This is a genomic window from Enterobacter cloacae complex sp. 382A5, from assembly GCF_050031095.1.
Lineage (GTDB): Bacteria > Pseudomonadota > Gammaproteobacteria > Enterobacterales > Enterobacteriaceae > Enterobacter > Enterobacter cloacae.
Window position 1 is genome coordinate 4,359,248 of sequence record NZ_JBLGVK010000001.1, and the last position, 57,671, is coordinate 4,416,918.

47 protein-coding genes (2 of these 47 running past the window's edge) are annotated in these 57,671 nt (G+C 56.9%); 18 read left to right on the plus strand and 29 right to left on the minus strand.

What is annotated here, in order from left to right; all coding sequences use genetic code 11:
- The 3 genes in view from yrfG to hslO are tightly spaced (at most 24 nt apart) and all read left to right on the plus strand, a layout consistent with a single transcriptional unit that may run on beyond the window.
- Positions 1–203 carry the 3' end of a GMP/IMP nucleotidase gene (gene yrfG / locus ACQG2G_RS20675; protein ID WP_013099082.1) on the plus strand. The gene continues 481 nt to the left of window position 1, outside the view, so only the last 203 of its 684 coding nucleotides appear in the window; its start codon lies beyond the left edge, outside the window; its stop codon occupies positions 201–203.
- Positions 200–601 carry a ribosome-associated heat shock protein Hsp15 gene (gene hslR, locus ACQG2G_RS20680; protein ID WP_013099083.1) on the plus strand — a complete coding sequence of 134 codons (402 nt, stop codon included), beginning with the start codon at positions 200–202 and terminating at the stop codon, positions 599–601. Before yrfG ends, hslR begins: the two co-directional genes overlap by 4 nt.
- Positions 602–625: 24 nt before the next feature.
- Positions 626–1,504: an Hsp33 family molecular chaperone HslO gene (gene hslO, locus ACQG2G_RS20685; RefSeq protein WP_013099084.1), complete on the plus strand. Its 879-nt coding sequence runs from the start codon at positions 626–628 to the stop codon at positions 1,502–1,504.
- 34 nt (positions 1,505–1,538) lie between these two features.
- Here the strand turns inward: hslO and ACQG2G_RS20690 are convergent, their stop codons facing one another.
- Positions 1,539–3,287 carry a DUF4153 domain-containing protein gene (locus tag ACQG2G_RS20690; RefSeq protein WP_061772606.1) on the minus strand — a complete coding sequence of 583 codons (1,749 nt, stop codon included), beginning with the start codon at positions 3,285–3,287 and terminating at the stop codon, positions 1,539–1,541.
- A 335-nt stretch (positions 3,288–3,622) separates the two neighbouring features.
- Between ACQG2G_RS20690 and pckA the strand changes: the two genes are divergently transcribed.
- Positions 3,623–5,242 carry a phosphoenolpyruvate carboxykinase (ATP) gene (gene pckA / locus ACQG2G_RS20695; RefSeq protein WP_014833557.1) on the plus strand — a complete coding sequence of 540 codons (1,620 nt, stop codon included), beginning with the start codon at positions 3,623–3,625 and terminating at the stop codon, positions 5,240–5,242.
- A 96-nt stretch (positions 5,243–5,338) separates the two neighbouring features.
- Here the strand turns inward: pckA and envZ are convergent, their stop codons facing one another.
- Positions 5,339–6,685 (minus strand): two-component system sensor histidine kinase EnvZ, encoded by a 1,347-nt coding sequence (gene envZ / locus ACQG2G_RS20700; protein WP_029882169.1) that lies wholly within the window; start codon positions 6,683–6,685, stop codon positions 5,339–5,341.
- Positions 6,682–7,401, minus strand: a complete 720-nt coding sequence (gene ompR, locus ACQG2G_RS20705; protein WP_006177890.1) for a two-component system response regulator OmpR — start codon at positions 7,399–7,401, stop codon at positions 6,682–6,684. Before ompR ends, envZ begins: the two co-directional genes overlap by 4 nt.
- A gap of 232 nt (positions 7,402–7,633) precedes the next feature.
- On the opposite strand from ompR, the gene greB reads away from it, so the two are divergent.
- From greB to feoC, 5 genes are all read left to right on the plus strand, one after another.
- On the plus strand, positions 7,634–8,107 hold the full coding sequence (greB, locus tag ACQG2G_RS20710; protein ID WP_013099090.1) for a transcription elongation factor GreB: 474 nt from the start codon (positions 7,634–7,636) through the stop codon (positions 8,105–8,107).
- A gap of 86 nt (positions 8,108–8,193) precedes the next feature.
- Positions 8,194–10,524, plus strand: coding sequence for a Tex family protein (locus ACQG2G_RS20715; RefSeq protein WP_062856735.1), 2,331 nt, complete (start codon positions 8,194–8,196; stop codon positions 10,522–10,524).
- 334 nt (positions 10,525–10,858) lie between these two features.
- Entirely contained in the window at positions 10,859–11,086 is a 228-nt protein-coding gene (gene feoA, locus ACQG2G_RS20720) for a ferrous iron transporter A (protein ID WP_010436417.1), read from the plus strand.
- A gap of 30 nt (positions 11,087–11,116) precedes the next feature.
- A complete protein-coding gene (gene feoB, locus ACQG2G_RS20725; protein WP_061771577.1) occupies positions 11,117–13,435 on the plus strand; it encodes a Fe(2+) transporter permease subunit FeoB in 2,319 nt (772 codons plus the stop codon).
- An 8-nt stretch (positions 13,436–13,443) separates the two neighbouring features.
- Positions 13,444–13,683, plus strand: a complete 240-nt coding sequence (feoC, locus tag ACQG2G_RS20730) for a [Fe-S]-dependent transcriptional repressor FeoC (protein WP_061771576.1) — start codon at positions 13,444–13,446, stop codon at positions 13,681–13,683.
- On the opposite strand, the gene bioH is transcribed toward feoC, so the two are convergent.
- Positions 13,655–14,437 (minus strand): pimeloyl-ACP methyl ester esterase BioH, encoded by a 783-nt coding sequence (gene bioH / locus ACQG2G_RS20735; protein WP_061771575.1) that lies wholly within the window; start codon positions 14,435–14,437, stop codon positions 13,655–13,657. The two genes, feoC and bioH, sit on opposite strands and share 29 nt — an antisense overlap.
- A gap of 35 nt (positions 14,438–14,472) precedes the next feature.
- Between bioH and gntX the strand changes: the two genes are divergently transcribed.
- From gntX to gntT, 3 genes are all read left to right on the plus strand, one after another.
- The gene (gene gntX, locus ACQG2G_RS20740; protein ID WP_061771574.1) at positions 14,473–15,156 is read left to right on the plus strand and encodes a DNA utilization protein GntX; all 684 of its coding nucleotides are present in this window, start codon (positions 14,473–14,475) and stop codon (positions 15,154–15,156) included.
- 61 nt (positions 15,157–15,217) lie between these two features.
- A complete protein-coding gene (nfuA, locus tag ACQG2G_RS20745) occupies positions 15,218–15,793 on the plus strand; it encodes a Fe-S biogenesis protein NfuA (RefSeq protein WP_013099096.1) in 576 nt (191 codons plus the stop codon).
- Between the two features lie 389 nt (positions 15,794–16,182).
- Positions 16,183–17,499: a gluconate transporter gene (gene gntT / locus ACQG2G_RS20750; RefSeq protein WP_013099097.1), complete on the plus strand. Its 1,317-nt coding sequence runs from the start codon at positions 16,183–16,185 to the stop codon at positions 17,497–17,499.
- 110 nt (positions 17,500–17,609) lie between these two features.
- On the opposite strand, the gene malQ is transcribed toward gntT, so the two are convergent.
- The gene (malQ, locus tag ACQG2G_RS20755; protein ID WP_023619865.1) at positions 17,610–19,688 is read right to left on the minus strand and encodes a 4-alpha-glucanotransferase; all 2,079 of its coding nucleotides are present in this window, start codon (positions 19,686–19,688) and stop codon (positions 17,610–17,612) included.
- A 9-nt stretch (positions 19,689–19,697) separates the two neighbouring features.
- The gene (gene malP, locus ACQG2G_RS20760) at positions 19,698–22,091 is read right to left on the minus strand and encodes a maltodextrin phosphorylase (protein WP_061771511.1); all 2,394 of its coding nucleotides are present in this window, start codon (positions 22,089–22,091) and stop codon (positions 19,698–19,700) included.
- 585 nt (positions 22,092–22,676) lie between these two features.
- On the opposite strand from malP, the gene malT reads away from it, so the two are divergent.
- A complete protein-coding gene (malT, locus tag ACQG2G_RS20765; protein ID WP_038420753.1) occupies positions 22,677–25,382 on the plus strand; it encodes an HTH-type transcriptional regulator MalT in 2,706 nt (901 codons plus the stop codon).
- 97 nt (positions 25,383–25,479) lie between these two features.
- Here the strand turns inward: malT and ACQG2G_RS20770 are convergent, their stop codons facing one another.
- Genes ACQG2G_RS20770 through glpE form a run of 3 tightly spaced genes read right to left on the minus strand, consistent with a single transcriptional unit; the run spans position 25,480 to position 27,465 of the window.
- Positions 25,480–26,238 carry a DeoR/GlpR family transcriptional regulator gene (locus tag ACQG2G_RS20770; protein WP_057072379.1) on the minus strand — a complete coding sequence of 253 codons (759 nt, stop codon included), beginning with the start codon at positions 26,236–26,238 and terminating at the stop codon, positions 25,480–25,482.
- Between the two features lie 16 nt (positions 26,239–26,254).
- Positions 26,255–27,085, minus strand: a complete 831-nt coding sequence (glpG, locus tag ACQG2G_RS20775) for a rhomboid family intramembrane serine protease GlpG (protein ID WP_061771510.1) — start codon at positions 27,083–27,085, stop codon at positions 26,255–26,257.
- Between the two features lie 47 nt (positions 27,086–27,132).
- Positions 27,133–27,465, minus strand: a complete 333-nt coding sequence (gene glpE, locus ACQG2G_RS20780; protein WP_061771509.1) for a thiosulfate sulfurtransferase GlpE — start codon at positions 27,463–27,465, stop codon at positions 27,133–27,135.
- A 250-nt stretch (positions 27,466–27,715) separates the two neighbouring features.
- Between glpE and glpD the strand changes: the two genes are divergently transcribed.
- On the plus strand, positions 27,716–29,224 hold the full coding sequence (glpD, locus tag ACQG2G_RS20785) for a glycerol-3-phosphate dehydrogenase (protein ID WP_348595957.1): 1,509 nt from the start codon (positions 27,716–27,718) through the stop codon (positions 29,222–29,224).
- An 86-nt stretch (positions 29,225–29,310) separates the two neighbouring features.
- On the opposite strand, the gene glgP is transcribed toward glpD, so the two are convergent.
- The 6 genes from glgP to asd form a co-directional block, all read right to left on the minus strand.
- Positions 29,311–31,758 (minus strand): glycogen phosphorylase, encoded by a 2,448-nt coding sequence (gene glgP, locus ACQG2G_RS20790; RefSeq protein WP_013099108.1) that lies wholly within the window; start codon positions 31,756–31,758, stop codon positions 29,311–29,313.
- Positions 31,759–31,776: 18 nt separating this feature from the next.
- Complete coding sequence (gene glgA, locus ACQG2G_RS20795) at positions 31,777–33,210, minus strand: glycogen synthase GlgA (RefSeq protein ID WP_426769458.1); 1,434 nt, start codon at positions 33,208–33,210, stop codon at positions 31,777–31,779.
- A complete protein-coding gene (glgC, locus tag ACQG2G_RS20800; RefSeq protein WP_013099110.1) occupies positions 33,210–34,505 on the minus strand; it encodes a glucose-1-phosphate adenylyltransferase in 1,296 nt (431 codons plus the stop codon). The genes glgA and glgC overlap by 1 nt, the downstream gene beginning before the upstream one ends.
- Positions 34,498–36,495: a glycogen debranching protein GlgX gene (glgX, locus tag ACQG2G_RS20805; protein WP_047351998.1), complete on the minus strand. Its 1,998-nt coding sequence runs from the start codon at positions 36,493–36,495 to the stop codon at positions 34,498–34,500. Before glgX ends, glgC begins: the two co-directional genes overlap by 8 nt.
- Positions 36,492–38,678 carry a 1,4-alpha-glucan branching enzyme gene (gene glgB, locus ACQG2G_RS20810; protein WP_061771508.1) on the minus strand — a complete coding sequence of 729 codons (2,187 nt, stop codon included), beginning with the start codon at positions 38,676–38,678 and terminating at the stop codon, positions 36,492–36,494. Before glgB ends, glgX begins: the two co-directional genes overlap by 4 nt.
- A 239-nt stretch (positions 38,679–38,917) precedes the next feature.
- A complete protein-coding gene (gene asd / locus ACQG2G_RS20815) occupies positions 38,918–40,021 on the minus strand; it encodes an aspartate-semialdehyde dehydrogenase (RefSeq protein ID WP_029883894.1) in 1,104 nt (367 codons plus the stop codon).
- 177 nt (positions 40,022–40,198) lie between these two features.
- Here asd and yhgN point away from each other — a divergent pair, with 177 nt between their 5' ends.
- Both yhgN and ACQG2G_RS20825 read left to right on the plus strand, forming a co-directional pair.
- Positions 40,199–40,792 (plus strand): NAAT family transporter YhgN, encoded by a 594-nt coding sequence (yhgN, locus tag ACQG2G_RS20820; protein ID WP_003861574.1) that lies wholly within the window; start codon positions 40,199–40,201, stop codon positions 40,790–40,792.
- A 406-nt stretch (positions 40,793–41,198) separates the two neighbouring features.
- Positions 41,199–41,645 (plus strand): hypothetical protein, encoded by a 447-nt coding sequence (locus ACQG2G_RS20825; RefSeq protein WP_061771507.1) that lies wholly within the window; start codon positions 41,199–41,201, stop codon positions 41,643–41,645.
- 147 nt (positions 41,646–41,792) lie between these two features.
- Here the strand turns inward: ACQG2G_RS20825 and gntU are convergent, their stop codons facing one another.
- From gntU to ACQG2G_RS20850, 5 genes are all read right to left on the minus strand, one after another.
- Positions 41,793–43,133, minus strand: a complete 1,341-nt coding sequence (gntU, locus tag ACQG2G_RS20830; protein ID WP_061771506.1) for a gluconate transporter — start codon at positions 43,131–43,133, stop codon at positions 41,793–41,795.
- 3 nt (positions 43,134–43,136) lie between these two features.
- Positions 43,137–43,664: a gluconokinase gene (gene gntK, locus ACQG2G_RS20835; protein ID WP_038420757.1), complete on the minus strand. Its 528-nt coding sequence runs from the start codon at positions 43,662–43,664 to the stop codon at positions 43,137–43,139.
- Positions 43,665–43,790: 126 nt separating this feature from the next.
- Positions 43,791–44,786 carry a gluconate operon transcriptional repressor GntR gene (gene gntR / locus ACQG2G_RS20840; protein ID WP_014833579.1) on the minus strand — a complete coding sequence of 332 codons (996 nt, stop codon included), beginning with the start codon at positions 44,784–44,786 and terminating at the stop codon, positions 43,791–43,793.
- 101 nt (positions 44,787–44,887) lie between these two features.
- Positions 44,888–45,583: a pirin family protein gene (locus ACQG2G_RS20845; protein ID WP_000639796.1), complete on the minus strand. Its 696-nt coding sequence runs from the start codon at positions 45,581–45,583 to the stop codon at positions 44,888–44,890.
- A gap of 123 nt (positions 45,584–45,706) precedes the next feature.
- On the minus strand, positions 45,707–46,744 hold the full coding sequence (locus tag ACQG2G_RS20850; protein WP_061771505.1) for an oxidoreductase: 1,038 nt from the start codon (positions 46,742–46,744) through the stop codon (positions 45,707–45,709).
- Between the two features lie 310 nt (positions 46,745–47,054).
- Here ACQG2G_RS20850 and yhhY point away from each other — a divergent pair, with 310 nt between their 5' ends.
- Positions 47,055–47,543, plus strand: a complete 489-nt coding sequence (gene yhhY / locus ACQG2G_RS20855; protein WP_058678226.1) for an N-acetyltransferase — start codon at positions 47,055–47,057, stop codon at positions 47,541–47,543.
- A gap of 42 nt (positions 47,544–47,585) precedes the next feature.
- Here yhhY and ggt read toward each other — a convergent pair whose 3' ends face one another.
- Positions 47,586–49,331: a gamma-glutamyltransferase gene (gene ggt / locus ACQG2G_RS20860; protein WP_013099121.1), complete on the minus strand. Its 1,746-nt coding sequence runs from the start codon at positions 49,329–49,331 to the stop codon at positions 47,586–47,588.
- A gap of 122 nt (positions 49,332–49,453) precedes the next feature.
- Between ggt and ACQG2G_RS20865 the strand changes: the two genes are divergently transcribed.
- Entirely contained in the window at positions 49,454–49,831 is a 378-nt protein-coding gene (locus ACQG2G_RS20865) for a DUF2756 family protein (RefSeq protein ID WP_058678227.1), read from the plus strand.
- On the opposite strand, the gene ugpQ is transcribed toward ACQG2G_RS20865, so the two are convergent.
- From ugpQ to livM, 8 genes are all read right to left on the minus strand, one after another.
- Entirely contained in the window at positions 49,815–50,561 is a 747-nt protein-coding gene (ugpQ, locus tag ACQG2G_RS20870; protein WP_058678228.1) for a glycerophosphodiester phosphodiesterase, read from the minus strand. The genes ACQG2G_RS20865 and ugpQ overlap by 17 nt on opposite strands.
- Positions 50,558–51,628: a sn-glycerol-3-phosphate import ATP-binding protein UgpC gene (locus ACQG2G_RS20875; protein ID WP_020687753.1), complete on the minus strand. Its 1,071-nt coding sequence runs from the start codon at positions 51,626–51,628 to the stop codon at positions 50,558–50,560. The genes ugpQ and ACQG2G_RS20875 overlap by 4 nt, the downstream gene beginning before the upstream one ends.
- Position 51,629: 1 nt before the next feature.
- Entirely contained in the window at positions 51,630–52,475 is an 846-nt protein-coding gene (gene ugpE, locus ACQG2G_RS20880; protein WP_013099125.1) for a sn-glycerol-3-phosphate ABC transporter permease UgpE, read from the minus strand.
- Complete coding sequence (gene ugpA / locus ACQG2G_RS20885) at positions 52,472–53,359, minus strand: sn-glycerol-3-phosphate ABC transporter permease UgpA (protein WP_061771680.1); 888 nt, start codon at positions 53,357–53,359, stop codon at positions 52,472–52,474. The genes ugpE and ugpA overlap by 4 nt, the downstream gene beginning before the upstream one ends.
- Before the next feature lie 102 nt (positions 53,360–53,461).
- The gene (ugpB, locus tag ACQG2G_RS20890) at positions 53,462–54,778 is read right to left on the minus strand and encodes a sn-glycerol-3-phosphate ABC transporter substrate-binding protein UgpB (protein WP_028028113.1); all 1,317 of its coding nucleotides are present in this window, start codon (positions 54,776–54,778) and stop codon (positions 53,462–53,464) included.
- A 255-nt stretch (positions 54,779–55,033) separates the two neighbouring features.
- Complete coding sequence (livF, locus tag ACQG2G_RS20895; protein ID WP_043951706.1) at positions 55,034–55,747, minus strand: high-affinity branched-chain amino acid ABC transporter ATP-binding protein LivF; 714 nt, start codon at positions 55,745–55,747, stop codon at positions 55,034–55,036.
- A gap of 1 nt (position 55,748) precedes the next feature.
- Entirely contained in the window at positions 55,749–56,516 is a 768-nt protein-coding gene (gene livG, locus ACQG2G_RS20900) for a high-affinity branched-chain amino acid ABC transporter ATP-binding protein LivG (RefSeq protein ID WP_013099129.1), read from the minus strand.
- Positions 56,513–57,671: the 3' portion of a branched chain amino acid ABC transporter permease LivM gene (livM, locus tag ACQG2G_RS20905; RefSeq protein WP_014833590.1), read on the minus strand. It continues 119 nt past the right edge of the window; 1,159 of the gene's 1,278 nt are visible here — the last part of the coding sequence; its start codon lies beyond the right edge, outside the window; the stop codon is at positions 56,513–56,515. The genes livG and livM overlap by 4 nt, the downstream gene beginning before the upstream one ends.

Sequence of the window (57,671 nt, forward strand, 5' to 3'; positions counted from 1 at the left end):
AGACCGGTTTACAGCCGGAACGCACGCTGTTCATTGATGACAGCGAGCCCATTCTGGATTCCGCCGCGGCGTTTGGCATTCGCTACTGCCTGGGCGTGACCAATCCTGACTCCGGCCTGGCGGACAAAAGCTATCTGCGGCATCCGGGGCTGGGTGACTATCGTCAGATGATCCCCTCACTGACCGTGAAGGAGACGCCATGAAAGAAAAACCCTCAGATGGGGTAAGACTGGATAAATGGCTGTGGGCAGCCCGTTTTTATAAAACGCGCGCCCTTGCCCGCGAGATGATTGACGGTGGAAAGGTGCATTACAACGGCCAGCGTAGCAAGCCGAGTAAGCTGGTTGAACTGAATGCCACCTTAACGCTGCGTCAGGGCAACGATGAACGAACGGTGGTGATTAAAGCCATTACCGAACAACGACGGCCCGCATCTGAAGCCGTACAGCTTTATGAAGAGACGGCTGAGAGCATTGAAAAGCGCGAGAAGACCGCGCTGGCGCGCAAAATGAATGCGCTGACCATGCCCCACCCGGACCGGCGACCGGATAAAAAAGAGCGCCGCGATCTGATGAAATTTAAACACGGTGAGACCGAGTAACCCTCACCTGCACGAGAGACTATTATGGCCCAACACGACCAATTACACCGCTATCTGTTTGAACAATTCGCCGTGCGTGGCGAGCTGGTCACCGTATCCGAAACCTGGAAACAGATTCTGGAAAACCACAACTACCCGCTACCGGTGAAAACCCTGTTGGGCGAACTGCTGGTTGCCACCAGCCTGCTGACCGCCACGCTGAAGTTTGCCGGTGATATCACCGTGCAGCTGCAGGGTGATGGCCCGATGTCGCTGGCCGTGATCAACGGTAACAATCAGCAGCAGATGCGCGGCGTCGCGCGCGTTCAGGGCGACGTTCCTGAAAATGCCGACCTGAAAACGCTGGTGGGGAATGGCTACCTGGTGATCACCATTTCCCCGGAAGAAGGTGAACGCTATCAGGGCGTGGTCGGTCTGGAAGGTGATACCCTGGCCGCCTGTCTGGAAGATTACTTCATGCGTTCAGAACAGCTGCCAACTCGCCTGTTCATCCGTACCGGTGAAGTAGACGGGCAACCCGCTGCAGGCGGTATGCTGCTGCAGGTTCTGCCTGCACAGGATGCACAGACCAATGATTTTGAGCACCTGGCGACGCTGACCGAAACCATCAAGGCGGAAGAGCTGTTCAACCTGTCGGCGACCGATGTGCTGTGGCGCCTGTATCATGAAGAAGAGGTGACGGTTTACGATCCACAAGCCGTGGAGTTTAAGTGTACCTGTTCACGTGAACGCTGCGCTGGCGCACTGAAAACCCTGCCGGATGAAGAGATCGACAGCATTATGGCTGAAGACGGTGAAATCGATATGCACTGTGACTACTGCGGTACGCACTATGTGTTCAACTCGATGGATATCGCTGAGATCCGCAACAACGCCTCTCCGGCGGATCCGCAGGTTCACTGATCATAAAGCAACGGCTCCACAAGGAGCCGTTTTGTTAACGCACCAGTGCATTATCGTAGTTTATCTCTACGCGTTCACCGAAGATCTCAATATCTGCCCACGGCTTCACAACGGGTTTCACCTTCCCCTGCTGCACTGCGCGTTCCAGCTCTTCCCGTGATAAACCATCAGGCATTTTCCAGGTATCGCCTGCCAGCTTCCAGCCGGTACCGGTTTGCGTGTACACCACAATCGTGCGGTCGCTAAACTGATAAATCACCGCTTCAGGCTTGCCGTCGCCGTTCAGATCCAGTGACATCAGTAAACAGGTTTTCCGCTCGCGGCTGCAGGAATCAAATCGGTACTGGTTATTCAGCATCGCCTGCCATAACCCCTTGTCGGGGCGAGACGTACCCGGTGCGAGTGTGAACTGCTTCTCAAGCATCCCGGCTGTCATCTTCCCTGCTCCGTCCCGGTTTCCGCTGAGAAGGCCGTACAGCTCACGCTGGCGCTTTGGCTCAGCCATAAACTGCCGATCGTATTGCAGCGTCTGCATGGCTTCGCGTCCCTTACGCCCGCTGTTGCTGAGCATATACAGGCTGACCTGATCCGCGTTGATGCGCCCGTCATGATAACGGGACATGTGGCTTTCAACGCTGATACGCCACGGATCAAGCACCGGCGTATGAATCAGGATCAGGAGAATAAGCGCAAGTGACCCCGTTAGCGGGATAACGGACGCCTGCAGCTTTTGTGCCTGGCGGCGACAGAAGACAACGCTTATGCAAAATCCTACCGCCCAGACCAGCGCTACCAGCGTAATGAGCACGCCATACAGACGCTCCGGCGACCAGCCATATTGCGAAATGCGCAGCCATAACGCCCACCCTGCTAACACCGGATAGGCGGGAACGATAGCGATGGCGAGACGAACCATCCCGTTGAGAAGCGCATAGTAAGGTAGCGTCTGACGCTGCGGATGCCAGACAATCGTCACCAGAAAAAGGAGCAGTAGCGCTAAGGCGGTCAGCAGGCCCGCCGCGGATATCCGTGCTGAAATGGCCTCAAAGCCCATCACGGGCAATGCGCCAATAAACAGCAGGGCAAAGGCCGCCATCAGAGGCAACAGGCCGGTGGCGATCAGGGTAAGCAGGTTTTGTAATGCGCGCATCAAGCGCACCTGCATACGCGCCAGCACGGCGACACTGGCAGAAACCACGCCAATCGCCACTGAAATAAACCAGTCAGACTGGAAGAAAAGGCGATCAAAAAACTGAATGCCAATGAGTTTGAAGAGTTCAGCCCAGAGGAAAAGCACCAGCCAGAAGAGGCCGTTGGAGATAAAAATAGTGAGTATAGTCAGCGCGTTGTGCCAGTGCTTATCGTAAAAATCACTGTAGAACGAGGCCGTCGTCGCAGGCGACAGACGCCTTTGCAGCCATGGCAACATCAATAGCATCATCAACAGAAGATGAAAGCCCCAGACGAGCACGGCCTCTTTAATTTCCCAGTGTCCAAGCCCGGATACGCTCCACTTAAGCCAGGCGCCCATACCGGCGACAACAGCGCCAACGATCGCGAGCGCCAGCCAGAGTAACGGTTTTCTGAATGACGTCACGGAAAGCGCGACAGTGGCGGTCATCGCCACCGTTGCAGGCATCACGCACAAAGACCACACCGTATCGGATGGTAATTTCGCATACGCGATGTACTCGCTGATCCCGTAGCAAATCAGCCCCTGTAAAGCGCCTACCAGCACGATGGCCAGGCGCGTTGAAGGGGATAACGTTTCACTGTTTTCCATCTCTCATCCCTTTTCCAGAAAAGCGTATTGTTTCATCAATCCGCGGACGACATGAATCGTTTTCATACTGTAACCCTTACGTAATTTTCTTACGTGTATGCGATTACATTCACATTCTTTCCGATAAAATCACCAGCCATTAACCTTTTCGGAACATTTTCCCCAACAAAAAAGCGATTCCTGCGATAATCCGCCTGCCCTGTGACTGGAGTCGCAGCGTTTTCCGTTAGTAAGGGTTTTGACCAGATACGTAAATCTATGAGCCCCGTCGCGGTTAACAACCTCAGAAAAACCCTACAATTTCAGGCAGTACATATTGGCTAAGGAGCAGTGATATGCGTGTTACTGGTTTAACCCCGCAAGATCTCAAGGCTTATGGTATTCACGACGTCCAGGAAATCGTCTACAACCCCGATTACGATACGCTGTATCAGGAAGAGCTCAATCCAGCACTGGAAGGATACGAGCGAGGTGTGTTGACTAACCTTGGTGCTATCGCCGTCGATACCGGTATCTTTACCGGTCGTTCGCCGAAAGATAAGTATATCGTCCGAGACGAAACCACCCGCGACACGCTGTGGTGGGCTGACAAGGGCAAAGGGAAGAACGATAACAAACCGCTCTCCCCGGAAACCTGGCAGCATCTGAAAGGGCTCGTCACCCAACAACTTTCCGGCAAGCGTCTGTTCATTGTCGACGCTTTCTGCGGCGCTAACGCCGACACCCGTCTTTCCGTGCGTTTTATCACCGAAGTGGCCTGGCAGGCACATTTCGTGAAAAACATGTTTATTCGTCCAACCGACGAAGAGCTACAGACGTTCAAACCCGATTTCATCGTGATGAACGGTGCCAAATGCACCAACCCACAGTGGCAAGAGCAGGGCCTGAACTCCGAGAACTTTATCGCCTTTAACCTGACCGAGCGTATCCAGCTGATTGGCGGTACCTGGTACGGCGGCGAGATGAAGAAAGGCATGTTCTCGGTCATGAACTATCTGCTGCCGCTGCGCGGTATCGCCTCTATGCACTGCTCAGCGAACGTCGGTGAAAAAGGGGATGTGGCGGTGTTCTTCGGCCTGTCCGGCACCGGTAAAACCACCCTGTCTACCGATCCAAAACGTCGGCTGATTGGGGATGACGAGCACGGCTGGGATGACGACGGCGTGTTTAACTTCGAAGGCGGTTGCTACGCGAAGACCATTCGTCTGTCTGAAGAAGCTGAGCCGGATATCTTCCATGCCATCCGCCGCGATGCGCTGCTGGAAAACGTCACCGTACGTGCCGACGGCTCTATCGACTTCGACGACGCATCCAAAACCGAAAACACCCGCGTTTCCTACCCGATCTACCACATCGACAACATTGTGAAACCGGTGTCGAAAGCAGGTCATGCGACGAAGGTGATTTTCCTGACGGCGGATGCGTTCGGCGTGCTGCCGCCGGTTTCCCGCCTGACCGCCAGCCAGACGCAGTATCATTTCCTCTCCGGTTTTACCGCCAAACTGGCGGGCACCGAGCGGGGCGTGACGGAGCCAACCCCAACGTTCTCCGCCTGCTTCGGCGCGGCCTTCCTGTCGCTGCACCCGACGCAGTACGCAGAAGTGCTGGTAAAACGCATGCAGGCCTCCGGGGCGCAGGCGTACCTGGTTAACACCGGCTGGAACGGTACCGGCAAGCGTATCTCCATCAAAGATACCCGCGCCATTATCGACGCCATTCTGGATGGTTCTCTGGATAACGCTGAAACCTTCACCCTGCCGATGTTTGATCTGGCTATTCCAACGGCGCTGCCAGGCGTGGATACGCATATCCTTGACCCGCGTAACACCTACGGATCCCCGGAACAGTGGCGTGAGAAAGCGGAAACGCTGGCGAAGCTGTTTATTGAGAACTTCGAGAAGTATACCGATACCCCGGCGGGTGAAGCGCTGGTGAGTGCGGGACCGAAGCTGTAGTTAAAAGCAAAAAGGCAACGAAAGTTGCCTTTTTTAATGGTTTCTCCCTCTCCCCGTGGGAGAGGGCCGGGGTGAGGGCATCAGGCCGCACCCCGATTACCCCTCTTTCACCTGCCCCCGCGTCACCGGCACCGGCAACCAGGCGCGAATGCTCAACCCACCCCGCTCGCTGGTACCAATCTCCAGCAACCCGTTATGGTTATCAACAATACGCTGCACAATCGCCAGGCCTAAACCGGTTCCGCTGGTACTGCGCGCGCTGTCGCCGCGCACAAACGGCTGGAACAGATGCTTACGCTGCTCGGGCTTGATACCCGGACCGTCATCTTCCACCTGGAACCAGGCGCGGTTGAGTTCCGATCCGCTGCTGACTTTAATCCAGCCATTACCGTAGCGGGCCGCATTCACCACCATGTTTGCCACCGCGCGCTTGATGGAGAGCGGGTGCATACGAACCTGAATTTCACCGGCCTGAAGGTCGGTATCAATCTCACGCTCGTAGCCGCTTTCAGCCGCCACCACTTCGCCCAGCACCGCGTTCAGGTCAGCCATCTCCATCGGCATCTCCTGCCCGGTACGCAGGTAGTCAATAAACTGCTCAATGATGGCGTTACACTCTTCGATATCCTTGTTGATGGACTCGGCGAGATAACCGTCCTCTTCGCCCATCATCTCCGTCGCCAGTCGGATACGCGTGAGTGGCGTACGCAGATCATGGCTGACGCCCGCCATCAGCAGCGTACGGTCATCCGCCAGCTGTTTGACGCCAGCCGCCATATGATTAAACGCGCGCGTCACCGAACGCACCTCCGATGCGCCATATTCACGCAGCGGCGGCGGAATAATCCCTTTACCGACCTGGAGCGCAGCGTGTTCCAGGTCGACCAGCGGTCGGTTCTGTATACGGATAAACAGCCACGCGCCGCCTATCGCTAACAGCATGATGGCAAGGGTGTAGCGGAACAGCGGCGAGAAGTCGCCCTGGTGGATTTCGGTCAGCGGAACGCGCACCCAGATATTGGGCGACAGCCAGGTTTTCAGCCAGACGACCGGCGAGCTTTTGTTGACCTCAACACGCACCTCCGTCGGGCCCCCCAACTGCTGCGCCATCTGCTGGCTGAGGAATTCATAGTGCTGCGCCCAGCGCAGACCCGCGTCTTCCGCCGCTTCATTCGAGTAGAGCGAAATGCCCAGTTCACGGTAGATTTCACGGCGAAACGCCGGAGGAACCACTAACTGCGTGCCGTCCTCCAGCTGCAGTTTATCGGTCATCAGCATACGTACTTCGTACGCCAGGACCTTATTAAACTGCTGAAGGCTCGGCAGGATCGCAAAGTTCAGCACCACCAGGTAGGTTGTCACCAGGCTGACAAACAGCAAGGTGACAATCAAAAGCAGGGTACGGGCAAACGAGCTTCGCGGTGAGAAGCGCATTCGCCTCATGCTTTAGCGCCGTCCGGGACGAACACGTAGCCCAGACCCCACACGGTCTGAATATAACGAGGATGCGCCGGATCTTCTTCCACCATGCGGCGCAGACGAGAGATCTGCACGTCGATGGAACGTTCCATTGCCGAGTATTCACGGCCGCGCGCCAGGTTCATCAGCTTGTCACGGGAGAGCGGCTCACGCGGGTGGCTGACCAGCGCTTTCAGTACCGCGAACTCACCGCTGGTGAGCGGCATTGGCTCGTCTTCACGGAACATCTCACGCGTACCGAGGTTCAGCTTGAACTTCCCGAACGCAATCACCGCTTCTTCCTGCGACGGTGCGCCTGGCAGTTCGTTCGCCTGACGGCGCAGCACGGCACGAATACGCGCCAGCAGTTCACGCGGGTTAAACGGTTTAGGAATGTAGTCGTCAGCGCCAATTTCGAGGCCCACGATACGGTCGACCTCTTCCCCTTTCGCCGTCACCATAATGATTGGCATGGGGTTGCTCTGGCTGCGCAGACGGCGGCAGATAGAGAGCCCGTCTTCGCCCGGCAGCATCAGGTCGAGGACCATCAGATGGAAGGATTCACGGGTCAGCAGGCGGTCCATCTGCTCAGCGTTCGCGACGCTACGAACCTGGAAGCCCTGCTCGGTCAGATAACGTTCCAGCAGCGCACGCAGGCGCATGTCGTCATCCACGACCAGAATTTTGTAGTTCTCTTGCATTGTGTGTACTCCCAAAGGTTCGGATAGTCTAATAACAGCGTATTCTAAAAAAGTGCACGGGTTCGACCAGCGAATTCTGGTATAAATTCTAGTCGAAATTGTTACAAAGCATATTTAACAGCAGCTTATCTGCACAATTCATCACATAAATGATTATTAACGCTGTCTGATAGACTACGTGATACGTAATGTGCGCAATGTTTGCAATGAAGTCGAGTCTGAAGGTCACAGTATGAAAACGCCCCTGATCACCCGCGAAGGGTACGAAAAACTCAAAAAAGAGATGGATTACCTGTGGCGCGAAGAGCGTCCGGAAGTGACCAAAAAAGTCACCTGGGCGGCAAGCCTGGGCGACCGCAGCGAAAATGCTGACTACCAGTACAACAAAAAGCGGCTGCGTGAGATCGACCGTCGGGTACGCTATCTGACCAAATGTCTCGAGAATCTTAAAATTGTCGATTATTCACCGCAGCAGGAGGGCAAAGTCTTCTTCGGCGCGTGGGTTGAGATCGAGAATGATGATGGCAATACCCTGCGCTTTCGCATTGTCGGGTACGACGAAATTTTTGGCCGTAAGGATTACATCTCCATCGACTCGCCGATGGCCCGCGCACTGCTGAAAAAGGAGGTGGGTGATTTAGCCGTCGTCCAGACGCCTGCCGGAGAAGCGAGCTGGTACGTCAATGAGATCACCTACGTAAAATAGTCCGAGAACGCCCTCCACGGCTGGCATTTTACCGTGTCAGCCCGTATAACTATCCCCTGATTTTTGACCCACAAGATGATAAAGCCATGATGAAAGATTCGCTCTGCCGCATTATTGCGGGTGAACTTCAGGCCAGAGCCGAACAGGTAGAAGCTGCCGTTCGCCTGCTTGATGAAGGGAACACCGTGCCGTTTATTGCACGTTATCGTAAGGAAGTCACCGGCGGTCTGGATGACACGCAGCTGCGTAACCTGGAGACCCGTCTGGGCTACCTCCGTGAACTGGAAGACCGCCGTCAGGCAATCCTCAAATCCATCGGCGAACAGGGCAAACTGACCAGCGATCTGGAAAAGGCCATTAACGGCACCCTGAGCAAAACTGAACTCGAAGACCTTTATCTGCCCTACAAACCGAAGCGCCGTACGCGCGGGCAGATTGCAATTGAAGCAGGTCTGGAGCCGCTGGCCGAGCTGCTGTGGAACGAACCGTCACACGACCCGGAAACCGAAGCGGCCAAATTTATCGACGCTGACAAGGGCGTGGCAGACACCAAAGCGGCCCTTGATGGCGCACGCTACATTCTGATGGAGCGCTTCTCCGAGGATGCCGCCCTGCTCTCCCGTGTGCGTGATTATCTGTGGAAGAACGCCCACATCGTCTCTACCGTGGTGGCAGGCAAAGAAGAGGAAGGCGCGAAATTCCGCGACTACTTCGATCACCACGAACCGATTTCAACCGTGCCTTCTCACCGTGCGCTGGCCATGTTCCGCGGCCGTAATGAAGGCGTGCTGCAGCTCTCTCTCAACGCCGACCCGCAGTTTGATGAGCCGCCAAAAGAGAGCCACTGCGAGCAGATCATCACCGATCACCTCGGCCTGCGCCTGAATAACGCCCCGGCAGACAGCTGGCGTAAAGGCGTGGTGAGCTGGACGTGGCGCATTAAGGTGCTGATGCACCTCGAAACCGAACTGATGGGCACCGTGCGCGAGCGTGCGGAAGACGAAGCAATCAACGTCTTTGCCCGTAACCTGCATGATCTGCTGATGGCCGCACCTGCTGGCCTGCGTGCGACCATGGGTCTCGATCCGGGTCTGCGTACCGGCGTAAAAGTGGCGGTGGTTGACGGTACCGGCAAGCTGGTGGCAACCGACACCATTTACCCGCATACCGGTCAGGCGGCGAAGGCCGCTGTAGTGGTGGCCGCGCTGTGCGAGAAATATAACGTTGAGCTGGTGGCTATCGGCAACGGTACGGCCTCCCGCGAAACCGAACGTTTCTACCTCGACGTGCAGAAACAGTTCCCGAAAGTGACGGCGCAGAAAGTGATCGTCAGCGAGGCCGGGGCGTCCGTCTATTCTGCATCAGAGCTGGCGGCCCAGGAGTTCCCGGACCTGGACGTCTCCCTGCGCGGTGCGGTCTCTATCGCCCGTCGTCTGCAGGATCCGCTGGCGGAACTGGTGAAGATCGACCCGAAATCCATCGGTGTGGGCCAGTATCAGCACGACGTGAGCCAGACGCAGCTGGCGCGTAAGCTGGATGCAGTAGTGGAAGATTGCGTAAACGCCGTGGGCGTGGACCTGAACACCGCCTCCGTTCCTCTGCTGACCCGCGTGGCAGGCTTAACCCGCATGATGGCGCAGAACATCGTTGCCTGGCGTGATGAGAACGGCCAGTTCCAGAACCGCCAGCAGTTGCTGAAGGTAAGCCGTCTGGGGCCGAAAGCGTTTGAGCAGTGTGCGGGCTTCCTGCGCATCAACCACGGCGATAACCCGCTGGATGCCTCAACCGTTCACCCGGAAGCCTACCCGGTGGTTGAGCGCATTCTGGCAGCGACTCAGCAGGCACTCAAAGACCTGATGGGCGACAGCAACGCGCTGCGCAACCTGAAAGCGGTCGATTTCACCGACGAGCAGTTCGGCGTGCCGACCGTGACCGACATCATCAAAGAGCTGGAAAAACCGGGCCGCGATCCGCGTCCTGAGTTCAAAACCGCGACCTTTGCCGACGGCATCGAGACCATGAACGACCTGCTGCCGGGCATGGTGCTGGAAGGCGCCGTCACCAACGTCACTAACTTTGGCGCTTTTGTCGATATCGGCGTGCATCAGGATGGTCTGGTGCATATCTCATCGCTCGCCGATAAGTTCGTTGAAGATCCACATACGGTGGTCAAAGCGGGCGATATCGTGAAGGTGAAAGTGCTGGAAGTGGACCTGCAGCGCAAGCGAATCGCCCTGACCATGCGTCTGGACGAGCAGCCAGGTGAAACCAACGCGCGCCGCGGCAGTAACGGCGGTGGCCGTGAGCAGCAACGCCCTGCCGCTAAAGGCGCGAAGCCGCGCGGGCGTGATGCCCAGCCAGCGGGTAACAGCGCAATGATGGATGCGCTGGCGGCCGCGATGGGTAAGAAACGCTAAGGTTGTAAATGCCCCTCACCCTACCCCTCTCCCCAAAGGGGAGAGGGAATTTGAACACCCTTTCCCTTGGGGAGAGGGCCGGGGTGAGGGGACAAATTATATCGCAAGAGATGAAACCGATTGCATATCCATATTTAAACCACCATTTATCACTCCGTTAACAAATACATTTATTATTCCCTGCCCCGTAATTCAGCAAATATTGAGCAAGGTCAAACAGGCCGTAAATTAATACGCTTAACAACATTCCGTCACAGTTTTCATATTGCTGATAAAAACTATTCTCATTATCATCCCATAGTAGATAATTTAACCTTTCGTGGAATCAGGCATTATGCAATTCACTCCAGACAGTGCATGGAAAATTACCGGTTTTACCCGCGAAATTAGCCCGGCCTATCGGCAAAAGCTGCTGTCGCTGGGCATGCTCCCCGGCTCGTCATTCCAGGTAGTGCGCGTGGCCCCGTTAGGTGATCCCGTTCATATCGAAACCCGGCGCGTGAATCTGGTACTGCGTAAAAAAGACCTCGCATTAATTGAAGTCGAAGCCTTATCCCAATAACAAGCCAGCGGTTTCAGTGAGTCGAAAACAATGAAAAAATTAACTATTGGCTTAATTGGCAATCCTAATTCCGGCAAGACAACGTTATTTAACCAGCTCACCGGTGCACGCCAGCGTGTGGGTAACTGGGCGGGCGTAACGGTTGAACGTAAAGAAGGCCAGTTCACCACGACAGACAATCAGGTCACCCTGGTGGATCTGCCCGGCACCTACTCCTTAACCACCATTTCGTCACAAACCTCGCTCGATGAGCAGATTGCCTGTCACTATATTCTGAGTGGCGATGCGGACCTGTTAATCAACGTGGTCGATGCATCTAACCTGGAGCGTAACCTCTATCTGACGCTGCAGTTGCTTGAGCTGGGGATCCCCTGCATTGTGGCGCTCAACATGCTCGACATCGCAGAGAAACAAAAGCTGCGTATCGACGTCGACGCCCTCTCCGCGCGTCTGGGCTGCCCGGTAGTGCCGCTGGTTTCTACCCGTGCCCGCGGAATTGACGCACTGAAGCTGGCCATTGACCGCCACGCGGGCAACGCCGACGTTGAGCTGGTGCACTATGCGCAACCGCTTCTGCGCGAAGCCGGTCTGCTGGCGCAGGAGATGGACAACAGCATGCCCGCCAGACAGCGCCTGTGGCTCGGCCTGCAGATGCTGGAAGGCGATATCTACAGCCGCGCCTATGCGGGCCATGCCGCAGACAAACTGGACGTGGCGCTGGCGCGTCTGAGCGATGAGCTCGATGACCCGGCCCTGCACATCGCCGACGCGCGCTATCAGGCTATCGCCGCCATTTGCGACGTGGTCAGTAATGCCCTGACGGCCGAGCCAAGCCGCTTTACGGCCGCCGTGGACAAGATTGTGCTTAACCGCTTCCTCGGTTTGCCGATCTTTTTACTGGTCATGTACCTGATGTTCCTCCTCGCCATTAACATCGGTGGCGCGCTACAGCCTATTTTCGATGCTGGTTCTGTGGCGATATTTGTCCACGGTATTCAGTGGCTGGGCTACACCCTGCACTTCCCGGAATGGCTGACCATTTTCCTCGCCCAGGGGATCGGTGGTGGTATCAACACCGTTCTGCCGCTGGTACCGCAAATCGGCATGATGTATCTGTTCCTCTCGTTCCTTGAGGACTCCGGTTACATGGCGCGTGCGGCTTTCGTGATGGATCGTCTGATGCAGGCCCTGGGTCTGCCGGGTAAATCCTTCGTCCCGCTGATTATCGGCTTCGGCTGTAACGTGCCGTCGGTAATGGGTGCGCGCACGCTTGATGCCCCCCGCGAACGTCTGATGACCATCATGATGGCGCCATTTATGTCCTGCGGGGCGCGACTGGCTATCTTTGCGGTCTTTGCCGCGGCCTTCTTTGGTCAGGAAGGGGCGCTGGCGGTCTTCTCGCTGTATGTGCTGGGCATCGTGATGGCAATCCTGACCGGACTCATGCTTAAACACACCATCATGCGCGGGGAAGCGTCGCCGTTTGTGATGGAACTGCCGGTGTATCACGTGCCGCATCTGAAAAGCCTGGCGATCCAGACCTGGCAGCGCCTGAAAGGTTTTGTGCTGCGCGCCGGTAAAGTGATTGTTATCGTCAGCATCTTCCTGAGCGCGCTGAACAGTTTCACCCTGAGCGGGCAGGCGGCGGATAACATCAACGACTCCGCCCTCGCCTCCGTCAGCCGTGTCATTACCCCGATGTTTAAACCGATTGGCGTGCATGAAGACAACTGGCAGGCGACCGTTGGCCTGTTCACCGGCGCGATGGCAAAAGAGGTGGTGGTCGGCACCCTGAACACGCTTTACACCGCTGAGAATATCCAGGAAGAAGAGTTTAACCCGGCGGCGTTCCACCTCGGTGATGAACTGCTCGGCGCGGTGGAAGAGACCTGGCAGAGCCTGAAAGACACCTTCAGCCTGAGCGTACTGGCGAACCCGATTGAAGCCAGCAAAGGCGACGGCGAAATGGCCACCGGTGCCATGGGCGTGATGAGCGAGAAATTTGGCAGCGCGTCAGCGGCCTACAGCTACCTCATCTTTGTCCTGCTCTATATTCCGTGCATCTCGGTGATGGGGGCGATAGCCCGTGAGTCCAGCCGCGGCTGGATGGGGTTCTCCATCCTGTGGGGCTTAAACATCGCCTACTCGCTGGCGACGCTCTTTTACCAGACCGTTAACTTCAGCCAGCATCCGCGCTACAGCCTGGTCTGCATCCTGGCGGTTGTGCTGTTTAACGTGCTCGTTCTCGGTCTGCTACGCCGGGCACGCAGCCGCGTCGATATCAACCTGCTGGCAAACCGTAAAACCGCCGCGACCTGCTGCAACAGCCCGGCGGGCGACTGTCACTAGGGGGAGCCATGGCATCGTTGATTCAGGTTCGTGATTTACTGGCGTTGCAGGGGCGTATGGAGGCAAGACAGCTGAGCCTCAGCCTGCATACGCCGCAGCCGATGATCGATGCCATGCTGGAAAGACTGGAAGCGATGGGTAAAGCCATACGTATTCAGGAAGAGCCGGACGGTTGTCTGTCCGGCAGTTGTAAACATTGCCCGGAAGGGAAAGCCTGTCTCAGGGAGTGGTGGGCACTTCGTGACTGAAGGCGATCAACGCTGAACAAAACTCGTCAGGATGCGAGATAAACGGCGCATGAGCCGCTTTGGCGATTGTCAGCGATTGACTCTCTGGCCACAGTTCATCCAGCAGTGGCACCACTTTGCGTGGAACCAGCCCATCCAGATAACCATAAATGCGCAGGTGCGGCACCGCCAGCGCGGTCATCGGCTCACGCAGGTCGACCGTTTTCAGTAATTCGAGTCCCCCGTTCAGTACCTCCACATCCGGCATCGGCAGCGACAGCACTGTCTGCTTCAGCAGACGAGCATCCTTACGGGCGCTCTCTGTCCCCATCGTCTGCAGGGCCAGGAAGCGTTCTACCGTTCGCTGGTAATCTTCGCTCAACTGCCGCTGGAAGTTGCTCAGTACGTCCGGCTTAATACCCGGCCACTCCTCCTGCGCACTGAAGTTCGGCGACGAGGCCACCGTTACCAGCGCCTGCACGCGTTCAGGGTTTGTTAATGCAACTTCACTTGCCACCAGCCCGCCCAGACTCCAGCCGAGCCAGATGGCCTGTTGCGGTGCGGCGGCCAGAACCTGCTGCGCCATTTCGTCAAGCGACATCGCCCCATAGCCCCGGCTGCGGCCAAAACCGGGTAAATCCACCAGATGCAGCGTGAAATGCGAGGCAAGTTCCTCATTTACGCAATGCCATACTTCCGCATTCAATCCCCATCCGTGCAGCAGCACAAGATGGCGATTTCCCGTCCCTACGGTCTGCCACCACAGCGTCTTCATCAGTTACTGTTCTCTTTTTTACATGGAGGTTGTCTATGCTAACAGTGCCCGGCTTGTGCTGGCTATGTCGAATGCCACTTGCGCTGAGCGCGTGGGGAGTCTGTTCCGTCTGCACGCGTTCGCTGGCAAGCAGCCTCACGACCTGCCCGCAGTGCGGTTTACCGGCGTACAGTCCACAGTTTCCCTGCGGTCGCTGCCTGAAAAAGCCACCACCGTGGAGCGCCCTGGTGGCGGTCGATGATTACGTTCCACCGTTAAGCAGGCTTATCCACGCGCTGAAGTTTTCCGGCCAGATTGCGCTGGCTCGCCCTCTCGCCCGCCTGTTATTGCTGGCGGTGTTGCAGGCACGGCGCACGCGCGCGCTGCCGAAAGTGGATATGGTGCTGAATGTGCCCTTATACCGGCGCCGTCACTGGCGACGCGGCTACAACCAGAGCGACCTGCTCTGTCGCCCGCTCGCCCGGTGGCTCGGCTGTCAGTACCCAGCCGCTGCGCTGACGCGCCGCCATGCCACCGCCATTCAGCATCAGCTGAGCGCCCGGCTTCGCAAAAGGAACCTCAAAAACGCCTTTCGCCTTGAATTCGCCGTCAAAGGGCTCCATATCGCGATTGTGGATGATGTCGTCACCACAGGCAGTACCGTTGCTGAACTTTCCCGACTGCTTTTGCAAAGCGGCGCCGCGTCGGTTCAGGTATGGTGTCTGTGCCGTACCTTGTAGCCCTTCTCCAATGGGCGTATGATTATACCCAGGTAATTTAGTCAACTATTAGGCCAAAGCTATGATCCGTATTTCCGATTCTGCACAAGCGCACTTTGCCAAACTGCTGGCAAATCAGGAAGAAGGGACGCAGATCCGCGTGTTTGTGATCAATCCAGGCACTCCGAATGCAGAATGTGGTGTCTCCTATTGTCCGCCAGACGCGGTGGAAGCAACTGACACTGCCCTTAAATTTGACCAGCTCACGGCATATGTTGATGAGCTGAGCGCGCCGTATCTTGAAGATGCGGAGATCGACTTCGTCACCGACCAGCTGGGCTCGCAGCTGACGCTGAAAGCGCCAAACGCCAAAATGCGTAAAGTATCTGACGATGCCCCGCTGATGGAGCGCGTAGAGTATTTGCTGCAATCCCAGATCAACCCGCAGCTGGCCGGTCACGGTGGTCGCGTTTCCCTGATGGAAATCACCGACGAAGGCTACGCAATTCTGCAGTTTGGCGGCGGCTGTAACGGTTGCTCCATGGTCGATGTGACCCTGAAAGAAGGGATCGAGAAGCAGCTGCTGAACGAGTTCCCGGAACTGAAAGGCGTGCGTGACCTGACCGAACACCAGCGCGGCGAGCACTCTTACTACTGATTCATTGCCCGTCTGTATTGCCCGGTGGCGCTGCGCTTACCGGGCCTACAAAAATAGTGCGGTCTGATGCCCTCGCCCCGCCCCTCTCCCACGGGAGAGGGTGAAAACATTAAAAACGGTAACCTTGCGGTTACCGTTTTGCGTTTACCTCCATATGTTGACCTGCGTCTCATAATTTAAATTTTGCCCTCCAGGGTGATTCTCAATCACGTCATGTTACCCGTATCATTCTCATGGGCACTAAACACACTCATAACAGCCGACTAAACTAAATAGTTTCCAAGGTATCAGTATTAGTGCCGTTAACCACTCTGTTCCCAGTTGGGACAACCGGAACGTGTCGTTGAAACAATGACGTTACCCATAACAATTCAAAGGCCAGGTAAATCATGCCATTAGTCATCGTTGCTATCGGTGTTGTGTTATTACTGCTCTTGATGATCCGTTTCAAAATGAACGGGTTTATCGCTCTGGTTCTGGTGGCACTTGCAGTCGGTCTGATGCAAGGGATGCCGCTGGTCAAAGTTATTAGCTCCATTAAAGCGGGTGTCGGCGGCACGCTCGGCAGCCTGGCGTTGATCATGGGCTTTGGCGCCATGCTCGGCAAAATGCTGGCGGACTGCGGTGGTGCACAGCGTATTGCCACCACGCTTATCGACAAATTTGGTAAGAAGAACATCCAGTGGGCAGTTGTGTTAACCGGTTTTACCGTCGGTTTCGCACTGTTCTATGAAGTGGGCTTCGTGCTGATGCTGCCGCTGGTCTTCACCATTGCGGCGGCGGCGAGCATTCCGCTGCTGTATGTCGGTGTACCAATGGCAGCAGCGCTGTCCGTGACGCACGGCTTCCTGCCACCGCACCCGGGCCCAACCGCTATCGCCACCATTTTCCACGCCGATATGGGTAAAACCCTGCTGTTCGGTACGATTCTGGCCATCCCAACCGTGATTCTGGCGGGCCCTGTTTATGCCCGCTTCCTGAAAGGCATTGATAAGCCGATTCCGGAAGGTCTGTACAGCGCGAAAACCTTCACCGAAGAAGAGATGCCTGGCTTTGGCGTCAGCGTCTGGACGTCTCTGGTCCCGGTGATCCTGATGGCGATGCGCGCCGTGGCAGAGATGGTTCTGCCGAAAGGTCACGCGTTCCTGTCCGTTGCTGAGTTCCTCGGCGACCCGGTGATGGCCACGCTGATTGCGGTGTTGATCGCGATGTTCACCTTCGGCCTGAACCGCGGTCGTTCCATGGATCAGATCAACGACACGCTGACCTCTTCCATCAAAATCATTGCCATGATGCTGTTGATCATCGGCGGTGGCGGTGCGTTCAAGCAGGTTCTGGTCGATAGCGGTGTGGATAAATACATCGCGGCCATGATGCATGAAACCAACGTGTCGCCGCTTCTGATGGCCTGGTCTATCGCCGCAGTTCTGCGTATCGCGCTGGGTTCTGCAACCGTTGCGGCAATCACCGCGGGCGGTATCGTTGCGCCACTGATTGCCACCACGGGCGTCAGCCCTGAGCTGATGGTTATTGCCGTCGGTTCCGGTAGCGTGATTTTCTCACACGTGAACGATCCGGGCTTCTGGCTGTTCAAGGAGTACTTCAACCTGACTATCGGTGAAACCATCAAGTCCTGGTCCGCGCTGGAAACCATTATTTCGGTGTGTGGTCTGGTCGGGGTGCTGCTGTTGAATATGGTGGTCTGATGCCATAAGTCGGGTGGCGGCTTCGCCTTACCCGACCTACTCGCTCCATGTAGTCCCGGTAAGCGTAGCGCCACCGGGCAATAAAAAACCCGCCACTGGCGGGTTTTTTATCACTTCTTCGCGACTGCTTTTCGCCGCTTGTCCAAATCCTTAATCAGCCTGTTCACCCCGTCATCAGCAAACATCGTCTCAAGCGTAGTGGATAACTTGCGGCGCCAGTTCTTGTACTGATAGCTGGTGCCCGGGATGTTCACCGGCTCCGCCATATCAATCCAGTCTTCCGGCTGCAGGCCCAGCAGGGCGCTGTTGCTGTCGGCAATGTAGCGCTGCAATCCGCGGTTGAGCGTCGGCGTCATCGACATCAGCGACGCTTTATGCCCGGCGCGTTTCGGCAGACAGCCGTGCTTATGCAGTGCATCCAGCAGACCCTGCTTCGCCAGCTCGCGATCCTGATACAGGCCGCGAAGCACATCTTCATCGGGATAGAGACCCAGGGTTTTACCGAGCGTCAGATCGCCGCTTTCCCAATAGCCACGAAGCGTAGGAAGGTCATGCGTCGTCGCGACTGCCATTGACTGTTCAGGGTACGCTTGCGGCGCGCGGAAGGTTTTCTCATGGTCGTTTTCAAAATAGAGCACTTTATAGGAGTAAACGCCGCTGTCGCGAAGCTTACTGACGATTTCTACCGGCACGGTACCGAGATCTTCGCCGATCACCATGCACTGATGGCGCTTGCTTTCCAGCGCCAGGATCGACAGCAGATCGTCAACCGGATACTGAACATACGCCCCGTGATCGGCCGTCTCACCGTAGGGGATCCACCACAGGCGCAGCACGGACATCACGTGGTCGATACGCAGCGCGCCGCAGTTCTGCATGTTGGCGCGCAGCAGATCGATAAACGGCTCGTAGGCACGCGCCGCCATCACGTGCGGATCCATCGGCGGCAGGCCCCAGTTCTGGCCGAGCGGGCCCAGAATATCCGGTGGTGCGCCTACGGAGGCCTTCAGGCAGTACAGCTCACGGTCACACCAGGTTTCCGCCCCGCCTTCTGCCACGCCAACGGCCAGGTCGCGATACAGGCCGATCGGCATCTTATAGCCCTGGCTCACCTGCCAGCAGTCGGCAAACTGGCTGTACGCCAGCCACTGCAGCCACAGGTAGAAGTCCACTTCATCGGCGTATTTTTTACAGAACGCTTTGACTTCAGGCGTGTCGACGGATTGATACGCCTCCGGCCAGACCGGCCAGCCCCAGCGCATTTCGTCCTCTTTCACCTGATACGCATGCAGCGCATCGAACGCCGCCTGCCAGTAGAGGCTCTCGCCCTCCTGCGCCACAAACTGACGGAAGGCGGCCATCTCCTCGTCATCACGCTGAGAAAAGCCTTTCCACGCCAGACGCAGGGCAGCCATCTTCAGCGCCGTCACGGTGGAATAGTCCACCCAGTCTGCTTCGCGCGCCTGCTTCAGCGCCTGCTGAGTGGTGCTAAGTGCCCACCACGCCTGCGCTTCCGGGCTGTTTTTGAAATCGTCTAACGCATTCACGTCGATGTAAATCACGTTCAGCCAGCGACGGGACGACGGGCTGTACGGGCTGGCACTCTCCGGGTTAGCCGGATAGAGGGCGTGGATCGGGTTGAGGCCGATAAACGCGCCGCCGCGCTCCCCCACCGATGCCAGCATCTTTTTCAGGTCACCAAAATCGCCGATGCCCCAGTTGCTGTCAGAGCGCAGGGTGTAGAGTTGCACGCAGGCCCCCCACAGCTTTTTGCCTTCGAGCAACGCCTGCGGCTCATAACAACGTTTTGGCGCCACGATCAACCGGCAGTGAAAGCGCAGCTCGTCCTGGGTGAGCGTTAGGGTGTGGTACCCCTCCGGCAGCTTCGCCGGAAGGGTGAGTGCTTTGCCGCCAGTGGCGTGACCCTTGTGCTGATGTCCCTCTTCGGTGGTCAGCAGCCAGGTAAACTCGCCGCGTCCTTCCACCGCCAGCGACATCTTTTTGCCCGCGGTGAAGACTTTAACGTTCGGTACCGGCGTGGCCGACGCTTTCGCGTCGGTTTTGTGCATGGCATCCAGCAAACGTCTTTTGGTGTCGGCGCCAATAGACTGTGGTTTGCCGTGAGCATTAATGTAACTGAGGCTGATCCCCGCCGCCTGCGCGGCACTGTCCAGACGTTTACTCTCCATCGCGCTTCCTTAGCGTTTTGCCTGCCAGATACGAGTCTGATAATCACGGATTGAACGGTCAGAGCTGAACATTCCGCAGCGGGCGGTGTTCAGAATGCACGCCCGGGTCCACGCTTCCTGGTCACGGTACAACACGTCGACCTGTTTTTGCGCTTCCACGTAGGCCGTGAAGTCTGCCATCACCAGATACGGGTCGCCGCCGTGTTTGCCCATGCTGTGCAGCATCTGGTCAAACGCATGCTTATCGCCATCGCTGTATTTACCGCTTTCCAGCTCTTTCAGCACCGCATCCAGCACTTTGTCCTTCTTACGCCATTTCACCGGATCGTAGCCTTTGGCCTTGAGGGCTTTCACTTCTTCAACCGTATGACCAAAGATAAAGATGTTCTCTTCTCCAACCTTCTCGGCAATCTCTACGTTCGCACCGTCGAGCGTACCAACAGTCAGTGCACCGTTCAGCGCCAGCTTCATGTTGCCGGTACCGGACGCTTCTTTACCCGCGGTCGAGATCTGCTCGGAGATATCCGCCGCCGGGATTAGCATCTCTGCGGCAGAGACGCAGTAGTCCGGCAGGAACACCACTTTCAGCTTGTCGCCCACTTTCGGATCGTTGTTGATAGCCGCCGCCACTTTATTGATGGCGAGGATAATGTTTTTCGCCAGGTAGTAGCCTGGTGCCGCCTTCGCGCCGAACAGGAACACGCGCGGCACGCGGTCAGCGTGCGGGTTCTCGCGGATCTCTTTGTACAGCGCGAGGATATGCAGCAGGTTCAGGTGCTGACGTTTATATTCGTGCAGACGCTTAATCTGGATGTCGAAAATGGCGTTCGGGTTAATCTCGATCCCGGTACGCGCTTTCACAAACGCCGCCAGACGCACTTTGTTATCCCGCTTGATGGCGCGGTATTGTTCGCGGAACTTCGCGTCGTCCGCGTATTTTTCCAGGTTGATCAGCTGGTCCAGATCGTTGGCCCACTCTTTCTTCAGCGTTTTGTCCAGCAGACCGGCCAGCAGCGAGTTGCACTGTTTGATCCAGCGACGCGGCGTGATGCCGTTGGTCACGTTATGGAATTTGGTCGGCCACAGCTGGTGATATTCCGGGAACAGGTCTTTCACCACCAGATCCGAGTGCAGCGCCGCCACACCGTTCACCGCAAAGCCGCTCACCACGCACATATTTGCCATGCGCACCTGTTTGTCATGCACCACGGCCAGCTTCGCCCAGACCGCTTTGTTGCCCGGCCAGGTTTTATCCACCAGCGTTTTAAACTGGTCATTGATCTTGTTGATGATCTGCATATGGCGCGGCAGCAGCGTTTTCACCAGCTTCTCGTCCCAGCACTCCAGCGCTTCTGGCATCAGGGTGTGGTTGGTGTAAGCAAAGGTGCGGCTGGTGATCGCCCAGGCATCATCCCAGCTCAGCTGGTGCTCGTCGATCAGCACACGCAGCAGTTCAGGAATAGCGATGGTCGGGTGCGTGTCGTTAAGTTGAATCACTTCAAAGTCAGGCAGCTGTGCCAGCTTGCGGCCCGCCAGGTGGTGACGACGCAGAATATCCGCCACGGAGCAGGCGCACTGGAAGTACTGCTGCATCAGACGCAGTTTCTTGCCCGCCAGATGGTTGTCGTTCGGGTAGAGCACTTTGGTCAGCTTCTCGGCGTCGATGCCCTGCTGTTCAGCACGCAGGAAATCGCCGTCATTGAATTTGGTCAGGTTAAACGGATGCGCATGCTTCGCCTGCCACAGACGCAGCGGTTGCGCCACGCCGTTACGGTAACCCAGCACCGGCAGGTCCCAGGCTTCGCCGATAAACGTAAATGCCGGTTCCCAGAGACCCTGTTTTGATACTTTGCCGCCAATGTTCACCTGCACATCCAGCTGCGCGTTGTGGCGGAACCACGGGTAGGTGTTACGGTGCCAGTCGTCCGGCGCTTCCATCTGATGCCCGTCTGCAAATGACTGACGGAACAGACCGTATTGATAGTTCAGGCCGTAACCAATGGCCGACTGCCCAACCGTTGCCATCGAATCGAGGAAACAGGCCGCCAGACGTCCCAGACCACCGTTGCCCAGCGCCGGGTCAATCTCTTCTTCCAGCAGGTCGGTCAGGTTAATGTCGTGTTCTTTCAGCACATCCCCAACCTCCTGATACCAGCCGAGGTTCAGCAGGTTGTTGCCGGTCAGACGACCGATCAGGAATTCCATCGAGATATAGTTGACGTGGCGCTGACCTTTTACCGGTTTTGCCAGAGGTTGAGCATCCAGCTGCTCTGCGAGCGCACCGCTCACCGCCTGCCACCACTGGTGAGGCGTCATCTCGTTTGCAGCATGAAGGCCAAAACGCTGCCACTGACGCGTCAGGGCAGCCTGGAATTGAGCTTTGTTGAAGGTAGGCTGTGACATAGGGGATCGGCATCCTTTAGAAAGAAAACACAAGTTGGCGCTAGTGTGCCTGGCTCATTTCTCCTCTTCCTCCTCCCGCAGGGGATTAGGCAGGGAGGAGTAGCGGGGATGAGCATAAAAGTGTGATCGAGGCCACTCTGAGAGCATAGTCGGAGTGTGTCAGGAAGATAAAAAGATAACCGGGAAGCGTGTCAGGAAAATGAAATGCAGTTTCGGGTGAAATTAAAACGCGCTGAAATGATTACTTACGTAGAATAATATTTCTGCAACCGGGTCAGAACGAAGAAGATTATTAATTTCACTAAACTTTACCCCGCGTTTATTAAATTTGACGTCACTATACCTTTCTGAAACCAGTTTCAGCGCAGCCGCAGCACAGCCATACAAGCCAGCATTGACGCGGCATCACAGCCCTTTCCAGAAAGTTCCATCATCTGTCTGAATGTTTTGTGACAGAGTGCAAATTCAGAGCCACCAAAACCAGACATAACTTGCAATAGTTCTCTTTCTGGCCGACCTTATATCTATTAATTACGAAGCGCAAAAAAAATAAATTCTCTCGTTCCCCACAGTGAAGTGAAACCTATGTTGATTCCGTCTAAATTAAGTCGCCCGGTTCGTCTTGACCATACAGTGGTCCGCGAGCGTCTGTTGGCTAAACTTTCCGGCGCGCATAATTTCCGACTGGCGCTGGTTACGAGCCCTGCAGGTTATGGAAAAACAACGCTCATTTCGCAATGGGCCGCAGGTAAAAGCGATCTTGGCTGGTACTCCCTTGATGAGGGCGATAACCAGCAAGAACGTTTTGCCAGCTATCTGATTGCCGCCATTCAGCAGGCCACCAACGGGCACTGCGTGGCCAGCGAAGTGATGGTGCAAAAGCGCCAGTACGCCAGCCTGTCCTCCCTTTTCTCTCAGCTGTTTATTGAACTGGCCGAGTGGCATCGCCCGCTTTACGTGGTCATTGATGATTATCATCTGATCACTAACCCGGTGATCCATGAGTCCATGCGCTTCTTCCTGCGCCATCAGCCGGAAAACCTGACCCTGGTGGTGCTGTCGCGTAACCTGCCGCAGCTGGGCATTGCCAACCTGCGCGTGCGCGATCAACTGTTGGAAGTGGGTAGCCAACAGCTGGCCTTTACCCATCAGGAAGCCAAACAGTTCTTTGACTGCCGCCTGAACTCACCGATTGAGGCCGCTGAAAGCAGCCGCCTGTGCGACGATGTCGCCGGTTGGGCGACAGCGCTGCAGCTGATTGCCCTCTCCGCCCGGCAAAATAACAGCCCGACGCATCAGTCCGCGCGTCGCCTGGCGGGGATCAACGCCAGCCATCTTTCCGATTACCTGGTGGATGAGGTGCTGAACAGCGTCGATCCTTCGACCCGTCATTTCCTGCTGAAGAGCTCCCTGCTGCGTTCCATGAACGATGCGTTGATTGTGCGCGTGACCGGCTGCGAAAACGGTCAGCTGCAGCTTGAAGAGATTGAACGCCAGGGGCTGTTCCTGACGCGGATGGACGATCCCGGCGAATGGTTCAGCTATCACCCGCTGTTTGGCAGTTTCCTGCGCCAGCGTTGCCAGTGGGAGCTGGCGACTGAATTGCCGGACATCCACCGGGCTGCCGCTGAGAGCTGGATGGCGCAAGGCTTCCCGAGCGAGGCTATCCATCATGCGCTCGCCGCCGGTGATGCCGGCATGCTGCGCGATATCCTCCTCAACCACGCGTGGGGGTTGTTTAACCACAGCGAACTGACGCTGCTGGAAGAGTCGCTGAAAGCGTTGCCGTGGGAGAGCCTGCTGGAGAACCCGCGTCTGGTGCTGCTGCAGGCCTGGCTGATGCAGAGCCAGCACCGCTACAGCGAAGTGAATACCCTGCTGGCGCGTGCCGAGCAGGAGATGGAAAGCGATATGGATACCACCCTGCACGGCGAATTTAACGCCTTGCGGGCCCAGGTAGCAATCAACGATGGCGATCCGGAAGAAGCAGAGCGGCTGGCAATGGTCGCGCTGGATGAGCTGCCGCTGGCCAATTTCTACAGCCGCATTGTGGCGACGTCGGTACACGGCGAGGTACTGCACTGCAAGGGTGAGCTGACGCGCTCCCTGTCGCTGATGCAACAAACCGAACAGATGGCCCGCCGTCATGATGTCTGGCATTACGCGCTGTGGAGCCTGATCCAGCAAAGCGAAATTTTATTTGCTCAGGGGTTCCTGCAGGCGGCCTGGGAGAATCAGGAAAAGGCGTTCCAGCTTATTCGCGAACAGCATCTTGAACAGCTGCCAATGCACGAGTTCCTGTTGCGTATTCGCGCCCAGCTTCTGTGGGCGTGGTCGCGCCTGGATGAAGCAGAGAGCTGTGCCCGCCAGGGCGTAGAGGTGCTTTCCGGCTTCCAGCCGCAGCAGCAACTGCAGTGCCTGGCCCTGCTGGTGCAATGCTCGCTGGCGCGCGGGGATCTGGATAATGCCCGCAACCACCTGAACCGTCTGGAGAACCTGCTCGGCAATGGTCAGTATCACAGCGACTGGGTTTCGAACGCCGATAAGGTGCGGGTGATTTACTGGCAGATGACGGGTGATAAGAAATCCGCCGCCAACTGGCTGCGCCAGACGCCAAAACCTGAATTTGCAAATAACCACTTCCTGCAAAGTCAGTGGCGAAACATTGCCCGCGCGCAGATCCTGCTCGGTGAGTTTGAGCCGGCTGAGATTGTGCTGGAAGAGCTGAACGAGAACGCCCGCAGCCTGCGTCTGATGAGCGATCTCAACCGTAACCTGCTGCTGCTTAACCAGCTCTACTGGCAGGCCGGGCGTAAAAATGATGCCCAGCGCGTGCTGCTGGAGGCGTTGCAGCTGGCGAACCGTACCGGGTTTATCAGTCACTTTGTGATTGAGGGTGAAGTGATGGCTCAACAGCTGCGTCAGCTTATTCAGCTCAACACGCTGCCGGAGCTGGATCAGCACCGTGCCCAGCGTATCCTGCGCGAGATTAACCAGCACCATCGCCACAAGTTCGCCCACTTCGACGAGAACTTCGTTGAACGCCTGCTGAACCATCCGGAAGTGCCTGAACTTATTCGCACCAGCCCGCTGACGCAGCGCGAATGGCAGGTGCTTGGGCTTATCTATTCAGGCTACAGCAATGAGCAGATTGCCGGTGAGCTGGCGGTGGCGGCAACCACCATCAAAACGCATATCCGCAATCTGTATCAGAAGCTGGGCGTGGCGCACCGTCAGGATGCGGTGCAGCATGCGCAGCAGCTGTTGAAGATGATGGGGTACGGGGTGTAGGTTTGTGCGGGCTGATGCCCTCACCCCGGCCCTCTCCCACGGGGAGAGGGAGAACAATTTGTAGGTCGGGTAAGCGCAGCGCCACCCGACACAACCGTTAGCACAGTTCCAGCTGCAAATTATTATCTTTAATCACCTGCATCACGCCCGCCGGTGGCATCACATCGGTATAAACCGCATTTACCATGCTGATGCTGCCCATGTTGACCATCGCGTTACGGCCAAATTTGGAGTGGTCCACCACCAGCATCACGTGACGTGAGTTTTCAATGATCGCGCGCTTGGTGCGCACCTCGTGATAATCAAATTCCAGCAGTGAGCCGTCGCTGTCGATGCCGCTGATCCCCAGAATGCCGAAGTCGAGACGGAACTGAGAGATAAAATCGAGCGTCGCTTCACCAATGATGCCGCCGTCGCGGCTGCGCAGTTCGCCCCCGGCGAGGATGATGCGGAAATCATCTTTCTGCATCAGGGTATTGGCCACGTTCAGGTTGTTGGTCACGATGCGCAGGTTTTCGTGATCCAGCAGCGCATGGGCGACCGCTTCAGGCGTGGTGCCGATATCAATAAACAGCGTCGCCCCGTTGGGGATTTGGCTCGCCACTTTACGGGCAATGCGCTCTTTCTCTGCCGTCTGCGTGGCTTTGCGGTCATGCCACGAGGTGTTAACCGAACTGGACGGCAGCGCCGCCCCGCCGTGATGGCGCAAAATACGGTTTTGATCGGCAAGATCGTTCAGGTCGCGGCGGATGGTTTGTGGGCTGACGGCAAACTGTTCCACCAGCTCTTCGGTGCTGACGTATCCCTGTTTTTTTACCAGTTCGATAATGGCGTCATGACGTTGTGTTTGTTTCATGAAATATCCCTGGGAATTATGTTCGTTTTCGCGCATGGAGCGTGTCGGCAAACGCCATTGCCAGCCCGACGGCCAGCCCGGTGACGTGCGCACCATTGGCGATAGACATACCAAACAGATCAAACCATCCGGCAATTAGCCATATTAACGCAAAGGTTATCAATCCGCGCTGCAGATAGATGCCACTTTCGGGGTCGCGCTCCCCCCTGAGCCAGACATAGCCCATCAGGGCATACACCACGCCGGATAAACCACCGAACCACGGGCCGCTGAATTTATGCTGCACATAGCCGCTCAGCAGGGCGCTGATAAGGGTGATAACAATCAGCTTGCCGCTGCCCAGACGCTTCTCCACCGCGCCACCGAGATACCACCACCACAGCAGGTTAAAGAGAATATGCATCACCGAGAAGTGCATCAGCGCGTGGGTGAAATAGCGCCAGACGTCAAAATCGAGAGGCGGGTCGTACGGCCACGCAAGCGCGATCATCACGCTCTGGTCACCCACCACGTTCATAATGATGAAGACGATAATGCAGGCCGCCATCAGTAGCAGCGTAAACGGACCTGCGCGCTCGCGAATGGTGGCAAGGAAGGGGAAGCGCCGATAGTGCAGTCCGCTCCCCGTCTGCCCCGACTGCCAGCTCGCGGCCAGATAGCGAGGGTCGCCGGGATTCTCAAGAAAGCGGGCCAGTTCCGCATTCACGCGATCGGCCTGGCTTTCATCCGCCAGCCAGACATCGGTTTTCGTGTGCTGCTGAACGGTCAGGATGATGCCCTGGGTTGCCATATAGTCGACAAACGCCTGGGCGACGCGCGGATTGGTAAAAGAGGTGATCATCAACATGGGCGGCGGTCGCTTATTTCCACACAAAAGGGGACAGTATAGCGGGATCAGCGCTCAAAAGCGTATTCCACTTCTGCCGGGAAATGACGATGCCAGGCATCGAAACCGCCGTCGACGCTGTAGACCGCATCATAGCCCTGCTGAATAAGGTACTGCGCCGCACCTTTGCTGCTGTTGCCGTGATAGCACATCACCATCACCGGCGTATCGAAGTTGTTATCGCGCATAAACGCGCCCAGCGTATCGTTGGTGAGGTGGAACGCACCCGGGGTGTGGCCCATCGCAAAACTCTGCGGATCGCGGATATCCACCAGCACCGCCGTTCCCTGGTGCATCTTCTGGTGGGCTTCTTCTACGTTAATACATTCAAACTGATCCATGGTGTTCTCTTTCTGTTGTTCAGGTTGGGTGCGCTCTGATGCCCTCACCCCAGCCCTCTCCCACGGGGTGACGGAGAAAAGTTAGTCGCACTATTTTACCCCGTAGTGTACGTCCTGGCGGCGGGTAAACGCCATTATGTTATCCATATCACTCTAAATTGTTTTTTTGATGTTACCAAAAGCGCGTTCCTTTGCTATTATGAGCGATATCGAACATTTCTGAGCTTTAACGAAAGTGCGTGAGGGTGTTATGGAAACCAAAGATCTGATTGTGATAGGCGGTGGCATCAACGGTGCCGGTATTGCGGCAGACGCCGCAGGACGCGGATTATCCGTACTGATGCTGGAAGCTAACGACCTCGCCTGCGCGACGTCGTCCGCCAGCTCCAAACTGATTCACGGTGGCCTGCGCTACCTGGAACACTATGAATTCCGTCTGGTCAGTGAAGCGCTGGCCGAACGTGAAGTGCTGCTGAAGATGGCACCGCACCTGGCCATCCCGATGCGCTTCCGCCTGCCCCATCGCCCGCATCTGCGTCCGGCGTGGATGATTCGAATCGGTCTGTTTATGTACGATCATCTGGGTAAACGCACCAGCCTGCCGGGTTCAAACGGTTTGCGTTTTGGCTCAGAATCGGTCCTTAAGCCTGAAATCGTGCGCGGTTTCGAATATTCCGACTGCTGGGTGGACGATGCGCGTCTGGTGCTGGCTAACGCACAGATGGTTGAGAAGAAAGGCGGCGAAGTGAAAACCCGCACCCGCGCCACCGCTGCGCGCCGTGAAAACGGCCTGTGGCTCGTCGAAGCGGAAGACGTGGATACCGGCGAGAAGTTCAGCTGGAAAGCGCGCGGTCTGGTGAACGCCACCGGCCCATGGGTGAAACAGTTCTTCGACGAGGGGATGCATCTGCCATCTCCGTACGGTATCCGCCTGATCAAAGGCAGCCACATTGTGGTACCACGCGTGCACACCCAGAAGCAGGCCTACATTCTGCAGAACGAAGACAAGCGCATTGTGTTTGTGATCCCGTGGATGGACGAATTCTCCATCATCGGCACCACCGACGTGGAGTACAAAGGCGATCCGAAAAACGTCGAGATCGACGAGAGCGAAGTGAACTACCTGCTGAAGGTGTATAACGCGCACTTCAAGAAACAGCTGTCCCGTGATGACGTGGTCTGGACTTACTCCGGCGTGCGTCCGCTGTGCGATGACGAATCTGACTCACCGCAGGCGATTACCCGTGACTATACGCTCGATATTCACGACGTGGACAGTCAGGCACCGCTGCTCTCCGTGTTTGGTGGCAAGCTCACCACCTACCGTAAGCTGGCCGAGCACGCGCTGGAAAAACTGGCGCCGTACTACAAAGGCATTGGCCCGGCATGGACCAAAGGCGCGGTACTGCCTGGCGGTGATATCGGCGACAACCGCGATGATTACGCCGCGAAGCTGCGTCGTCGCTATCCATTCATCACGGAAGGCATGGCGCGCCACTATGCCCGTACCTACGGCAGCAACACGGAATTGATCCTGAGTGACGCGAAAGAGATTGCCGACCTGGGCGAACATTTTGGTCACGAGCTGTACGAAGCCGAACTGCGCTATCTGGTGGAACATGAGTGGGTTCGCCGTCTGGATGATGCCATCTGGCGTCGTACCAAAGAGGGTATGTGGCTGAATGCCGAACAGCAGTCGCGTGTTGCGCAGTGGTTGCTGCAGCATGCGGGGAAGCGTGAGCTGTCGTTGGCGTCGTGATGTAAAAAAGCCGGGTGGCGGCTCCGCCTTACCCGGCCTACTCGATCCCGTAGGCCCGGTAAGCGCAGCGCCACCGGGCTTTGTTTTTACAGCCGCACCGGATCAATATGCCAGATATTCTCGGCATACTCCTTAATGGTCCTGTCGGACGAGAAATACCCCATATTGGCGATGTTATGCATCGCGACGCAGGTCCACTTCTCCTGCTGACGATAAAGCTCGTCCACCCTGTCCTGACAATCCACGTAGCTGCGGTAATCCGCCAGCACCTGATAGTGATCGCCAAAGTTAATCAGCGAATCCACCAGGTCCCGATAGCGCCCTGGCTCGTCTGGGCTAAACACCCCGGTGGCGATTTGCGTCAGCACCTGACGTAGCTCCTCATCCTCTTCGTAATACTCACGCGGCGAGTAGCCTTTCTTGCGCAGCGCCTCCACCTCTTCCGTGGTATTCCCGAAGATAAAGATATTTTCCGCCCCCACGTGCTCCAGCATTTCGACATTGGCCCCGTCCAGCGTGCCGATGGTCAGCGCGCCGTTAAGGGCAAACTTCATGTTACTGGTGCCGGACGCTTCCGTCCCGGCGGTGGAGATCTGCTCAGAGAGATCGGCCGCCGGAATGATCAGCTGCGCCAGGCTGACGCTGTAGTTAGGAACAAAGACCACCTTCAGCTTGTCGCCGATATCCGGATCGTTGTTGACCACCTTCGCCACATCGTTGATGAGGTGAATGATGTGCTTCGCCATGTAGTAAGCGGACGCCGCCTTACCGGCAAAGATCTTCACACGCGGCACCCACTCCGCCGTCGGATCGGCCTTGATGCGGTTATAGTGGGTGATCACATGCAGCACGTTCATCAGCTGGCGCTTGTACTCATGAATACGCTTGATCTGTACGTCGAACAGCGCTTTCGGGTTCGCCACCACGTTCAGATGTAACGCCAGCCAGACTGACAGACGTTTCTTGTTCAGCAGCTTGGCTTCTCGTACGGCTTTGTTCACCGCCGGAAAATCAATGTGCTGTTCAAGCTCGCTCAGCTGGCTGAGATCGGTTCGCCAGGTGCGGCCAATGTGCTCATCCAGCACCTCAGAAAGCGGCTGGTTTGCCAGCGCCAGCCAGCGACGCGGCGTGACGCCATTGGTCACGTTGCAGAAACGCGTCGGGAAGATCTTCGCAAAGTCCGCAAACAGCGACTGCACCATCAGGTTCGAGTGCAGCTCTGAAACCCCATTCACCTTGTGGCTGATCACCACCGCCAGCCAGGCCATGCGTACGCGACGACCGTTCGATTCATCAATGATAGAAGCGCGGCTCAGCAGGCCGGTATCGTTCGGATACTGCTCCTGCAGCGTCTTGAGGAAGTAGTCATTTATTTCAAAGATGATCTGCAGATGGCGCGGCAAAATTTTGCCGAGCATATCCACCGGCCAGGTTTCCAGCGCTTCGCTCATCAACGTGTGGTTAGTGTAAGAGAAGACCTGACAGGTCACCTCAAACGCATCGTCCCAGCTGAACTTATGCTCGTCGATAAGCAGACGCATCAACTCCGGGATCGACAGCACCGGATGGGTATCGTTGAGGTGAATGGCGGTTTTTTCCGCCAGATTGGCGTAGGTCTTGTGCAGCTGATAGTGACGGCTGAGGATATCCTGAATCGTCGCGGAGACGAGGAAATACTCCTGACGCAGGCGCAACTCGCGCCCGGAATAGGTCGAGTCGTCCGGGTAGAGCACGCGGGAGACGTTCTCGGAGTGGTTTTTATCTTCCACCGCCGCGAAGTAGTCGCCCTGGTTAAATTTACCCAGGTTAATCTCGCTACTGGCCTGCGCGTTCCACAGACGCAGCGTATTGGTCGCATCGGTGTCGTAGCCCGGGACAATCTGGTCATAGGCGACGGCAAGGATCTCTTCGGTTTCCACCCAGCGGGACTTTTTCCCTTCCTGCTGAATACGTCCGCCAAACCGCACCTTATAGCGCGTATTGTGACGTTTAAACTCCCACGGGTTGCCGTATTCCAGCCAGTAGTCCGGGGACTCTTTCTGACGTCCGTCCACGATGTTCTGCTTGAACATCCCGTAGTCGTAGCGAATGCCGTAGCCACGCCCCGGCAGGGCCAGCGTCGCCAGCGAGTCGAGGAAGCAGGCGGCAAGTCGCCCCAGGCCACCGTTACCGAGCCCCGGGTCGTTCTCTTCGTCAATCAGCTCTTCTAAGTCCAGCCCCATCTCTTCCAGCGCGGTTTTAACGTCATCGTAAATACCGAGCGATAACAGCGCGTTAGAGAGGGTGCGGCCAATCAAAAATTCCATCGACAGGTAGTAAACCTGACGCGTTTCCTGCGACAGCTGGGCGCGGTTGGAGCGCAGCCAGCGTTCAACCATGCGGTCACGCACCGCAAACAGGGTGGCGTTGAGCCACTCGTGTTTGTTGGCGATGACCGGATCTTTCCCGATGGTAAACATCAGCTTATAGGCGATAGAATGCTTCAACGCCTCAACGCTGAGCGTGGGGGAAGAGTAACTAAAAGGAGCGTTCATATCAGTAACTTCGCCTCGTTACATCAAGCGTTGATAGAGATCGCGGTATGACTGCGCCGCAACGTGCCAGCTAAAGTCCATGGACATCGCCTGACGTTGAACGTAACGCCACAGCGACGGACGGGACCACAAGACGAAAGCACGCCGAATCGCCCGAAGCAGCGACCAGGCATTACTGTCCTCAAAGACAAACCCGCTGGCGATACCGTCCGCCAGGTTTTCCAGTGAGCTGTCAGATACCGTATCCGCCAGCCCGCCCGTGCGTCGCACCAGCGGCAGGGTGCCGTACTTCAGGCCGTAGAGCTGCGTCAGGCCGCAAGGTTCGAAACGGCTCGGCACCAGAATGACGTCCGCGCCGCCCATGATCCGGTGCGAGAACGCTTCGTGATAGCCAATCTGCACGCCCACCTGCCCCGGGTGTTCCGCCGCTGCCGCCAGGAAGCCTTCCTGCAATACCGGGTCGCCCGCGCCGAGCAGCGCCAGCTGTCCGCCCTGCTCCAGCAGTCCCGGCAGGGCCTCCAGCACCAGGTCCAGCCCTTTCTGGCTGGTCAGACGGCTCACCACCGCAAACAGCGGCACTTTGTCGTTGACCTTCAGCCCCATCGCAATTTGTAACTGGCGTTTGTTTTCCGCTTTGTCTTCCACGGAATCACGGCCATAGCGGGCCGCGAGCAGCAGGTCGGTCTCCGGGTTCCAGATCTGTTCATCGACACCGTTAAGGATCCCCGACAAACGCCCTTCACGATGGCGCTGACGGAGCAACCCTTCGAGGCCGTAGCCGAACTCCGGCTGCGTAATTTCACGGGCGTAGGTCGGGCTCACGGCCGTGATGTGGTCGGCATAGTAAAGCCCGGCCTTCAGGAACGAGATCTGCCCGTTAAACTCCAGCCCGTGCATGTTATAGAACGACCATGGCAGATCGATGTCATTCATGTGATGGGCGTAGTACATGCCCTGATACGCCAGGTTATGCACCGTAAAGACCGATTTCGCCGGATGGCAGCGCGCCGCCAGATATGCCGGAGCGAGCCCCGCGTGCCAGTCGTGTGCGTGCACAATGTCCGGGCGCCAGAACGGATCCAGCCCTACCGCCATTTCAGCCCCAACCCAGCCGAGCAGCGCAAAACGCAGCACGTTGTCGGTATAGGCAAACAGGTTCGTATCGTGATACGGGCTACCTGGTCGGTCATATAAGTGCGGCGCGTCAATCAGGTAGATGCCCACGCCATTGTAATGTCCATACAGCAGGGTAATGCGTCCGGCGAAGGTGTCACGGCGCGTCACCACCTTTGCATCGGGAATGCCGCGCCGGATATCCGGGAAGGCAGGCAGCAGGACTCGGGTATCGACTCCGCCAGCGATTTGCGCCGCGGGTAATGCACCAAGAACATCCGCCAGGCCGCCCGTTTTTAACAACGGGAACATCTCAGAACATACGTGTAAAACCTGCATCATCGCTCCTGTTTGATCTGCAGCTTCCGCAACATTTCCCGTGTGACTAACACGATCCCCTCTTCAGAACGGTAGAAGCGACGTGCATCTTCTTCCGCGTTTTCACCAATCACCATTCCTTCAGGAATGACGCAGGCACGGTCGATCACGCAGCGACGCAGACGACACGAACGCCCGACCCAGACATCCGGCAGCAGCACCGCCGAATCGATATTACAAAATGAGTTTATACGCACGCGCGGGAACAGCACCGACTGCACCACCACCGAGCCGGAGATAATGCACCCGCCGGAGACCAGCGAGTTCAGCGTCATGCCGTGGCTGCCGGAGCGGTCCTGAACGAATTTCGCTGGCGGCAGGGATTCCATATGGGTACGGATCGGCCAGTTCTGGTCGTACATATCCAGCTCAGGCGTGACGGAGGCCAGATCGAGGTTGGCTTTCCAGTACGCTTCCAGGGTTCCCACATCGCGCCAGTAAGGTTCCGCATTCGGATCCGACTGCACGCAGGACAGCGGGAAAGGATGTGCATAGGCCATGCCAGCTTTGGTAATTTTCGGAATGATGTCTTTACCGAAGTCGTGGCTGGAGTGTTCGTCTTTGTCGTCTTCTTCCAGCAGTTCATAAAGGTAATCTGCATCAAAGACATAGATCCCCATGCTGGCGAGCGATTTGGTGTCATCTCCCGGCATGGTTGGTGGGTTGGCCGGTTTTTCAACGAAGTCGATAATTTTATCGTCCGCGTCCACGTGCATCACGCCAAACGCCGTCGCCTCGGCAACGGGCACCGGCAGACACGCCACGGTGCAGCGCGCCCCTTTCTCGACGTGGTCGATGAGCATGTGGGAGTAGTCTTGCTTGTAGATGTGGTCCCCGGCGAGGATCACGATGTACTCCGCGTTGTAGCGGCGAATGATATCGAGGTTCTGGGTCACCGCATCAGCGGTGCCGCGGTACCAGTTTTCACCGTGAACACGCTGCTGGGCAGGCAGGAGATCGACAAACTCATTCATCTCTTCGCTGAAGAATGACCAGCCGCGCTGAATATGCTGCACCAGGGTGTGCGACTGATACTGCGTAATGACGCCAATGCGGCGAATACCTGAGTTCAGGCAGTTGGACAGTGCAAAATCGATAATTCGGAACTTACCACCAAAGTGAACAGCCGGCTTGGCGCGCTTGATGGTCAAATCTTTAAGACGGGTTCCGCGCCCGCCAGCGAGGATCAGGGCAACCGTTTTTAAGGGGAGCTGGCGTGCCAACATTAAGGGATCGTTCTTCTCTAATCTAACCATGACTAACTCCTTTTTTATCATCTTGGAATACGCACACTCCGTGCGCAGGCCCGTGCCAGACAGCCATTACTACCGGATTATCCGCTCCGGCAAAGGGGGGAACGGCGCGCCATTCCCCGTCAGGTAAAACAATCTCAGCGACGTCATCCGTCGCGTTCAGCGTAACCAGCCAGCGATCCGAAAGCAGGATCTGCAGGCGCGGTACGCCGTGTTGCCACTCTTGCGCGCTTAACGGTTGCGCGTCTTTATTCAGCCAGCGAACGTTGCCGTCGCCCTCCTCCCACCAGCGGTTGGCGGTGAGCGCGGGGATCTGCTGACGAAGGTGGATCAGCGCCGCGGTAAAGTGGATCAGGCCGCTGTTCGCTTCTCCCCAGTCGAGCCAGGTTAAGGTGTTGTCCTGGCAATAGGCGTTGTTGTTACCGTGCTGGCTGTGGCCATGTTCATCCCCTGCCAGCAGCATCGGCGTGCCCTGCGACAACAAAAGCGTCGTCAGCAGCGCATGCACGCTGGCGCGTCGCCGCTCAATAACATCCAGACTTCCGCCTAACCCTTCTATACCATGATTAAAGCTATGGTTATTGTTAGTGCCATCGCGATTCTCCTCGCCATTTGCCTCATTGTGTTTCTGATTGAAACAAACGCAGTCCCGGAGCGTAAAACCGTCATGCGCGGTCACCAGGTTGACGGTAGCAGACGGTCGTTTGCCATCACGTTTAAACAGATCGCTGGAAGCGGCAAAGCGTCCGGCGAACTCCCCCAGCGACAGGCTTCTCTCCAGCCAGAAGCGGCGTACGGCATCGCGATAGTGGTCGTTCCATTCGGCAAACAGCGGCGGGAAGTTCCCCACCTGGTAGCCACCTTCACCAATGTCCCACGGCTCGGCAATCAGCTTCACCCGCGAGAGCACCGGGCAGTTTTTGATCGCCTCAAACAGCGGCGCCTGCTGGCTGAACCCCGGCGTGCGGCCCATCACCGGCGCCAGGTCAAAACGAAAACCGTCGACGTGGAACGTTTCCACCCAATATTTCAGGCATTCATACGCAAAATGCGTCACCGCCGGATGGCTGAGGTTGAGCGTGTTACCGCAACCGGTCCAGTTGTGGTAATCACCATCCTCTCTGATCCAATAATAGCTACGGTTATCAATTCCGCGCATGGAGAGCGTCGGACCGTCGAGATCGCTTTCCGCGCTGTGGTTCAGCACCACGTCCAGAATCACTTCGATACCGGCCGCATGAAGCGCTTTCACCGCATCACGAAACTCGTCCCGCGCCTTGTCCGGGTGGGCGGCGTAGCGGGGGTCGAGCGCAAACATCGCCAGCGGGTTGTAGCCCCAGTAGTTGCTCAGCCCCAGTCGCTGCAGGCGAGGCTCGCTGGCGAAATGGGCGATGGGCAACAACTCCAGCGCGGTGATCCCGAGATGTTTCAGATAGGCGATCATGGTCGGATGGCCGAGCGCCTTATAGGTGCCGCGCATCTCTTTGGGAATAGACGGATGGAGATAGGTCAGCCCTTTTACATGGGCCTCGTAAATCACGGTGTTGCCCCACGGCGTGCCCGGCGGGGCATCGTCTTCCCAGTCGTAGCGATCGCCCACCACCACGCTTTTTGGGGCCACGTGGGCGCTGTCGCGGTGGTCTGGTTCCCCGTAGCCGACGTGGAACAGCGGGTCGTCTTTAAACTCGCCTTCCACGCGGTGGGCACACGGGTCAATCAGCAGCTTTGCCGGGTTAAACCAGTGCCCCTGAGCAGGCGCCCAGGGACCGTGAACGCGAAAACCGTAATGCATCCCTGGCCGTCCACCGGCCAGGTAACCGTGCCAGGTATCCCCGGTGCGCGCCGGTAAATCGTAACGATGTTCGTTACCTTCCCCGTCAAACACACAGAGTTCGACCCGCTCCGCGTGAGCAGAAAAGAGGGTGAAATTCACACCCTTTCCGTCAAAGCTCGCCCCGAGCGGTTCGGGTTTACCTGCCGTAAGCTGCGTCATTCGCCCTCCCGCACCAGCCAGATGGTACCGAGCGGCGGCAGCATCAGGCTCAGGGAGTTGGGGCGCCCGTGGCTTTCGATGGCATCACTCTGGACCAGTCCGCCGTTACCGGCGTTACTGCCGTGGTAATGCATGGAATCGGTGTTGAGGATTTCGCGCCATTTACCGGCCTGATTAATGCCAAAGCGGTAATGATGACGTGGAACCGGCGTAAAATTACTGGCAACGATAATCTCGTTGCCCGCTTTATCCCGGCGCACAAAAACAAATACCGAGCGCTCATGGTCGTCCACCACCAGCCACTCAAAACCGTACGGATCGAAGTCCAGCTCGTGCAGTGCTTTATGGTGGCGGTAGGTCAGGTTCAGATCGCGGACCAGCCGCTGCACGCCGTGGTGCCAGTTGTCAGCGCCCTCCAGCAGATGCCAGTCGAGGCTGGTATCGTGGTTCCACTCGCGCCCCTGGGCGAACTCGTTGCCCATAAACAGCAGTTTTTTGCCCGGGAAGGCGAACATCCAGCCGTAGTAGGCGCGCAGGTTGGCAAACTTCTGCCACGCGTCGCCCGGCATGCGGTCGAGAATGGATTTTTTACCGTGCACCACTTCATCGTGCGACAGCGGCAGCATGAAGTTTTCGGTGTAGTTGTAGAGCAGCCCGAAGGTAAGCTTATCGTGATGATACTGACGATAAACCGGGTCGAGCTTCATGTAATCGAGCGTGTCGTGCATCCAGCCCAGGTTCCACTTGTACCAGAAGCCCAGGCCACCCATTGACGGCGGACGGGAAACGCCCGGGAAGTCGGTGGACTCTTCCGCCATCGTCACCGCGCCCTCAACCTGCTCGCCAATAATGCGGTTGGTGTTGCGCAGAAACTCAATTGCTTCCAGGTTCTCGCGACCGCCATACTCGTTCGGGATCCACTCGCCCTCTTTGCGGCTATAGTCGCGATAGATCATCGACGCCACCGCATCCACGCGCAGGGCATCAATGCCGAAACGCTCGATCCAGTAAAGCGCGTTCCCGACCAGGTAGTTCGCGACTTCACGACGACCGTAGTTGTAGATCAGCGTATTCCAGTCCTGGTGATAGCCTTCGCGCGGGTCGCTGTGCTCGTACAGTTTTGTGCCGTCGAACTCGGCCAGCGCAAAATCATCCGATGGGAAGTGGCCCGGCACCCAGTCAAGAATGACGTTCAGCCCTGCGGCGTGTGCGGCATCAACGAAATAGCGGAAGTCGTCGCGCGTGCCAAAGCGGCGCGTCGGTGCGTATAACCCGGTAGGCTGATAGCCCCAGCTTCCGTCGAACGGGTGCTCGTTAACCGGCAGCAGCTCCAGATGGGTAAAGCCCATCCATTTGGCGTACGGTACCAGCTGGTCAGCCAGCTCACGATAGCTCAGCCAGAAATTGTCATCGGTGTGGCGACGCCAGGAGCCGAGATGCACCTCATAAACGGAGATTGGCGCGTCGAAGCGGTTAGCCTGCTTGCGCTCTTCCGTCTGGACCACCTTCTCCGGCAGGCCGCAAATAAGCGAGGCAGTATTCGGGCGCAGCTCCGCTTCAAAGGCGTACGGGTCAGCTTTAATGCGCAGCTTGCCGTTGGCATCGATCATCTCAAATTTATAGAGCTGACCGTTATGCGCGCCGGGGATGAACAGCTCCCAGATGCCGGTTTCCCGACGCAGGCGCATGGGGTGACGACGACCGTCCCAGTAGTTGAACTGCCCGACGACGGAGACGCGCTGGGCGTTTGGCGCCCACACAGCAAACCGCGTGCCGGTAATACCATCCATGGTATCCGCATGGGCACCCAGCGTTTCATAAGGCCGCAGATGGGTGCCTTCGGACAGCAGCCAGGCATCCATCTCTTTTAAGAGCGGGCCAAAGCTATAGGGATCGTCAATCAGGTTTTGCTGACCGTGCCAGATGACGGCAAGCTGATAACGAAAGGGGTTTTTACGACGGGGCATGACGCCCGAGAAGAAGCCACGTGAGTCGAGGCATTCCAGATTACCCACCTTGCGGCCGGTTTTGGGTTCGATGACCCACACTTCTGTAGCATCTGGTAACAGCGCGCGAACTTCCAGCCCGGCCTCTGTACGGTGCATCCCTAGCACAGAAAAGGGGTCGGCAAAATGACCCGCAATAAGCGCATTAATCACGTCTCTCGAAATACGATCGGACATGGTATTCATCCTGTTTTTTTATGTCGCCCTTTTTATTCGCTCCGGGACGACTTTTAATGTGACCTAAACGGTGCAGCTCATCCTCTCTGCTCCGCCCTACCCTCAGGTGAGAAATAAATCTTCCTTAAAGCATAGCCAACGACGAGGTTCCTCCTGATAAAAAATAAGACATCTGCGTTTTACTCCATGTAGTACGCAAAAAAAGGGGGTGAAAATCACCCCCGGTAGTTAACAAATTATTACGCCAGCTGGCGCAGCATACGGCGCAGTGGCTCTGCGGCACCCCACAGCAGCTGGTCACCCACGGTGAACGCGGAGAGGTACTCTGGCCCCATGTTCAGCTTACGCAGACGGCCAACCGGCGTGGTCAGCGTGCCGGTGACGGCCGCAGGCGTCAGTTCGCGCATGGTGATATCGCGATCGTTTGGCACCACTTTCGCCCACGGGTTATGTGCGGCGAGCAGCTCTTCCACGGTCGGAATAGACACATCTTTTTTCAGTTTAATGGTGAAGGCCTGGCTGTGGCAGCGCAGCGCGCCGATACGCACGCACAGACCGTCAACCGGAATGGTGTTCGCGGTAGCGAGGATTTTGTTGGTCTCCGCCTGACCCTTCCACTCTTCACGGGTCTGGCCGTTATCCAGCTGTTTGTCGATCCACGGGATCAGGCCACCGGCCAGCGGTACGCCAAAGTTATCGACCGGCAGTTCGCCGCTGCGGGTCAGTTCGGTGACCTTACGCTCGATATCGAGGATCGCGGACGCCGGATTTGCCAGCTCGGTCGCAACGCTCTGGTGCAGCTGGCCCATCTGGGTCAGCAGTTCACGCATGTGACGCGCACCGCCGCCGGATGCGGCCTGGTAGGTCGCCACGGAGACCCACTCAACCAGGTCCTGCGCGAACAGGCCACCGAGGGACATCAGCATCAGGCTGACGGTACAGTTACCGCCGACAAAGGTTTTCACGCCGTTGTTCAGGCCGTCGGTGATCACGCCCTGGTTCACCGGGTCGAGGATGATGATGGCATCGTCTTTCATACGCAGCGAAGAGGCCGCGTCAATCCAGTAGCCCTGCCAGCCGCTTTCACGCAGCTTTGGATAGATTTCGTTGGTATAATCGCCGCCCTGGCAGGTCACAATAATGTCGAGTGCCTTCAGCGCTTCCAGATCGTAAGCATCCTGCAACGTCCCTGTGGTACCACCAAAGGACGGTGCAGCCTGGCCGAGCTGGGAAGTGGAGAAGAAGACCGGGCGGATAGCGTCGAAATCGCGCTCTTCAACCATGCGTTGCATGAGTACAGAGCCGACCATACCGCGCCAGCCGATAAAACCAACGTTTTTCATAGCATTTGTTTCCTGCAGAGGGTGTGTGCTGTTTGTGCAAGCCAGTATTGAACTGGGATATGCTTCACATTACAAAATGCTGCCAAAGTCGCAAGCGAAATTAATCGATGATTGCCCGGCAATCAGAAAAAGAGCTAATCATCCTAATAACCATAGAGAAATTCAGGGCTAATTTACATGAGTGAAATCATTTCTGCGGCGGTTTTATTGATCCTGATAATGGATCCACTGGGAAACCTGCCGATTTTCATGTCGGTGCTGAAGCACACCGAACCCAAGCGCCGCCGGGCGATCATGATCCGCGAGCTGCTCATCGCCCTGCTGGTGATGTTTATCTTCCTTTTTGCCGGCGAAAAAATTCTCGCCTTCCTGAATCTGCGTGCCGAAACGGTCTCCATTTCCGGCGGAATTATTCTGTTCCTGATTGCCATTAAGATGATTTTCCCGAGCGCGGAAGGCAGCAGCAGCGGCCTGCCTGCGGGTGAAGAGCCGTTTATCGTACCGCTGGCGATCCCGCTGGTCGCCGGGCCGACCATTCTGGCCACATTGATGCTACTGTCGCATCAGTATCCCAACCAGATGAGCCATCTGGTGATTGCTTTGCTGATTGCCTGGGGCGGAACGTTCATCATTCTGCTGCAATCGTCGCTATTCCTGCGCCTGCTGGGCGAAAAAGGGGTCAATGCGCTGGAACGTTTGATGGGGCTGATTCTGGTGATGATGGCGACGCAGATGTTCCTGGACGGGATACGGGCGTGGATGAAGGGATAGCAAGGTAAAAGCAAAACGGCAATCTTAGATTGCCGTTTTTAGTGTTTGCTCCCTCTCCCCGTGGGAGAGGGCCGGGGTGAGGGCAACAGGCCGCACTCCTCAAAAATAATATTTCGTTTTGCGAGCCGCCTTCCAGAGCCTCTCTTGCCACCCCATCCCCAACGCAGTATCTTCTTGCCGCGCCTGCAAAATCAGGCGTCGGGATTAGCCTCCTGAACTTCCTCATCAGCAACACGAGTGTTATCGTGTCGCGCGCTTAGCTACACTCCAATGGTGGGCCAGGCGGGGGCGTCGCAAGACGCGCCGGTAGCTGATGAGGCCGGTAAGGCTAACCCTGTCTGGTTCCACCACCCGTGAGATTAGCCTCTCCAGTGGTGGATATACATTACGCATCAGAGGCGGTCTTATGACTACTACCCTTAGCTTTTCTCACTCCTTATTCACCACACCGTTCGATCACACCATCGACTTCACCGAGCTGGCAGACAACTGCGCGCGGTTTGTCGACGTGCTGGTTGAATGTGACGATCCAACCCAGAAGATGGCGCTGTGTGGACGGCTTTCCGCCTGCCTCGCCCTGCTCCAGCCGACGCTGCTTGAACCTGTGCCAGAATATTTAAAAGCCAGCCTGACGGTGGATGACCTGCCGTTGGACGTGCCGGTATTCGAACCGGAAGTTGATCAGTTAGGGCGATATTGCCAGCTGTTAACGCAAATGCTGTTAGCGCATTCGCTGTCAGAAAGCGATGAGAGAGTGGCGGGAGATCTGCTGCAGGAGTTGGTGCGATTTTACAGCGATACGCTAAAAGCGCCGCGCTGGCTGCGCACAACGGAAGGCACAGTGCTGCTGTAAAAAAGCCGGGTGGCGCTTGCGCTTACCCGGCCTACGGGAACTGAGTTTTTTGTAGGTCGGGTAAGGCGAAGCCGCTACCCGACAAAATAAGATCTCTGCAGCCTGATGCCCTCACCCCAACCCTCTCCCAGAGGGAGAAAACCGGGGTTAGCTCAGCAGCGTAAACGCAATCATCCCGACAATCGCACCCGTAGTGCCGAGGATAGTTTCCATCAGCGTCCAGGTTTTCAGGGTTTGCGCTTCGGTCGCACCGGTAAATTTACCGAACAGCCAGAAGCCCGCATCGTTCACGTGCGACACCACAATCGAACCACCCGCGATACAGATAGACAGCGCCGCCATCTGCGCACCGGAGTAGTTCAGCTTTTCAATCACCGGCATCACCAGGCCAACAGCCGTTAAACAGGCAACGGTCGCGGAGCCCTGAATGATACGCACCGCCGCCGCCAGCACAAAGCAGGTGACCGCGATGGGCAGTCCCATTCCGGTCAGCGCTTCACCCAGCGCCGGACCGACGCCCGAATCCACCAGCACCTGCTTGAACACGCCACCCGCACCGATCACCAGCAGGATAATGCCCGCTGGCTGCAGCGCAGCACCGCAGATTTCCATCACGCGGTCTTTCGGCATCCCCTGACGCATCGCCAGGCCATAAATCGCCACCAGACACGCCACCAGAATTGCCGTGAACGGGTGACCGATAAATTCGAACCATTCGTACGCGGTAGATCCCACCGGTACAAAGCGCGCGGCAATGGTTTTCAGACCCACCAGCACCAGCGGCAGCAGGATCAGAGACAGGCTGAAGCCGAAGGACGGCATTTTACCTTCGCCCAGGTGCGGCTCGGTAATATCATCAGGAATATGCAGTTCAACGTAGCGGCTGATGAAATTGCCCCACAGCGGACCGGCGATAATCATTCCCGGGATTGCCGCGCACAGGCCAATCAGGATCATCCAGCCAAAGTCGGCGTGCATCTGGGAAGCCAGCAGCATCGGCGCAGGCCCCGGCAGCAGAAACGCCGCGGCTGCCGCCACGCCCGCAAACAGCGGAATAACCAGCTTCACAAGGTTAGTACCGGTATGGCGCGCCATGGAGAACGCCACGCTAATCAGCAGCACCACGGCCACTTCAAAGAACAACGGCAGCGCGCAGATCAGACCGGCCAGGCCAATCGCATAGTGTGCACGACTGTGACCAAACGATTTCAGCATCTTGACGGCAATCTGGTCGACCGCGCCCGTCTCATGCAGAATCTTGCCAAACATCGCGCCCAGCGCGACCACAATAGCCAGGAAGCCCAGTGTGCCCCCCATCCCTTTTTCCATCGTCGCAGCGATCTTGTCGAGCGGCATACCGGAAAAGAGACCCGCACCAATAGAAACCACCATCAAAGCAACAAAAGCATGCATACGCGCTTTCATCACTAAAAACAGCAGCAGCAATACCGAACCCACTGCTGTCAAAACTAGCGTTAATGTACTCAAAACTTACTGCCTTTTATTAATGACCTCGATGGTGCTGGCAACAACACCCTCCAGTGACTGATCGATATCAACCACTAAGACGTCTTTTTCATCTTCACCTGGCTCCTGCAGCGCTTCGAACTGTGTGACCAGCATCTGGGTTTTGAAGAAGTGGCCTTTGCGCGCCTTGAGACGGCTTTCGATGACGTCGAAATCGCCTTTCAGGTAGATGAAAGAGAGGTTCGGGTTGCCGTCACGCAGCAGATCGCGGTAGGTTTTTTTCAGCGCAGAGCAGACGATCAGGGAAACTTTATTGGTGCGCTGCATGGCAAACGCGGCATCGTTCAGCGCCTGTAACCACGGTTTACGGTCGTCGTCGTTCAGCGGCTCGCCGGAGGCCATCTTCATGATGTTGCTGCGCGGATGGAGGAAGTCGCCATCAAGAAACGCCGCATTAAGTTGATGCGCCACTTCGCTTGCCACGGCAGATTTACCGCTACCGGAAACGCCCATCAGGACGTAAACGTGGTGATCATGATTAGTCGTGCTCAAAGGGTGTCCCTCAGTCAATTGTTACGGGTAACAGTTATCGGTAACATTGTCCTGCCGGGGCAAAAGAGAAGCAATATCCAAACGTGCGCGATGTGAATAAGTGTGAGCTACTTCAAATTTGTCGGATTAAATAGATCCACCCGGTGACAAGGTGAAACCTAAATCTAACATTTTTGGCGTAACCGCTTCACCGCGAATGCGCGCCAGCAGGCGTTCTGCGCCAATGCGGCCCATGCGTTCACGCGGTGTCAGGACGCTCGCCAGACGCGGCTCCATCACCTGGCCGATGTCATGGCCGTGGAAACCGGCTATCGCCATATCATCGGGGATCTTCAGCCCCAGACGCTGACATTCGAACGCTGCACCGACCGCAAGGTCATCGTTGGTACAGAAAATACCGTCCAGTTGTGGATACTCGCGCCGTGCCTGCCGCATCAGCTCAATACCCGACGTATAGGAAGAGGACTGCTCCACCATCACGCTGTACGGGGTTAAATTTGCGTCAAGCATCGCCTGCTCGTATCCCTTCTGTTTGATGATAGTACGTTCATCAAGACGCGCACCCAGGTAGGCGATATGACGATGACCGCGCGCGATGATCGCCGCCGTCATCTGCCGCGCCGCTTCGAAGTTGTCAAAACCCACGGCAATATCAAGGCACGGCGACTGGCTGTCCATCAGTTCCACCACCGGGATCCCGGCCACTTCAATCATCTTCAGCGTACGGGGGGTGTGAGTACGTTCAGTTAAAATCAGGCCATCGATGTTCCAGGAAAGCATCGATTCAAGACGTTCTTCTTCCAGTTCCGGTTTGTAGCCGTAGTGTGCCAGCATGGTCTGGTAACCAAACGCATCCGTGACGCTTTCAATACCGCGCAACACTTCGGCAAAGACCTGGTTGGTTAAAGAAGGCAGGAGGACGCCCACCGCACGACTGGTAGCATTGGAGAGAATATCGGGTGCGCGGTTGGGGATATAACCCAGTTCATCGAGAGCAGCGGCAATCTTGCCACGCAACGCTACGGAAACCTGTTCCGGGTTACGTAAAAAACGGCTGACCGTCATTTTGGTCACACCAACACGATCGGCGACATCCTGAAGTACGGGGCGTTTCTTTTTCATCGTCCTGAGAAATCTTGAAGAGAGAGATTTGCTCAGTTTATCACGGACAAAGCCCATCCTTCCCCTGTCAAAGGGAAGGATGGGCATTTATTTATGATTTATTACACCGGTGGCAGATCAAACAGCAGAATTTCACTTTCGCTGTCGGCATGCACGGAGAGCGCTTGCTCATCCCAGATGGCCAGACCATCCGCCGTTGTCGCTTTGGTGCCGTTGATGGACACTTCACCTTTCACCACCTGGATCCAGACGCGGCGGTTCGCGGCGATCTGGTGTACAGACTGTTCGTCTTTCGCCAGCGCCCAGCGGTACAGTTCCATATCCTGATGCACTTTCAGCGAACCTTCACGCGCATCCGGGGAGAGCACCAGCTGTTTGCCCTGTTTGGCGTCGAAGCGGCGCTGCTCGTAGCGCGGCGTGATGCCGGTTTCTTCTGGAATGATCCAGATTTGATACAGGTGCAGTTTTTCAGTTTTGCTCGGGTTGTACTCCGAGTGACGAACACCGGTACCCGCGCTCATGATCTGGAACTCGCCCGCCGGAACCTGCTCTTTGTTGCCCATGCTGTCCTGGTGCTCAACCGCCCCTTCCAGCACATAGGTCAGGATTTCCATGTCTTTATGCGGGTGGGTACCGAAGCCCTGGCCTGCATCAATCACGTCATCGTTAATCACGCGCAGTGCAGAGAAGCCCATGAAGTTCGGGTCGTAGTAGTCGGCAAACGAGAATGAATGCCATGAGTCCAGCCAGCCATGATTCGCGTGACCACGTTCGTTTGCTTTGCGTAAATAGATCATTGTTTTCACCCTCAGTTCGTTTCGATGAAGTAAGTGTGGACGCAAACCGCCTGGGATCATAGAGGGTGAAAATTGACTCCTCTGTTCAAAAATTATGAACAAGTGCAGAGGAGCCATTTTTGCTTATTTCGCAAGGGTTACCGTGGCAGGAGAAGCCTGTTCGAAGGCCTGTTCTAGGATTTCGAGGTTGGTCAGAACGTCAGATTCCTTGACGTAATTCGCCACGCCGCGGGTCAGGGTTGCATGCAGCGCGTCGTAGACGCGACCATAGTCGCCGGTTTCAGGCGTCAGCTCTTCTCTGACCGTCACACCTTCTGCGTTCACATACTCCAGTACGCCAACCGAATCATCCGCCGCAAAGCCCGGTTCACCCGGCATGATATTGGCCTTCAGGCTGGTCTCCTGCTGATCGATACCGTACTTGATAAACGAACCTTTCGTGCCGTGAACGATAAATTTCGGGTAGTCGATTTTCACCAGATGGCTGGTTTTAACGATGGCTTTCAGGTCGCCGTAGAACAGCTGCGCTTCAAAAGTATCGTCCGGGTTGGCTTTATTACGCAGGCTGCGAATGTCATACGCCACGTGGTCCGGGCGGCCAAACAGGGAGATGATTTGGTCCATGGTATGGACGCCAAGACCGTAGAAGGAACCGTCCTGCGGCAGGCCGGGTTTGGTCTCCGCCACCGGGCGGTAATAGTCAAAATGGCTTTCCATTTCGACGATGTCGCCAAGCTTGCCGCTCTCAATCGCCTTTTTCGCCGTCAGGAAGCAGCTGTCGAAGCGACGGTTCTGATACGGCGTGACGGTCAGCCCTTTGCTTTTCGCCAGTGCGAAGAGGGTTTTCGCTTCAGCGATGGTCGGGGTGAAGGGTTTTTCTACCAGCACGTTTTTACCCGCCTCGAGCGCGCGTTTCGCATAGTCGAAATGGCTGTCGGCATGGGTACAGACGATGACCAGTTTAACCTGCGGGTCGCCCAGGACTTCATTGAGATCGCTGGTGAAATGAATATGGGAATACTGCGGAGACTGCTCTTCCGGCTTCGCGCTGCGGCGGTAGATATGCGCCACATGCCAGCTATCTTTACGGTTGAGAACATACGGAAGGTGATAGCGGGTCGTACTTTTACCAAATCCAATAAATGCGCAATGTAAGGTCATAGCTCAGTCCTTTTGGAAGGTTACTGGGTTTTACCATAGCGCATGTTTTGCCCTCACCCCAGCACTCTCCCACGGGGAGAGGGCGAAAAAGGGCAAAAAAAAAGCCAGCTAAAAGCTGGCTAAAGTAATACTGGAAGCAATGTGAGCAATGTCGTGCTTTCAGGTTCCCGTAGTGGTCTTCCTGAATGCAGAGCAATAATAATCATTCTCATTCGCACTTGTCCAATACTTTTTGCAAAAAATAGCGGTTGACTCAAATTTCAAAGTCACTGATGTTGGAAAGGATGTTTAACTGACTGAGGAATAAGGAATGAGTGAGATAGTGATACGCCATGCGGAACCGAAAGATGCCGAAGCCTTACGCCAGAACTACATGCATCCAGGGGTGTATCACGACACGCTACAGCTACCTCATCCTTCCCTTGAGTACTGGCAAGAACGTCTTATTGTAAAACCCGGGCAAAGACGGCTGGTCGCCTGCATTGATGAGCAAATCGTTGGCGATCTGATGCTTCAGGTGGAAGCCAGCCCTCGACGCAGCCATGTGGCCACGTTCGGTATCAGCGTTGCGGCGCACGCTCAAGGGCGCGGCGTCGGGAGCGCGCTCATGCGCGAGATGATCAACCTGTGCGATAACTGGCTGCGTATCGAACGTATCGAGTTAACGGTTTTTGCCGATAACCCTTCCGCACTGGCGCTGTACCGGAAGTTTGGCTTTGAAATCGAAGGCACCGGCAGAAAATTTGCCCTGCGCAACGGCGAGTATGTGGATGCGTATTATATGGCGCGAATGAAGTAGTTAGTTGCCCTCTCCCACCGGGAGAGGGAATTACACAACAGATTAATACCCCGCCGTTAAATCATCCACCGACCGCGGGTCTGACGCGCCAAACAGCGCCCCGTCCGGCCCCACCATAATGCTCTGGGTGCTGCCCATCGCCTCTTTCACCGCTACCTTCTGTCCGCGCTGCTCCAGCAGTTTGAGGGTGTCCGGGCTAAAGCCCTTCTCGACGCGCAGTTCATCCGGCAGCCACTGGTGATGGAAGCGTGGGGCGTTGGTCGCCTCCGCCACGTTCATACCAAAATCGATACTGTTCACCACCATCTGCAGCACGGTGGTGATAATCCGGCTGCCACCCGGGCTGCCGGTTACCAGCCAGGTTTTGCCGTCTTTCACCACAATGGTCGGTGACATCGACGACAGCGGACGTTTCTTCGGCCCCACCGCGTTGGCATCCCCACCGACCAGCCCGTAGACGTTCGGTACGCCCGGTTTGGCAGAGAAGTCATCCATCTCGTTGTTCAGCAGAATGCCGCTGTTGCCCGCCACAATACCGGTTCCAAAGGTGGTATTGAGCGTATAGGTAACCGCCACCGCGTTACCGTCTTTATCCACCACCGAGAAGTGGGTGGTCTGGTTACTTTCATACGGTGCCAGCTTGCCGGGGCGGATCTCGCTCGACGGCTTAGCCTTATTGATGTCGATCTGATCGGCAATGGATTTGGCATACGCTTTGTTGGTCAGCGCCTGCCACGGCACCTTCACAAAGTCCGGGTCGCCAAGGTATTCCGAGCGGTCGGCATAGGCGCGTTTTTCCGCCTCGGCCATCACCTGCATGGCATCGGCACTGCCGAAGCCAAACTTGTGCATATCGAAGTTTTCCAGAATATTGAGGATCTGCACGATGTGGATCCCGCCAGAGGACGGCGGCGGCATGGAGAAGACCTCATAGCCACGGTAGGTGCCGCTAATTGGCTCGCGCTCCACCGCCTTATACTCCGCCAGATCCGCTTTGGTGATGAGCCCGCCGTTCTTTTGCATCTCTTCGGCAATCTGGTCGGCAATCGCCCCTTTGTAGAAGGCGTCCGGGCCATGCTCCGCAATCAGCTCCAGGCTTTTGGCAAGGTTCTTCTGCACCAGCTTATCGCCCTTCTTCAGCGGCTCTCCGTCTTTCCAGAAGATCGCCTTGCTGTTTTCATGGTTCGGAATGACTTCGCTGCCGTAGGTTTTAAGGTCATCGGCCAGGGCGTCGTTCACCACAAAGCCGTCGCGCGCCAGCTTAATGGCAGGCTGGACCACTTTGTTCAGCGGCATCGTGCCGTATTTTTCCAGCGCCAGCGAGAAGCCTGCGACGGTGCCCGGCGTACCGGACGCAAGGTGCGAAGTCAGCGATTTTTTACTGTCCGGATTGCCCTGATCGTCAAGGAACATATCGCGGGAGGCCTGAGCTGGCGCCATTTCGCGGAAGTCAATGGCCGTCGTCTTTCCGTCTTTGGTGCGCAGCATCATAAAGCCGCCGCCGCCGAGATTCCCCGCCTGCGGGTGTGTTACCGCCAGCGCATAGCCGACCGCCACCGCGGCATCCACCGCATTACCGCCCTGTTTGAGAATATCGACGCCCACTTTCGTTGCCAGCGCATCCACCGAGGCCACCATCCCGTGCGTGGCCCGCACGGGATGAAACACATCTTCCTCCACGCCATAAGAGACCGGAGGAGCCGCAGGCGGGTTAGCCGCCACGCTAAATGTACCGCCTGCCATCAGCGCAGCGATGGCGACCCAGCGCAAAAGGGTTGGTTTCATCATTATTGTTCTCCAGGTGAAGGGAGCCATATTCCCCGCTTAAGCCTGGTTCACAACTCCTAAAAAATCATCGTCATGGTGAATTCGGGGTAAACTTAAGAGAAACCTCAAAGAAGGAGATGATCATGAAACGCTTCCTGATCCTTACGGCGTTGCTCCCGTTTGCCGCACTTGCACAGCCACTCAATACGATGAATAACCCTAACCAGCCGGGCTATGTCATTCCGAGCCAGCAGCGTATGCAGACGGAGATGATGAGTCAGCAGCAACAGCAAAAAGGGATGCTGAACCAGCAGTTGAACACGCAGACCCGAATGCAGCAGCAGAGCCTGCAAAATCAGATGAACACTAACACCCAGCGCGTGCAGCAGGGACAAATGCGCGAGCAACCGCTGCCGAATAAAAACGGCGGGATGCTGGGAGAGATGAGTTCGTCAGGCAGCGGACAGCAGCATATGCTGCCGTCGCAGTCGAATGGCAGTATGCTTAATCCGCAGAACTAAAGTCCGGGCCGATCAGGTCAATCGCATCGGTACAGATGCTGTCCACACCCCAGCGCAGCAGCTCAGCCGCACGCTGGGGTTTGTTGACGGTATACACCAGAATATGCAGCCCTGCCGTTTTCAGCATCTTAACCCTCGCCTCATCCAGCAGCTTATGATTGAGATGGATCGACACGCACGCTAAGCGGGTGGTCAGCTCACGCCAGTCCTCGCGCCACTCGTCCAGCAGCAGCCCGCGCGGCAGCTCCGGTACCGCAGCCTGTGCCGCTTCAAGGGCATCAATCTCAAATGACGACAGCAGCGGTGGCGTCATGCCTTCCCACAGCTCGCGCGCGGCCAGCGCAATCACGTTGCCCGTGAGCGGCCCGGTACCGGTCGTCGGTTTGATTTCGATGTTGGCCATCATCCCGTGTTGACGACAACGGTCGGCCACTTCCGCCAGCAGCGGCAACGGTTCGCCTTTGTACTCGCCGCTGAACCAGCTTCCGGCATCCACCTTCAGCAGATCGCGCCACGGCAGTTCCCCCGCCACGCCCCAGCCGTTGCTGGTGCGTTCGAGATTGTCATCATGCAGCAGGAAAATTTCGCCGTCTTTCGACAGCTTGGCGTCGAACTCAATCATCGTGTGGCCGTAGCGTGCGCCAACATCAATTGCCGCCAGGGTATTTTCCGGCGCCAGTTTACCGCCGCCACGGTGGGCGACGATGTGGGGATAAGGCCAGTTGCTCATACTCGTTGTCCTGTTTCACCGTCAAATAAGTGCAGGTGATTTTCCGGCAGGTGCAGCCACAGCGTGCTGCCTGCTTTCGGGCGTTCCTGATGCGGCAGACGCACCACCATTTTTTGCTCGCCCCAGCGTCCATGCGCCAGGTTATCTGCACCCAACATCTCCAGCGTGTCCATCACCAGCGGCACGCCACCGTCCGCCTGAGAGGTTAAACCAATATGCTCCGGGCGAATACCGAGCGTCATCTTACGCCCGGCGTAGCCACGATAGTACCAGTTGATGGGCAATGCCATCCCGCTTTCCAGCTCAAAGTGGGTGCCCGCGCTGCTGATCCGCCCTTCCAGCAGGTTCATTGCCGGGCTGCCGATAAAGCTCGCCACAAAACGGCTGGCCGGTTTTTCGTACACCTCCACCGGCGTGCCAATCTGTTCGGCAACGCCTTTGTTCATCACCATCACCCGCTGGGCAAGGGTCATGGCTTCGACCTGATCGTGCGTCACGTACAGGGAGGTGGTTTTAAGACGGCGATGCAGTTGCTGCAGCTCCAGACGCATCTGCACGCGCAGCTTGGCGTCGAGGTTAGAAAGCGGTTCATCGAACAGGAACACCGCCGGATCGCGCACGATGGCGCGCCCCATCGCCACGCGCTGGCGCTGGCCGCCGGAGAGCTCGCGCGGACGGCGCTTAAGCAGGCCATCCAGCTCCAGAATGCGCGCCGCCTCTTTCACCCGCTCCTCGATATGCCCCTTGCCCATGCCGCGGATTTTCAGCCCCCAGGCCATATTCTCTTCCACGCTCATGTGCGGATAGAGGGCGTAGTTCTGGAACACCATCGCGATGCCGCGATCTTTGGGCTCCATCTCGGTCACGCGCTGGCGGTCAATCCAGATATCGCCGGAGGAGACGCGCTCAAGCCCGGCCACCATGCGCAGCAGCGTGGATTTGCCGCAACCGGACGGGCCGACCATCACGATGAACTCCCCGTCCGCCACGTCGAGGGTGAGCGGCTGAATCACCTGGGTTTTGCCATCCCAGCTTTTGGTCACTGCCTGAAGTTTTAAACCTGCCATCTTATTTCTCACTGTCCACTAAACCACGCACAAACGCACGCTGCATGGCTAAAACGATAACGACCGGGGGGATAAGGGTGAGCAGCATCGCCGCCATCACCTGGTTCCAGAGGGTGGTGCCTTCGCCGGTGGCGATCATGCCCTTGATGCCCGCCACGGCGGTGCCGAGGTTGACGTCCTGAATAATCAGCAGCGGCCACAGGTACTGGTTCCAGCCGTAGATAAAGGTGATCACAAACAGCGCCGCGAGGTTGGTTTTCGACAGCGGCAGCACGATGTCGCGGAAAAAGCGCATCGGTGAGGCGCCGTCAATGCGCGCGGCTTCAATCAGCTCGTCCGGCAGCGTCATAAAGAACTGGCGGAACAGGAAGGTGGCGGTCGCAGATGCCATCAGCGGCAGGGTTAAGCCCGCGTAGCTGTCGAGCATCTTCAGGTTGGCGATCACTTCCACCGTCGGGAAGATACGCACCTCCACCGGCAGCATCAGGGTGATAAAAATCATCCAGAAGAAGAGGTTACGCAGCGGAAAGCGGAACCAGACGATGGCGAAGGCAGAGAGCATCGACACCGTGATTTTGCCCACCGTAATGCCGAACGCCATGATGAAGCTGTTGAGCATCATCAGCCAGAAAGGCGCGCTGTTGGCCCCCACGCCCTGGGTCCAGATGGTTTTCATGTTCTCAAAAAGATGCGTGCCTGGGATCAGCGTCATCGGCGTGTCGAACACCGCTTTGGTGTCCAGCGTGGCGGCGACAAACGCCACGTACAGCGGAAAGAGGATGACGATAATCCCCAGAATCAGCATGGTATGGCTGAAAATCGTTAGCCCGCGACGGTTCTCAATCATTGGTAGCGCACCTTACTTTCGACATAGCGGAACTGCACCACCGTGAGGATGATGACGAGGAACATCAGCACGACGGACTGCGCGGCGGAGGCCGAGAGATCCAGCCCGGCAAAACCTTCGCGGTAGATTTTATAAATCAGCGTCGTCGTGGCCTGCACCGGGCCACCGGCGGTGGCCGCGTCGATGACCGGGAAGGTGTCGAAAAAGGCATACACCAGGTTCACCACCAGCAGGAAGAAACTCACCGGGGCAATCAGCGGCAGCGACAGCCTGAAGAAGCGGCGGATCGGGCCTGCGCCGTCAATGGCGGCGGCTTCCACCAGCGAACGCGGAATGGACTGTAGCGCGGCAAAGAAGAACAGGAAGTTGTAGCTGATTTGCTTCCACACCGAGGCGAACACCACCAGGAACATCGCCTGGCCGCTGTTCTGGGCGTGGTTCCAGTCGTATCCGAATTCCGCCAGAAAATGGGTTATTAACCCGCGTCCGGGGTTAAACAGGAAGATCCACAGCACGGCGGCGACCGCTGGTGCTACGGCGTAGGGCAGCAGCATCAGGGTCTGATACAGACGGCTGCCACGCACCACGTAATCCACCAGCGCGGCGAAGAACAGCGCGGCAACAAGGCCGCTCACGGTGACCAGCGCGCTGAATTTGATCGTCGTCCAGAAAGAATCCAGGTAGTAGCTGTCGTGGAACAGCGCGGTGAAGTTGTCCAGGCCAACAAACTGGCTGGAAAGCCCAAACGGATCAACGCTTTGCACCGAGTACCAGAGCGCTTCGCCCGCAGGCCAGATAAAGAAGATAACGGTGATGACCAGCTGAGGCGCGACCAGCAGATACGGCAGCCAGCGGGAACGAAACACCGGACGGGATGATGACATTGAGATTTGGTTCCTGAACAGTGCCGGGTGGCGGCTACGCCTTACCCGGCCTACATATGGCACGTCGTAGGCCCGGTAAGCGCAGCGCCACCGGGCATTTTTTTACGATTTGGTGGACTGCTCAAAGCGGCGCAGCAGCTGATTTCCGCGCTCTACCGCTGAATCCAGCGCCTGCTGTGGCGTTTTCTTGCCGGTCCAGACGCTTTCCAGCTCTTCGTCGACAATGGTGCGGATCTGCGGCATGTTGCCCAGACGCAGGCCTTTGGTGAACGGCAACGGCGGCTTGTTCAGCATCTGACGCGTCGCGATATCCGCACCCGGATTCTTGCTGTAGAAGCCCTGCTCGCGGGTCAGGTCATAGGCAGCTTTGGTGATCGGCAGGTAGCCGGTTTTCTGGTGCCATTCGGCCGCGTTTTCAGGTTTCGCCAGGAAGTCGAGGAACTCGGCCACTCCTTTGTAGGTGCCGGCGTCTTTACCCTGCATCACCCACAGGCTTGCTCCGCCGATGATGGCGTTCTGTGGCGCGCCTTTCACGTCTGCGTCGTACGGCATCATGCCCACGCCGTAGTTGAATTTGGCATAGTGACGGATATCCGCCAGCGAGCCGGACGAGGCGGTGGTAATGGCGCAGTCACCGTTGTAGAACTTCTCGGTGGATTCGTCTTTACGTCCGAAGTAGCTGAAATCACCCTTCTTGTTCAACTCTTCCAGCAGCGCGATGTGCTTCACCTGCTCTGGCTTGTTGAACTCCAGTACCGCGTCGGTGCCATCGAAACCGTTGTTTTTGGTGGCTACCGGCAGGCCGTGCCAGGCGCTGAAGTTTTCAATCTGGATCCAGCCCTGCCAGCCGCTGGCGTAGCCGCACTTCATCCCCGCCGCTTTCAGCTTCGCGGTGTACTCCGCCAGATCCTGCCAGGTTTTTGGCGGCTGCTCCGGGTCTAAACCGGCTTTCTTAAAGGCGTCTTTGTTGTAGTACAGCACCGGCGTCGAGCTGTTAAACGGCTGAGACAGCAGATGGCCGGTTTTAGAATCGGTGTAGTAACCCGCTACGGTCGGCACAAACTGGGATTCGTCGAAGTTGATCCCCGCCTCTTTGAACACTTCGTAGACCGGTTTGATGGCTTTGGAGGCCATCATGGTCGCGGTGCCTACTTCGTACACCTGCAAAATGGCAGGCGCATTACCGGTACGGAAGGCGGCAATGCCCGCGCTCAGGCTCTGCTCGTAGTTACCTTTGTACACCGGCACAATTTTGTAATCCGGATGGGTGTCGTTGAAACGCTGCGCCAGGGAGTCAACCTCTTTACCCAACTCCCCTTCCATGGAATGCCAGAACGGAATGGTCGTCACAGCCATTGCGTTCGTCGCAAAAGCCAGACCCAGTGCCAGACCCAAAGCTGTGTGTCGTAACGATGTCATTGTCATCTCTCTTATTGTGCCGGATGCGCGATATCACGCGTTTTATGCTCGCGAGGTAACATGACATGCTCGAATGACAGAAAAATAACTGTTTGTTTACAGATAAGTGACAACAAAAGGTCAGCGGGATGATGGTTGTGTGAAGGGGTTTGGGGTGTGGTTGGGTGCGGTATGGTGCCCTCACCCCGGCCCTCTCCCACGGGGAGAGGGAGAAAACACTAAAAATGGCAACGTGCGTTGCCATTTTGCTTTTACCTATCCGCCTAAATACGCACTTCGCACCGCTTCATTGGCCAGCAGCGCATCGCCGGTATCCTCAAGCACCACGTGGCCGTTCTCCAGCACATAACCGCGATCGGCGAGCTTCAGCGCCTGGTTGGCGTTCTGCTCGACGAGGAAGATGGTCATCCCTTCTTTACGCAGCTGTTCAATGGTGTCGAAGATCTGCTGAATGATAATTGGCGCAAGACCCAGCGACGGTTCATCCAGCAGCAGCAGGCGCGGCTGGCTCATCAGGGCGCGGCCGATCGCCAGCATTTGCTGCTCACCGCCGGACATGGTCCCCGCACGCTGAATACGACGCTCCCAAAGGCGCGGGAAGAGTTCGTACACCCACTTGATACGGGACTGATACTGGTCGCGGTCAGCGAAGAAGCCGCCCATCGCCAGGTTCTCTTCCACCGTCATGCGCGAGAAGACGCGACGCCCTTCAGGGACTATCGCCACCGCTTCACGCATGATTCTGGCGGTCTGCCAGTCGGTGATGTCTTTGCCATCAAACACAATCCGACCGCTGGTGGCGCGCGGGTCGCCGCACAGGGTACCGAGCAGCGTGGTTTTGCCCGCGCCGTTAGCCCCAATCAGGGTGACGATTTCGCCCTGATTGATATGCAGGCTGACGTCGTGCAGCGCCTGGATCTTGCCGTAGTGGGCATTTACCTTGTCAAACGTTAACATCGCTTTTTCCATCTTATGCCTCACCCAGGTATGCGCGGATCACGTCCGGGTTGTTGCGGATCTCATCCGGCGTGCCGTTTGCCAGCGGCGTCCCCTGGTTCACCACGTAGATACGGTCAGAGATACCCATTACCAGCTTCATATCGTGCTCAATCAGCAGGATAGTGGTGTCGTGATGATCGCGAAGCTCAGCAATCAGCTCGTCCAGCTCTTTGGTCTCTTTCGGGTTCAGACCCGCAGCGGGTTCATCGAGCATCAGGATTTCCGGCTGCGTTACCATGCAGCGCACAATCTCAAGGCGACGCTGGTCACCGTACGCAAGGTTACTTGCCTGGCGGTTGGCATGCGGCAGCAGACCGATACGGTCAAGCCATGTTGCCGCACGATCCAGCGCTTCGCTCTGCGCCCGGCGGAAGGCCGGCGTCTTCAGCAGGCCGGAGAACAGACCGGTTTTCAGCTGCTGATGCTGTGCCACCAGCAGGTTTTCAATCACCGTCATCTCGCGGAACAGACGCACGTGCTGGAAAGTACGCACCACGCCCATGCGGGCAATCTGCTGGCCCGGCAGCCCTTCCAGATGCTGGTCGCGCAGCATGATGGTGCCGCCCGTCGGCTTGTAGAAACCGGTCAGGCAGTTAAAGACCGTGGTTTTTCCCGCACCGTTCGGGCCAATCAGGGAGACGATCTCTTTCTTGTGCAGATCCAGATTCACATTGTTGACTGCCAGCAGGCCGCCAAAACGCATCATCAGACCGTTAACGGATAATAATGGCTGACTCATGCCTGCTCTCCTTTTGCTTGCCCGTTCTTCAGCTTCAGCTGTGGACGGGTCATCGGCAGCAGACCCTGCGGACGCCAGATCATCATCAGCACCATCAAACCACCCAGCATCAGCATGCTGTATTCGTTAAAGTCACGCATCAGCTCGCGTGAGACCACCAGCAGAATGGCGGCGAGGATCACGGCGAACTGCGACCCCATCCCGCCGAGCACCACAATCGCCAGCACAAAGGCGGATTCGGCAAAGGTGAACGATTCCGGGCTGACAAAGCCCTGACGCGCGGCAAACAGCGTGCCGGCAAAACCGGCGAACGCGGCGCTGATGGTGAACGCAGTCAGCTTAATGCGGGTCGGGTTGAGGCCCAGGGAGCGGCAGGCGATTTCATCTTCACGCAGCGCTTCCCACGCGCGGCCCAGCGGCATACGCAGCAGGCGGTTAATCACGAACAGCGTGATGACCACCAGCAGCAGCGCCACCATGTAGAGCCAGATGACGCGGTCGGACGGATCATACTTCACGCCAAAGAAGTTGCTGAAGGTATCCCAGCCGCCTTCACGGGCGGTACGGCTGAACTCCAGACCAAAGAAGGTTGGTTTCGGGATCTGGCTGATGCCGTTCGGGCCGCCGGTCACCTCGGTATTGTTGAGCAGCAGGATACGGACGATTTCGCCGAAGCCTAAGGTCACAATCGCCAGGTAGTCACCGCGCAGGCGCAGCACCGGGAAGCCAAGCAGGAAACCTGCCGCGGCAGAAACCAGCCCCGCCAGCGGCAGGCACGTCCAGAAGCCGAGACCGTAATAGTGGTTCAGTAGCGCAAAGGTATACGCGCCAATGGCGTAGAAACCGCCGTAGCCCAGTACCAGCAGGCCAGAGAGCCCCACCACCACGTTCAGGCCCAGACCCAGAATAACGTAGATCATGGTCAGGGTGGCGATATCTACCGTGCCGCGCGAGACCACGAACGGCCACGCCACCGCAGCCACCAGCAGCGCCACGAGGAACAGCTTCTGCTTAACGGTGGAGCCGTCGATAGCTGGCAGGACAAACTTCGGTCCCGAGACGCCTTTCAGCGTTTTCTGGAACAGCGGACGCAGCAGCTGGAACAGGAACACCACGGCGGTGCCGATAAAGACCCACTGCCAGCGAATGTCAGCG

What these genes read in the sequence shown, in the direction of transcription:
- hslR (WP_013099083.1), top strand. Translation starts at nt 200, where the DNA reads ATGAAAGAAAAACCCTCAGATGGGGTAAGACTGGATAAATGGCTGTGG.
- hslO (WP_013099084.1), top strand. Translation starts at nt 626, where the DNA reads ATGGCCCAACACGACCAATTACACCGCTATCTGTTTGAACAATTCGCC.
- ACQG2G_RS20690 (WP_061772606.1), bottom strand. Translation starts at nt 3,287, where the DNA reads ATGGAAAACAGTGAAACGTTATCCCCTTCAACGCGCCTGGCCATCGTG.
- pckA (WP_014833557.1), top strand. Translation starts at nt 3,623, where the DNA reads ATGCGTGTTACTGGTTTAACCCCGCAAGATCTCAAGGCTTATGGTATT.
- envZ (WP_029882169.1), bottom strand. Translation starts at nt 6,685, where the DNA reads ATGAGGCGAATGCGCTTCTCACCGCGAAGCTCGTTTGCCCGTACCCTG.
- ompR (WP_006177890.1), bottom strand. Translation starts at nt 7,401, where the DNA reads ATGCAAGAGAACTACAAAATTCTGGTCGTGGATGACGACATGCGCCTG.
- greB (WP_013099090.1), top strand. Translation starts at nt 7,634, where the DNA reads ATGAAAACGCCCCTGATCACCCGCGAAGGGTACGAAAAACTCAAAAAA.
- ACQG2G_RS20715 (WP_062856735.1), top strand. Translation starts at nt 8,194, where the DNA reads ATGATGAAAGATTCGCTCTGCCGCATTATTGCGGGTGAACTTCAGGCC.
- feoA (WP_010436417.1), top strand. Translation starts at nt 10,859, where the DNA reads ATGCAATTCACTCCAGACAGTGCATGGAAAATTACCGGTTTTACCCGC.
- feoB (WP_061771577.1), top strand. Translation starts at nt 11,117, where the DNA reads ATGAAAAAATTAACTATTGGCTTAATTGGCAATCCTAATTCCGGCAAG.
- feoC (WP_061771576.1), top strand. Translation starts at nt 13,444, where the DNA reads ATGGCATCGTTGATTCAGGTTCGTGATTTACTGGCGTTGCAGGGGCGT.
- bioH (WP_061771575.1), bottom strand. Translation starts at nt 14,437, where the DNA reads ATGAAGACGCTGTGGTGGCAGACCGTAGGGACGGGAAATCGCCATCTT.
- gntX (WP_061771574.1), top strand. Translation starts at nt 14,473, where the DNA reads ATGCTAACAGTGCCCGGCTTGTGCTGGCTATGTCGAATGCCACTTGCG.
- nfuA (WP_013099096.1), top strand. Translation starts at nt 15,218, where the DNA reads ATGATCCGTATTTCCGATTCTGCACAAGCGCACTTTGCCAAACTGCTG.
- gntT (WP_013099097.1), top strand. Translation starts at nt 16,183, where the DNA reads ATGCCATTAGTCATCGTTGCTATCGGTGTTGTGTTATTACTGCTCTTG.
- malQ (WP_023619865.1), bottom strand. Translation starts at nt 19,688, where the DNA reads ATGGAGAGTAAACGTCTGGACAGTGCCGCGCAGGCGGCGGGGATCAGC.
- malP (WP_061771511.1), bottom strand. Translation starts at nt 22,091, where the DNA reads ATGTCACAGCCTACCTTCAACAAAGCTCAATTCCAGGCTGCCCTGACG.
- malT (WP_038420753.1), top strand. Translation starts at nt 22,677, where the DNA reads ATGTTGATTCCGTCTAAATTAAGTCGCCCGGTTCGTCTTGACCATACA.
- ACQG2G_RS20770 (WP_057072379.1), bottom strand. Translation starts at nt 26,238, where the DNA reads ATGAAACAAACACAACGTCATGACGCCATTATCGAACTGGTAAAAAAA.
- glpG (WP_061771510.1), bottom strand. Translation starts at nt 27,085, where the DNA reads ATGTTGATGATCACCTCTTTTACCAATCCGCGCGTCGCCCAGGCGTTT.
- glpE (WP_061771509.1), bottom strand. Translation starts at nt 27,465, where the DNA reads ATGGATCAGTTTGAATGTATTAACGTAGAAGAAGCCCACCAGAAGATG.
- glpD (WP_348595957.1), top strand. Translation starts at nt 27,716, where the DNA reads ATGGAAACCAAAGATCTGATTGTGATAGGCGGTGGCATCAACGGTGCC.
- glgP (WP_013099108.1), bottom strand. Translation starts at nt 31,758, where the DNA reads ATGAACGCTCCTTTTAGTTACTCTTCCCCCACGCTCAGCGTTGAGGCG.
- glgA (WP_426769458.1), bottom strand. Translation starts at nt 33,210, where the DNA reads ATGCAGGTTTTACACGTATGTTCTGAGATGTTCCCGTTGTTAAAAACG.
- glgC (WP_013099110.1), bottom strand. Translation starts at nt 34,505, where the DNA reads ATGGTTAGATTAGAGAAGAACGATCCCTTAATGTTGGCACGCCAGCTC.
- glgX (WP_047351998.1), bottom strand. Translation starts at nt 36,495, where the DNA reads ATGACGCAGCTTACGGCAGGTAAACCCGAACCGCTCGGGGCGAGCTTT.
- glgB (WP_061771508.1), bottom strand. Translation starts at nt 38,678, where the DNA reads ATGTCCGATCGTATTTCGAGAGACGTGATTAATGCGCTTATTGCGGGT.
- asd (WP_029883894.1), bottom strand. Translation starts at nt 40,021, where the DNA reads ATGAAAAACGTTGGTTTTATCGGCTGGCGCGGTATGGTCGGCTCTGTA.
- yhgN (WP_003861574.1), top strand. Translation starts at nt 40,199, where the DNA reads ATGAGTGAAATCATTTCTGCGGCGGTTTTATTGATCCTGATAATGGAT.
- ACQG2G_RS20825 (WP_061771507.1), top strand. Translation starts at nt 41,199, where the DNA reads ATGACTACTACCCTTAGCTTTTCTCACTCCTTATTCACCACACCGTTC.
- gntR (WP_014833579.1), bottom strand. Translation starts at nt 44,786, where the DNA reads ATGAAAAAGAAACGCCCCGTACTTCAGGATGTCGCCGATCGTGTTGGT.
- ACQG2G_RS20845 (WP_000639796.1), bottom strand. Translation starts at nt 45,583, where the DNA reads ATGATCTATTTACGCAAAGCAAACGAACGTGGTCACGCGAATCATGGC.
- ACQG2G_RS20850 (WP_061771505.1), bottom strand. Translation starts at nt 46,744, where the DNA reads ATGACCTTACATTGCGCATTTATTGGATTTGGTAAAAGTACGACCCGC.
- yhhY (WP_058678226.1), top strand. Translation starts at nt 47,055, where the DNA reads ATGAGTGAGATAGTGATACGCCATGCGGAACCGAAAGATGCCGAAGCC.
- ggt (WP_013099121.1), bottom strand. Translation starts at nt 49,331, where the DNA reads ATGATGAAACCAACCCTTTTGCGCTGGGTCGCCATCGCTGCGCTGATG.
- ACQG2G_RS20865 (WP_058678227.1), top strand. Translation starts at nt 49,454, where the DNA reads ATGAAACGCTTCCTGATCCTTACGGCGTTGCTCCCGTTTGCCGCACTT.
- ugpQ (WP_058678228.1), bottom strand. Translation starts at nt 50,561, where the DNA reads ATGAGCAACTGGCCTTATCCCCACATCGTCGCCCACCGTGGCGGCGGT.
- ACQG2G_RS20875 (WP_020687753.1), bottom strand. Translation starts at nt 51,628, where the DNA reads ATGGCAGGTTTAAAACTTCAGGCAGTGACCAAAAGCTGGGATGGCAAA.
- ugpE (WP_013099125.1), bottom strand. Translation starts at nt 52,475, where the DNA reads ATGATTGAGAACCGTCGCGGGCTAACGATTTTCAGCCATACCATGCTG.
- ugpA (WP_061771680.1), bottom strand. Translation starts at nt 53,359, where the DNA reads ATGTCATCATCCCGTCCGGTGTTTCGTTCCCGCTGGCTGCCGTATCTG.
- ugpB (WP_028028113.1), bottom strand. Translation starts at nt 54,778, where the DNA reads ATGACATCGTTACGACACACAGCTTTGGGTCTGGCACTGGGTCTGGCT.
- livF (WP_043951706.1), bottom strand. Translation starts at nt 55,747, where the DNA reads ATGGAAAAAGCGATGTTAACGTTTGACAAGGTAAATGCCCACTACGGC.
- livG (WP_013099129.1), bottom strand. Translation starts at nt 56,516, where the DNA reads ATGAGTCAGCCATTATTATCCGTTAACGGTCTGATGATGCGTTTTGGC.